This is a genomic window from Marinomonas posidonica (genome assembly GCF_043643765.1).
Classification (GTDB): domain Bacteria; phylum Pseudomonadota; class Gammaproteobacteria; order Pseudomonadales; family Marinomonadaceae; genus Marinomonas; species Marinomonas posidonica_A.
Map to the genome: position 1 here is coordinate 287,870 of NZ_JBHZSP010000003.1, position 53,964 is coordinate 341,833.

The following is a 53,964-nucleotide window of genomic DNA, read 5'->3' on the forward strand; positions in this document are numbered from 1 at the left end:
CGCGGGATGGAGCAGTCTGGTAGCTCGTCGGGCTCATAACCCGAAGGTCGTTGGTTCGAATCCGGCTCCCGCAACCAGCAACGAAACTGAAATTGTTAGTGATAGTAGATAAATTAATTTGTCGCGGGATGGAGCAGTCTGGTAGCTCGTCGGGCTCATAACCCGAAGGTCGTTGGTTCGAATCCGGCTCCCGCAACCAATTTGCTTATTTTCAAGTTGTTGGTTCACTAAGAAAGTTGTTAACTATATTTATAGTTTATTTGTCGCGGGATGGAGCAGTCTGGTAGCTCGTCGGGCTCATAACCCGAAGGTCGTTGGTTCGAATCCGGCTCCCGCAACCAATTCGTAAGGTCGTGAGAATTGGTCAAAGCTTTTTTTAATACATTTCAAAATTAACCATTGAATTTCAATAGGTTTCATGTCGCGGGATGGAGCAGTCTGGTAGCTCGTCGGGCTCATAACCCGAAGGTCGTAGGTTCGAATCCTGCTCCCGCAACCATTTCAATTCTCTCTTTTTTTGAAGACAATAGTCGCTTTTGTTCAAAAAGTAACTCTGCCCCAATTTAATCTTTCAGCCATTTAATGAACGTTTATATTGCTTTCATCATAAGCTGTTTCAGCCGTAACTCATTATTACTCTTTGCTAGGTAATTTAGCGGATTTTTTCATCGAAGGGCAGAAGCGTGAATGAGTCGGTAAATTCACCCGGCGAATGACATGTCACTCGCCGAGTAAGGTTAATGTGAAGGGGTTATGCTTACGTTAAATCAACCGTTATATCTGCAAAAGCTTGGTCGAGTGTTGTTAAAATTTGCTGAATTTGAGCTTCAGTGACACATAAAGCTGGGCTCATGTTCAAAATATTGTTGAATTCAGCAAAGCTTCGATTGGTTCGGCCGATTAGCAAGCCAGCTTGTTTGCACTTTGCAAACAAGCTGACAGCGACGGATTCATCAACAGGTTGTTTATTAACTCTGTCGGTAACCAGTTCAATCCCCACCAATAACCCCTTGCCACGAACATCGCCAATTATAGCGTGTTTTGTTTTTAATGTTTGTAAACCGGCCAATAAAAGCTCGCCCATCTTAGCGGAGTTTTCGATTAAATTTTCCTCTTCAATGATATTCATGTTGGCTATGGCCGCAGCAGGACCAGCTAAGCAACCACCATAAGTCGAGATGTCTCTAAAATACCCTAGTTTATCTGTGTTGTCGGATTCTTGAAGATCTTTGTAAACCGCTTCTGTTGTCACGGTGCATGAAATAGCCGCGTAGCCTGAAGCAACACCTTTGGCCATGGTGACTATGTCTGGCTGGATATCATAATGTTGGTATCCGAACCATTTGCCTGTTCTGCCCAGTCCACAGACAACTTCATCTAGGATCAAAAGAACATTGTGTTTTTTGCATATCTGTTCAACCGCTTTTAGATACCCTTCTGGCGGGGTAATGATGCCACCACCGGCCGTAATAGGTTCAATAATGACGGCACCTACGGTGTCGGGACCTTCTTGTAGAATGACGTCTTCCATCAATTTTGCTGCTTTTAGACCATAATCTGTACTGTCTTCAAATTGACTGCGGTATTCAAAACAATGAGGAAACTCGACAAAATCAGGCACAAAAGGACCGAATTGATCTCGTCTTTGTGATTGTCCGGTAGCGCTCAAGGCGGCAATGGTGGTGCCATGATAATCTCGTTCTCTGTAGAGAATTTTACTTTTTTTACCCGCGTATTTTTTGTGTGAGATTTGTCTCACCATTTTGAACGCTTTTTCGTTGGCTTCTGAACCTGAGCTTGAATAAAAAACACGATTCATGCCGGGCATTTTATCGATTAAGTGATTCGCAAATACAGCCGCAGGTTTGTTACCCATAGCGCTGGCGAAGAAATTCAATTCAAGTAATTGTTCACTAATGGCATCGACAATTTCTTTGCGACCATATCCAGTGTTAGTAACCCAAACGCCGCCTGCTGAGGCATCTAAGTATTGATTGCCATCGATGTCCCACAAATCGAGACCTTGGCCTTTTACAAAAACAGGTAAGCCATTGTCAGCGGCGCTACCCGGTGTTAAATGGTGCCACACATGATCTTTATCAAAAGCTTTGATTTCATGGTTGGAGTATTCATTAATAAAAGACATATGTTGTTCCTCAGCATAAAAAAGGTGATTAATGACGGTGTATCGCAAAAGGTGACCAGCTTTGGCTTACTGGCATGATTTCCAACTGATTGATGTTTAGATGAGCTGGGAGTTGAGCAATCCAAAGTAGCGTTTCCGCAATGTCATCAGGTTGTATCGCGTCGGTGCCTTTGTATAAGGCGTTATAGGCTTGTGTGTCTCCACCTGTTCTCACAAGGGTGAATTCACTTTCGGATAAGCCTGGTGCTAGGCAAGTCACCCGAACACCTGTGCCTGCAAGGTCACAACGCAACGCCAATGAAAATTGCTCGACAAAGGCCTTCGTTCCGCAATAGACATTGCCGCCGGGATAAGGCCATTGACCGGCAATGGAGCCAATGTTAATGATGCTGGCCGATTTACCTGTGCTAATGAGTTGCGGTAACAAGGCATGAGTAACACTGGTTAGGCCTTTGATATTGGTATCGATCATAGTGTGCCATTGCGCTAAATCGGATTCTTGAGCTGGCTCTGTGCCAAGCGCTAATCCAGCATTATTAATAAGTAAGTGAATGGCCTGAAAGTCAGGCGGCAGAGCGGTAAAGGCCGTTTTAACTTGTTCAGTATCGCAGACATCTAGTGTCATCGTGCGTACCTTGGTCTGTGACGATAAGGCCGCTTCGATTTGCTCGAGTCGGTCGCTTCTTCTCCCTGTGAGGATGAGATTCCAACCAGATTGAGCAAAGAGCTTGGCGGCTGCTAAGCCAAACCCAGAAGTGGCACCTGTAATAACGGCGGTTTTATTCATATCTCTCTCCTTAATGAACACTGTGTAAGTTGAAATAAAGACTCAGTGCAGACAGAGAAATCAGCACTGGTAGGGCGATGTGTCGAAACGATTTTGGCGGATTCCGATGGAATAACCATTGGCCGACTAGGACGCCGATAAAAGCAGGCCCCAGTAAGATCAAAGTGGGCAGCCATAGTGAGATGTTAATAATCTTGTTTGCCACCATAAGAGCAACCGACGCTAAATCCGTTGCGCTGAGAAACAGTACGAGCGTGGCGCGTTGCACGTGGGCAACGTATGGGGTTAACAGTAAATAGCAAACCACAGGCAAACCACCAATAGAGGCGGCGGCAGTAAATCCACCAGAAATAGATCCGATCATTCGTGTGAGCCATTTATTCGGTGTTAGATGATTTGAATGTGGTTTTAATAACCAAATCGACATGGCTAACACGCTTAAGCTGACACTCAATTTGAGGAGTTGATCTGGTACTTTAATTAAGATTACAAGACCAATAGGGATGCCAATAAAAGCGCCAAAGCTCAATTGCTTTAACAAGTCGATATTTGCGTAACGCCAGGCTTTTCTGATTAAGCCAATTGAACAAAGTAAATCCAATATTAAGATCACTGGCACACTCACTTTGGCTGGCCAAATAAAGCTTAATCCTGAGATCGCAATGGCGGCAAAGCCAAAACCGGTGTAACCGCGAATGATCGCGGCCATAAATATCAACAACATGGCGAGTTCAAAATGAGGCATTCAACTTGTCTCCGTTATCACTGGCCCGAAGTGATATGAAATATGGGCGCAGTGATACGGTATAGGGGAATCGAGATCAGCCTATAGGTCCAGCTGAAAGGGAATATGGTGCCAGCTAGGAACGGTGCGAATAAGGTTACTGTCAGAGGTGTTTGAACTTTGTTTGTGTCTTCCCTAGATAAAATGGTCAAAGACGTGTTTTAAGGCGGCTATACCGGGTTCAATTTTATGAGATTCTATGGCTGAGAAGCCTAAACGAAAGTAATTCTGTGGAGGGTTTTGTGCCGTAAAATGGACCGCACCTGGCTCCATTAGAATGCTACTTTGTGCGGCTAACCAAGCCACTTCCTCGGTATTGACGTGTTCAGGTGCTTTCAACCAAACAGAAGTGGCGCCTGCACTGACATGTTCGCTGGTCCGCATATCGGGAAGGTGTCGATCAATGGCATCGTTTATACGTTGCAGTTTAGAGGCGTTAATGACTCGTAGTTTTCTTAGATAGGTGTCGTGATACCCCAAGGATAAAAACAGTGAAAGCTGGCGCTGAATGTTGGCAGGAGGGTGTCGATACATGAGCCGTCTAAGGGCTCGAATTTCTGTAATTAATTCCTCATCTGCCACCATGAACCCCACCCTTAAACCAGGGGAAATGGATTTTGACATGCTGCCGATGTAGATCACGCGGTTATTTTTATCGAGTGCTTTTAAAGCGGGTTGTGGGTTTTGTTTAATGTTCACTTCCGCATCGTAATCGTCTTCAATAATAATACAATCATGTTTTGCGGACAGAGTGAGCAGTTGTTGTCTTCTTTCTTTACTGAGCTCAACGCCTGTGGGGACCTGAGTGCTTGGGGTAATATAGAGGTAGTCACATGTATTTAAGTCATCATTGACAATGAGACCGTGTTGATTAATCGGTTGTCGGTGAATGTTGGCGTTAAAGAGAGAAAATATATTGAGTGCGTCTCTAAATCCTGGGTTCTCTAAACCGACTTTGGTGGTTTGATTACAGAGTAAATTGGCCAGCAGGTATAAAGAATTTTGAGTGCCAATGGTGATTAATATTTCACTTGATTCAACGTAAATACCGCGTCTTGGTAATAAACGAGTACGAATTTGCTCGATCAGTAACGGATCATCCGAATCCACAAGGTCATTAATCCAATACTTGTTCCATTGTCCAGACATGCTCTTTCTGACGCAGTCACGCCACTGCTCTAATGGAAAGAAGTCTTTTTGTACCTGACCATAGATAAAAGGGTATTCGAATTTCTGCCAATCATAAGGTTTGACGATGTTGATTTCATTACTGGGCTGTTTTTGAAATCGAGCTGACCAGTCAGGTGAGCTGGCGTTTTCTTCCTGCACTAAATCGGTGCTCAGTGCTTCTGTGTTGTGGAAAGTGTGGTTTACAAAGAAGCCTTTGCGGGAACGCGCTTCAATGAAACCACTGTCTACTAGGCTTTCATATATCAAAACAATGGTGTTTCTAGAGACCCCTAGCATCTTGGACAGATGGCGTGAGGAGGGGAGCGGTTCATCCAGTGGTAGCCCCCCTGTTAGTATTAAGTTGACGATAAATTCTCTGATCTGATCCTGCAATGTTCTTTCAGGGTCAAACTCTATGTGAAAGTACTGTTCTAACACGATGAACCTCTAAATCATCAATTTGATGCTCCAATCTAATGCAATATTTGCTCCACAAACCCCATCTGGACTAATGCTTTTGGGTAACTGGATCTATCGCTTCATTATCGACAACTTTTAATGTGGGAAAGGTAGCAACCAATTCCATCCTCAGGAGAACGAAAATGAACGTGAACCAAATAACCAAACTGGCCCAAAAAAGTCTCGGTTTATCTGTATTAATGAGTAGTTTGTGTCTGTCGCAATTCGCAAATGCTGAAACGATTACGATTGGCTACCAAGGTATGATGAACCCTTGGAAGTCAGTGATAGCGGAGAAAAAGCTAGAGAGTACGACCGGAATGGAGGTGGAATGGCGTCGTTTTGACTCTGGCGCTAAGGTCATTACTGCCATGGCATCTGGTGACATTGATATTGCCACTGCAGGCTCGAGCCCAATCGCCGCTGCGGTGAACCGTGGATTGGACATCGAATTGGTATGGATTCTTGAAAATATTAATGACGCCGAAGCGCTCGTTGTTCGTAATTGTTCTGGTATTGCCGCACCACAGGATCTAAAAGGTAAAAAAATCGGTGTGCCATTTGTCTCTACAACACATTTTCATATGTTATTTGCTTTAGAACAATTTGGCTTAACGGATAAAGAGGTAAGCCTTATTAACATGCAGCCAAATGCGATTGCGGCAGCCTGGGAGCGAGGAGACATAGATGGTGCTTTTATTTGGGACCCTGCGCTAGGGCGTATTAAAGAGTCAGGTCAAGTATTGATTAGTTCAGGAGAGCTTAGCCGTTGGGGTAAAGCAACCTTTGATGGCATGGTAATCAATAAGTCATTTGGTGAAGAAAACCCTGAGACGGTCGCTCAATTGATCAAGTTAATTGCGGATGCGGATGCGGAATATCGTGCTTCTAAAGGCGCCTTGACTGCTGATTCTCTTATGGTGAAAAACATTGCCAAGATGACGGGAGGACAAGCTGAAAATGTCCCTGATGTATTGGCTCTCTATGAGTTTCCGAGTTTGGCTGAGCAGACTAGCTGTGTCTGGCTTGGATGTGGTAACGAGGGCGGTGCTGCGAAGGCATTAATGTTTACCTCCGAATTTCTTAAACAAGAAGGCAAAGTCCCCGCTCTTGCCGATGACTATAGCGTTTTTGTGAACCCTTCTTTTGCTGAAGCTGCTGCAGAACTTTAATAAAAGCGCTTCCTTTTGACGATGTTAAATTCAAAAGGAAGCTGCCATCAGTGTTATATCGTTGGAGAAGAAGGCAATGAGCCGATTACAGATTCATGATGTGTCCGTTCGCTACCCTGGAATGAACGGTGGTGATACGGTCACCGCTTTATCAGGTATTAATTTTCAAATTGAGCCGGGCGAATTTGTCGTCGCACTAGGAGCGTCAGGTTGTGGTAAGACGACCTTGCTCAACTTAATGGCGGGGTTTATTCAACCGAGCGATGGTTATTTAACTCTTGGTGATAGCCAAGTGTCCGGTTTGCCTCGCGTTGCCGTCGGGGTAGAGCTAAATGATCAAATTACAGGCCCCGGCAAAGAGCGTGGCGTGGTGTTTCAAAAGCATGCTTTGCTGCCTTGGCTAAATGTATTGGAGAACACCGCTTTTGGTTTAAAACTACAAGGTGTTGGTTTAAAAGAGCGTCAGGCCAGAGCGAGTGAGTACCTTAAGTTAGTTGGATTAGAAGATTTCCATCACCATCCTGTGTATCAATTATCTGGCGGTATGCAACAACGTGTTGGGATTGCCAGAGCGTTAACCAATGACCCTAGGATGCTGTTATTAGATGAACCGCTAGGGGCATTAGATGCGTTGACTCGAGAGGTATTACAGGAATTGTTATTAGAAGTGTGGCAGCAAACCCAGAAAATGATGTTTTTCATCACTCACAGCGTAGAAGAAGCGTTATTTATGGCTTCCCGTCTCATCATTATGTCGCCTCGCCCTGGTCGAATTACTCATGATTTTTCTTTGGACTTTAATAAGGTATTTTTGGAAACAAGAGATGCTCGAAAAGTGAAGTCTATGCCTGAGTTTATTGCCATGAGAGAAAAAGTGTTAGGCATTATTCATGGTGATGAAGCCACCAATGGAGGAGCTCACTAATGACAAAATCATTTGATCCAATGGATTCTGTTGACCAGCTTAGTCGCCGCTCTCAGCAAAATGACAGAGCGAAAACGACGATGTTGCATCGTTTTGCTAATCTGTTTGCTGCAGGACCAGTGAAACCGGGCGAGTCATATGGTGCACCGGGGCAAGGAAAAAGCTTAGCGATTAGCTTATTAACGACATTTATACTGATCTTTATATGGTACATCGCAACTCAGTTACAATGGGTGAAGCCTTTATTTCTGCCTTCTCCCGTAGCCGTAGTGCAACGATTTTGGGAAGTTGCGACGCAAGGTTTTGCCAACGCGACCCTGATAGAGCATACCGGCTGGAGTATGATGCGGGTCTTTTCTGCGTTTGTTCTCGCGTTACTCACGGCCGTTCCTATTGGTATTTTTATGGGCGTAAACCGTATTGTTCGCGGATTATTTGATCCTATTATCGAGTTTTATCGCCCATTACCGCCTCTAGCCTATTTGCCATTGGTTATTATTTGGCTCGGTATTGGGGAAGTCTCGAAAGTTGTGTTGATATACTTGGCGATTTTTGCCCCTATGGCGCTGAGTGCCAGAGCCGGTGTGAAATCGGTAGCGATAGAGCAAATCCATGCCGCTTATTCGATGGGAGCAACGCGTTGGCAGGTCATTCGTCATATTATTTTGATTAATGCGCTGCCAGAAATTTTAACGGGAATGCGCATCGGGATTGGCTTTGGTTGGACAACTTTGGTAGCAGCAGAAATGGTCGCGGCCCAAGCTGGATTAGGCTTTATGGTACTTAACGCAGCGGAGTTTCTGGTCACGGATGTGGTCATCATGGGGATTATCGTCATTGGTATTATTGCTTATTTATTCGATCTATTTATGCGTTATTTAGAGCGTAAATTGGTGCCTTGGAAAGGGCGTTAATTATATCCGTTACATTTTCTGAATTCGCTAACAAGATAGTTAGGCATACTGGCTATTTTGTTAGCACCCCCCCCATTAATGATAACGTAAAGTCGTTACGTTGATATCGTGCTATTTGGTTGTTTTTTTCAAAGTACTTCCTAATGCGGTGCTTCATAAACACTTAAATTGAGTTTCATGGAGCTTATGGGTTCTCTTTTGATGACTTTTATTTAGACACTTTTATAGCATTTTATAAAAAAGGCTAAGGCCAAACTAAAAAAGATAATATCCCTCAGAGTGCGATCATTTTACATTCCTTTTACTCCTCTGGAGTTCCTTCATGAATAAAAATAAAAAGGAATGCGAAGATGAAAAGAATCTTATCTGTAAGTTTACTGGCCACTGCTTGCGCTGTGGCCTCCATACCCACTTGGGCAGCAGGTGAAAAAATCGGTCTGCTCATGTCCGATTTACGTCTTGAACGTTGGCAAAAAGACCGAGATTTGTTCACCGCGGAAGCTGAAAAATTGGGGGCAAAAGTTTACACCCAATCGGCCAATGGCGATGTTAGTACACAAATTTCCCAAGTTGAAAATATGATTTCTCGCGGTGTTGATGTGTTAGTGATTGTGCCTGAGAACGGTGAAGTCTTGAGTAATGTGCTCGCCGAAGCGAAAGCAGAGGGGATCAAAGTATTGGCTTATGATCGCTTGATTAAGTTTGCTGATATTGATCTGTATGTGTCTTTTGACAATATTCGTGTTGGTGAGATGCAAGCCGAAGCATTGTTAGAGAGAAAACCAACAGGACGTTACTTCTTGATGGGCGGTTCGCCAACAGACAATAACGCGAAGATGTTCCGTGAGGGGCAAATGAACGTACTTCAACCTGCTATTGACGCCAAAAAAATTCAAATCATTGGTGATCAATGGGCCATGGGCTGGTCGGCCGAAGCCGCTCTCAATATCATGGAGAATGCTTTAACGGCTAACAGCAATAAGGTAGATGCTGTGGTGGCGTCTAACGATTCCACTGCAGGTGGTGCAATTCAGGCATTAGCAGCACAGGGATTGAGTGGCAAGGTGATCATTTCGGGCCAAGATGCTGACCTAGCGGCCGTACGAAGAATTGTTCAAGGCTCGCAAACCATGACGGTATACAAACCGATTTCGAAGTTGGCGGAGACCAGTGCTGCAATGGCCGTGAAATTAGCTCGCGGTGAGTCTATTCAGGCAGATGGTTACGTGAATAACGGCAAGAAAGAGGTAGAGGCTGTACTATTGACACCAATTGCAGTGACCAAAGAGAACCTTGACGATACAGTTATTGCGGATGGTTTTCATAGCAAAACAGACGTTTATAACCCGTAATTTATCCAGATAATGGCGCTGTAAGGCGCCATTTGCTTTTCATAAGGTGTTTAAAATGAAGCAAAAACTTTTGGATATGCGCGGCATTGTTAAAAGTTTTTCCGGTGTGCGTGCATTGAATGGCGTGGATATCAGCCTTGATGCTGGTGAAGTGCTCTCTATATGTGGCGAAAACGGATCCGGCAAATCGACTTTAATGAAAGTACTGAGTGGTGTTTGGCCTTACGGTAGTTATGAGGGACAAATATATTTTGCAGGCCAACAAATTAAGGCCACCAGCATTCGTGATACCGAGGCGCAAGGTATTGTCATTATTCATCAGGAGTTGGCTTTAGTAAAAGAGTTAACCGTGATGGAAAACATCTTTCTGGGGAATGAGCTGGGTCATGCTTGGCGTATTAATGAAGAAAGCATGTATCGACAAACCCTTGCCTTATTGTTCCGCGTCAATCTTTCCATTGCGCCAGATACTTTGGTAAGTGAGCTGGGTGTTGGTCAGCAGCAACTCGTTGAAATAGCGAAAGCATTGAATAAAGACGTTAAATTGTTGATATTGGATGAACCAACGTCTTCTCTTACCAACCAAGAAATTCAAATCTTACTGGATATTGTTCGCAGCCTTAAAGAGCAAGGCATTGCCTGTATCTACATTTCGCATAAATTGGATGAAGTGTTGGCGCTCTCGGATTGGGTATGTGTTATCCGAGATGGGGATCATATTGCCACCCGTGCTGCCGCAGCGCTCACTCAAAACGACATTATTAGCATGATGGTCGGCCGAGAAATGGATCAGCTTTTCCCGCGTGAAGAGCATGAAATCGGTGAGGTTATTTTAACCGTCAACAAAGCTTTCGCGCGTCTGTCAGGGGCCAGTCGTCCTCAAGTAGACGGTGTAAGTTTTGAGTTGCGTGAGGGAGAAATTCTAGGCATTGCAGGCTTAATCGGTTCTGGTCGGACGGAGTTGATGCAGTGTTTATTTGGGTCTTATCCTGGAGAGTATTCAGTAGACATTGAATTGTCGGGTCAATCGCAGGTTATCCGTTCACAGCAAGCGGCACTTAAAGCTGGCATTGCAATGGTGCCTGAGGACCGTAAGCGGCATGGTATTGTACCGATTATGGGGGTAGGCCGAAACATGACGTTACCCATATTAGATAAATATCAAACTTGGTTTGGTGCGATCGATGAGCAGCAAGAGCATCAAGATATTGAGCGTTACCTTGAACGATTAAAAGTCAAAACCGCCTCCGCCGATTTGGCCATTAAACATTTAAGTGGTGGTAATCAACAAAAGGCCATCATTGCTAAATGTTTATTAACGCACCCAAATATTTTGATTCTAGATGAACCAACACGGGGAATCGATGTGGGGGCCAAATATGAGATTTATAAGCTCATGTATGCACTGGTCAAAGACGGTGTCTCCATCATTATGGTGTCGTCCGAATTGCCTGAGGTGATTGGTATTAGTGATCGAGTGTTGGTCATGCATGAGGGGCGTTTAAAAGGTCAATTTGAACATCAAGGATTAACTCAAGAAATGATTATGAACTGCGCGATTAAAGAAGGTGTTTCCAATGCTTAAAACAATAAAAGCGAGTCAGTTGCAATTACTTGCCATGATCGCAGCACTGTTACTAATTTTAGTGTTCTTTTCCATTGCAACAGAAGGGGCCTTTATCTCGCCACGAAACATTTCCAATTTGATTCGACAGACGGCCATTGTGGGGATTTTGGCCATTGGCATGGTATTCGTCATCATCAGTGCTGAAATCGATTTGTCTGTCGGTTCTATGATGGGGCTGCTTGGTGGCATTGCCGCGATACTCGATGTTTGGTTTCATTTTCCATTAATGCTGAGCATTGCGATTACCATGTTCGCAGGCTTAGTGCTGGGCTTATTTAATGGCTGGTGGATTGCTTATCAAAAAGTGCCTTCTTTCATTGTTACTTTGGCTGGTATGCTTGCGTTTCGTGGTATTTTAGTCGGTTTAACGGATGGTGTCACTGTGGCACCAACGTCCAGTTCACTGGCCATCATAGGTCAGAGTTATTTGCCTTCTGGCTGGGGCATGAGTGTGATTGCGCTGTTATGTTTAGGATTGGTTGCACGAGTATTTTCTCGTCGTCAAGCCAGGCAAAAGCATGGGGTGTTGAATCATGCCGCGAAGTTTGAATATGGCAAAGCGTTAATTGCAGTAATCGCATTACTGTCTTTACTAGCGATACTGGAAAATTACCGAGGCATTCCCACTCCCATCTTTATTATGGGAATGTTGATTTTAGTAGCGACCTACATTGCTAAACGAACCGCATTTGGTCGTCGTGTTTATGCAATTGGCGGCAATATTGAAGCGGCTCGTATGTCTGGAGTTAAGGTTGAAAAGACCAAGATGTTGGTCTTTGGTTTTAACGGCGTGATGGTTGCTGTGGCTGCCTTAATATTAACGTCGAGATTAGGTGCTGGTTCGCCTGCGGCGGGTAATATGGCGGAATTAGACGCTATTGCGGCTTGTGTTATTGGCGGCACCAGCCTAGCAGGTGGTATTGGTACTGTCTTAGGTGCCATCATGGGAGCCTTGATAATGGCCAGCTTGGATAACGGTATGAGCATGCTGGATGTACCGACTTTTTGGCAATTGATTGTGAAAGGTGCCATTCTGTTATTGGCGGTTTGGCTTGATGTGAAAACCAAGAAACAATAATAAGACAAATAATAAAACGATGATAATTAAGGTTGTGGCATGTACATAGGCATTGATTTAGGAACTTCTGGCGTAAAAGCTGTGCTAATGAATAAAACAGGTCAAATAGTGGCTACCAGTACCGTGTCCTTGTCTGTTTCTCGGCCACAAGCTTTGTGGTCAGAGCAAGACCCAGAAGATTGGTGGCAAGCGACAGATAAGGCCATGCTTGAACTAGGTCAGCAAGAGGATTTATCTGCTGTGGAAGCCTTGAGTTTTTCTGGTCAAATGCATGGTGCGACCTTATTAGATTGTCATGGACAGGTACTAAGGCCAGCCATTCTTTGGAATGATGGCCGTTCTCATCAAGCTTGTTTGTCTTTGCAGCATCGCTGCCCCGATATTCAGTCGATTACCGGCAATTTAGTGATGCCTGGATTTACCGCTCCTAAGCTGGTTTGGGTGCAGCAAAATGAAGCGGATATTTTCCGCAAAATTGATAAAGTCTTATTGCCGAAAGATTACCTGAGATACCGAATGACAGGGGAGTTTGCGACCGATGTATCGGATGCGTCAGGTACTTTATGGTTGGACATGGAGCAAAGGCAGTGGAGCTCGTCTGTTCTTGAGGCGTGTGGCCTGACCATTGAGCAGATGCCAGCCTTGTTTGAAGGTACTGAAGTAACAGGTTATCTAAAATCGGCGTTGGCTGAACGCTGGTCTATTCCGACCGTGGCTGTTGTGGCGGGTGCCGGTGACAATGCCGCTGGTGCTATTGGGATGGGGATTATCCATCCGCAACAAACCATGTTATCGCTGGGTACATCTGGCGTTATCTTTTCAGTTAGTGAAGGGTTTGTTGCGAATCCTGCGGTGGCACTGCACAGTTTTGGTCATGCGGTGCCGAATACATGGCACAGTATGTCGGTTATGTTAAGTGCTGCGAGTTGTCTGGATTGGGTCGCTAAATTGACGCAATTTAAGGATGTGCCATCGGCTTTAGCTGCGGTATCAAGCCGGTCTCATGGGGGGCAGGATAGTTTACTCTTTTTGCCCTATTTAAGTGGTGAACGGACACCGCATAATGATGCGAATGCGAAAGGAGTATTTTGGGGGATGACCCATGAGACAAGCGCGGTGGATTTGGTTCAAGCGGTACTAGAAGGTGTCTCTTTTGCTTTGTTAGATGGGTTGGATGCCGTGCGTTCTGTGCAAAACATTGATCCGACCATTGATGTGGTTGGCGGGGGGGCGCGTAGCGAATATTGGTTACAAATGTTGGCTGATATTTTTATGCAAACTTTGATTTATCGAGAGGGTGGGGAAGTCGGCCCAGCGCTTGGCGCTGCTCGATTAGCCGCTATCGGTGTTTCGCAAGAAGAGGCGTTGTCTGACATTTGTCGCAAACCTAACGCGATTAAACGCTTTGACCCTAATCTAGAATATGCCGATTATTACCAACAAAAAAGAGCAAAATTTCAAACACTGTACCATAGAGTAAAAGGCTTATAATGCTGAATTCTTATGGATTGGCATGCCATTTTTATATTTCTTGAATAAGAAACGTCAATAGCCAGTATGCTTTTGTAGCAAATAATAAAAATAACATAAGGAATGCTTCAAATGTTTGAAAAGCGTTATCGTTTAAATTTGGTATTTAATGCCAATAAGGTCTATGACCGACAGGTTATCGAAGGCATAGGCGAGTACTTACAAGCAGCCCAATGTGATTGGGATGTGTATTTTGAAGATGATTTTCGTAGTCGCCTGGACGGGCTCAAGCACTGGAAAGGCGATGGCATTATTGCTGATTTTGATAACCCTGAAGTAGAAGAGATATTAAAGGGCACTCAAATACCCACCGTAGCTGTTGGTGGTTCTTACCAGCGGCGTGATGATTATCCTCAATTGCCTTATGTCGCGACAGATAATGCTGCTTTAGTAAAAAGTGCCTATCAACATTTAAAGCGTAAAGGTTTAACAGAATTTGGCTTTTATGGTGTTCCAGCCAATAAATACCATCGTTGGTCGAGTGAGCGACAAAATGCCTTTATTGATCAAGTCAGTTCAGATGGTTATCGCCCACATGTCTATGAGGGTTATTTGACCTCCACTCAAATTTGGGAAACCGCACAGCAAGGGTTAGAAAATTGGCTGTCCGATTTGCCTAAACCGGTTGGCATTGTCGCCGTTACAGATTCTCGTGCTCGTCACCTTTTACAGGTTTGTGATCATTTAAACATCATGGTGCCCGAACACGTTGCCATTGTTGGTATCGACAATGAAAATATGGCGCGTTATTTGAATCGTACGGCCTTGTCGTCGGTAGAACAGGGGTGTAAACAAATGGGCTATGAAGCGGCCAAGATCTTACACCGCATGTTACTCGGTTACCAATTGGATAAGAGCTTGGTCTTAGTGGACCCCATTGGAGTACAAGAGCGCCAGTCATCTGACTATCGAGCATTAAAAGACCCGCACGTCATTCAGGCCATGCACTTTATTCGGCATAATGCTTGCCGTGGTGTGAAAGTAGCACAAGTAGTCGATTATATTGGCATTTCGAGAACCAACTTAGAGGCGCGTTTTATTGATGAAATGGGCTGTTCTATGCATGAGCAATTGCATATGACAAAATTTTCGCGAGCCTGCGAATTGATCATTTCAACGAACTTACCATTTGATGAAATAGCGCGCACTTGTGGTTATCCTTCCGTGCAGTATATGTATACTGTATCGCGCAAAAACCTGGGCATGACGCCAGGCGAGTATCGTGTTTCTAGTCGCTTATTAAAAGAAGGCTCTTAAGCTAATAGAAATATAGGTAACAAAATAAAAGCGCGCCTGGCGCTTTTATTTTGACTTAGGTTTCTGTGATCTGACGTTTTTATTTAGCGACGAATGTAACCATTCACTAAGTTTTCCAGCATTTCTTGACGACCTGATTCTGGATTAGGGTTAAGATTATTTATTTCAACGAACTCAGCAACCTGGCTTAACGTCATGTTACCACTGAGAATATTTTGTCCCAGTGTGTCCTGCCATTTTTCGTAGCGTTTCTCTACTAGGTTATTAAGTGTTTGCTCTTCTAACATGGCGACGGCTTTTTCCAAGGACAGGGCAAGTGTGTCCATCGCGCCGATATGACCGTGAAATAAATCCTCCAGATCAATGGATTGACGACGTAACTTAGTATCAAACATATAGCCACCGGTTTGGAAACCACCTGATTTAAGAATCTCATAGGTCGCGAGGGTATATTCCTCTACGCTAGTAGGAAATTGGTCGGTATCCCAGCCTAATTGAGGATCGCCCTGATTGGCATCAATGGAGCCTAAAATACCCAATGAACAAGCGGTGGCGATTTCATGATGAAAACTGTGGCCAGCTAAAGTAGCGTGATTAGCTTCAATGTTAACCTTGATCTCATTTTCAAGACCAAACTCTTTTAAGAAACCAAAGACGGTCGCCGTGTCATAATCATACTGATGTTTGGTTGGCTCGGCGGGTTTGGGCTCGATTAATAAGGTACCTTGAAAACCAATGGCATGTTTGTGCTCGACCACCATTTGCATAAAACGACCTAACTGGTTTCGTTCGCGTTTTAAATCTGTATTGAGCAAGGTTTCATAGCCTTCTCGACCTCCCCATAGTACGTAGTTTTCGCCTTTTAGTCGATGGGTGGCTTGCATCGCGTGGCATACCTGAGTGGCGGCATAGGCGAATATTTCTGGATTTGGGTTGGACGCCGCGCCTGACATGAATCTTGGGTTAGAAAACGCGTTCGCTGTGCCCCATAATAATTTCATGCCTGTGCTGGCTTGCTTGGCTTCCAACACATCGACCATTTCAGAAAAGTTGTTAATGTATTCGCGGATATTCTTGCCTTCAGGGGCAATGTCGACATCATGAAAACTGTAATAAGAAATGCCCAGTTTGGAAAAAAATTCAAAGGCGGCATCGGCTTTTAATTTGGCTGCTTGCATTTCCGTGTCGGCATTAAACCAAGGACGCTGAAATGTCGCTGCACCAAATACATCACTGCCTTGCCAACAGAAATTGTGCCAGTAACAAGCGGCCATTCTCAAATGCTCTGCCATGGTTTTCCCCATGATTAACTTATCGGCTTGATAGTGTTTAAAGGCAAATGGGTTGGTCGACTCGGGGCCTTCGTATTGTATTGGTTGAATAGTCGGAAAAAACTCGTTCATCTTGAACTCCTAAAGCTTGTTATTTTTGTTCACTTCCTCAAGCATCTTGGTTTTTTAACGACTTAGCTGCAATTACGAAATTTCTTGGTTCTATTATAGATTTTATGGATTAGAGATTGGTTGTAGAAAAAAAAATTAATAAAACGACGTTTTGAAAATGTGATATGATTTTGGCCATTCGTGGATTTATTGGAATTGCCTTGAACGTCGTATCAAAAGATAACCTTATTAAAAATGTTTCTGTGGCTTGGCCATTAGCCCTGAACGCCATTTTAGTCCAATCCATGGTGCTGGTGGACTTGATGTTAATTGCCAATTTAGGGGAAATTTCGGTCGCTGCCTTAGGATTGGCGTCGGCCATCCTGGCGTTTTTCGTTGGCACTCAATACGCTTTAGCCAATGGTACTCAATTGATACTAGCCAGAGCCGTTGGCGCAAATGATCGTCATGCCATGGCCAGCGGTTTGGTCATTGGCTGGCTGATTAGCGGTGGCTTCACATTAATCACCAGTGTGCTTTTATTGGTCGGTCTGGATGAGTTATTGAATTGGCTGGTTGATGACCCTTTAGTGGCGAGACAGGCGTATCGTTATTTGCAGGTCAGTGCTTATATGCTGCTGGTTTCCTCTTTTGCGCAAGTTATGATCGCTTTTTTTAATGGTTCTGGTCAGACACGCTTGCCTTTATATGGCTACTTGATCGAAATTCCTATGAATGTCCTGATCAGTTTGGTATTGATTTATGGTTATTTCGGTTTCCCTGAGTTGGGATTACGAGGTGCTGCCATCGGCAGTTTGGTGGCGGTGAGCATCCGTTTTGGCTATTTAGCATGGCAGCTAAAGCGACAAAAAAATTTGCCGATTATGGCGTCGAGAAAAGCATTAAACGTCGCACAGGTCGTTGCGCATTTTCGTGAGATTTTTCCAATAGCCACTAATTTCGTTACGCTGGCTTCTGGTGTTATGTTGCACCAGATGCTATTTGCTCAATTGGATGTATTTTCCTTTGCAGCCATCACTCTGGTGATGCCTTGGATGCAAATGGGGGCTCAATTTGTCACGTCTTGGGCGTTAGCGACCTCGATTAACATCAGTCAGTTTAGAGGTCGTCAGCAAACGCACCTAATTTCTGAATTTGTCGAGCAAGCAATACGCATTATTTTATTGCTTGGGGTGGTATTGTGTTTGGTGTTTGTCGCCTTTGGCGAATTGCTGCCCATTCTTTACCCGAGATTAGATGAGCAAACACAGCAAGCATTAGCGGGAATTGCACCAATTTATATCTTGATTCCATTAGTCAGAACCTACAACGGCTTATGTGGTCACTCTTTAAGAGCGTTGGGACAGAGCGTTAAGGTATTGCAAATCCATTTCGTCACTCAATGGGTGATTGGTATTCCTTACCTTATTTTAGTTTTGTACTGCGAAGGCCCTCTGTGGGCGGTGTTTGGTTCTATTCTGCTGGAGGAATGCTTGAAAGTATTCGCTTTCAGAAAGCATTTGAAGCGTGAACTCACTCTATTAGTATCATCTAACGTCGAAAAGCGCGGTAAGGAATAAGACAGGGTCTTATTATGAACCCTGTCAGTCCGTTTATGAGAAACGTTTTTCCAAGTATTGAATAATGTCAGACGATTCGTATAACCATTCTACGTTACCGTTTTCTTCAATGCGTAAACATGGCACTTTGACACGGCCACCTCCGATCAATAAATCCTCACGATATGGTGATCCTTCTGATGCACTGCGCTTTTCAATGGGAAGGTTAAGCTTGTAAATTGCGCGACGAGTTTTGATACAGAAAGGGCATGCAAAGAACTGATACAGAGCCAATTGTTTTGTCTCTTCATCTACCTTGGCTTGCTGTTCTGATGAACGTTTCAATTTACGTCCGCGGGTAATAAGGTCAATCAAAGCGATAAGGCCGCCAAGCAAGTTGCGGATACATTTGATGAGTAATTTCATATAAAGAAGGAAGTCTATGGTTAAGGTGGATTAAATCGTAATGACGAAAGCACGATCATTGTAATCCTAGACGGGATTGGTGCCTACCTTTGTTTTTATTGGCGCATTGTGAAATGCTGTACTAATCTCAATTTAACTTATTAAAATGCCTTTAAAAAGATAGAGTTAGAATATGGAAAAGTCCGCTGAGTTTTTGCGCTTGGTGTTAAATTCGATCGAGGAACATATTGCTGTAATCGATGTTAGTGGTGTGATTTGTTTTGTGAATCAAAGTTGGTCCAGTTATGGTGATCAAAACCAATGTCTAAGCAATGATAATTGGACAGCCATTAACTATCTTAGTATTTGTGATCAAGCGTCACTGACTGGGGATGAATTTGGTCGTCAAGCTGGAACAGGCATACGTCAAGTGATTTCAGGTCAGGCGGCTAGTTATTCATTAGAATACCCTTGTCATAGTGATGAAGAGCATCGTTGGTTTATGATGTATGTTTCGCCATTTGAGTTTGATAACGCTAATTACTATGTGATTACTCATCAGGATGTGACAGAGCGAAAATTGGCTGAATTGGCGGTAGAAAAGTTGGCTCGTTTAGACGGACTAACAGACATTTATAATCGACGAGCCTTTGATGAATTTTTGCAGAAAGAATGGAAGTTATGTTCAACATTACAGCAACCTATTAGCCTCGCTCTGATTGACCTAGATCATTTCAAGCAGCTCAATGATTGTTATGGGCATTTGGCAGGAGATGATTGTTTGAAGCAAGTAGCTCAGCTGCTTAAAGGACTTTCAGACTCTCCTCGACGATGGTGTGCCCGTTATGGTGGGGAAGAATTTGCTTTGATCATGGGTAACCTTGATGCCGTGAAGGCCAGACAGGTCTGTGAGGAATTCTTTGAACAAATACAGCATTTAAACATTCCGAATATCGGTTCTCCCATTGCGTCATTTATGACGGCGAGTATTGGCCTCGCTGAAGCTTGGCCGACCAACAAAACAAGCGCTATAGATTTATTAAATAAAGCGGATAATTTACTTTATACGGCAAAGGAAAAAGGCCGTAATTGTATAGAGGTATCACGCCAATCTCCAAACTCTGAATGGAAGCAGCTGTCTGTAATATAAAATTACAAAAAAAATGTTCACTTAAATTTCTTATAGTTTAGATTGTTTAACCTATTTTTAAGGCCAGAGGGAATTGCCCGTGGAAAATGGGTTAAAACAGCGGGTTTTACAATGGTTATTAGGCAGCCGTGAAAAACCGTATCAATATACTCATCATGCCGTTTTACTCATCGGCTCCTTGGTTTACTTTTATTGCGCTGTGGCAAACTACGCGTTTCACCTTGCTAGTCTCACTAATGTGTTGGTTCAGTTTGCGTTAGTGCCTATTATTCTTTTTATCTGGTACTTATCTCGCTGGCATAACTATTTTAAGAGCATGGCTGTGCTCTTCATGTTGCTAGTAACCCTAGTGTCTTTGCCCATTAATTGGATTGGAAATGGAGGATACAGTGGTCCTACCTATTTTTTAAACTTGGGTGTGCTTATCTATATTTCCGTTGCCTTTCGAGATTTAGGTCTTTACCGGCGATTGGGCCAAGCCTTGGCGATTTTAATGCCGATTCCTTTATTGATGATTGAGCGGCGTTATCCAGACTTGATTTTTAATCATGAGACAGCGGATTTACTTCAGCTTGACCTGACCATCAGCTTTGTCGCAACAGGCTTTTTTTTAATGCTGATGATGGAAAATTACTCTCGTCGTTTTAAGCTTGAAAGAGACAAAGCCACCAATTTGAGTATTAAACTGCAATTACTTTCCGAACAAGATCCGCTAACGGGATTGAGTAATCGCCGAGTTTTAGAGCCTTGTTTAGATTGTTGGCGTACAGAAGGAAGAACTTTTTGCCTGGCATTAATTGATCTGGACTATTTTAAGTCAATCAATGACCAATGGGGTCATAATTACGGTGATGAAGTGTTATGCGCTTTTGCTAAGGTTCTGCATGACCTTGCTAAACAACAGCATGGCCAAGCCATTCGTCTTGGAGGAGAGGAGTTTGTGCTATTACTTCCGCTGAACTTACAAATGACATTTGATTGTTTAATTAATCTAGCAAATGAGTTTAAGGCCACTCAGCTGGAAAATGGTGTCACCACCTTTAGTGCGGGTGTGGCTCAAATACAGGCGCAAGAAGAGAACCAAGCGTTACTGAAACGAGCTGATGATCTTATGTATGATGCTAAAAGAGCTGGACGTGACTGTATTAAAGTCTAATCTCAGTACATGGTTAACAGGCTCTCTTATTAAATCAATATAATGTCCGTTAGAGGCATTTCTTTTCTAATTGACTTGCCATAAGAGGTGATTTGAGCAAATCTGAACGTATCTGGATTCGCGATAGGGAAATCACTAGGTTATGTCAATTCTCTTGTCTGCTTTGCCAATATTGCTACTAATTTGGGCGATGACTAAGCGTCATTCGGTGCCGTCTCACATCGCTTTACCCAGCACAGCCTTGTTGGTTGCAGCGATTCAATACGGTTATTTTGAAGCGGATGTGCGTCTAATGCTAGCAAATAGTGTGGCGGGTATCTTGTCTGTTCTGACGCCTATATCCATTGTGGCAGGCGCCATTCTACTGAACCGGGTGTTGTTTTATTCGGGGGCAGAAGCGGTTTTGAGTCGTTGGCTGAAAAGCGTGAGTCAAAATAAAGTGGCGCAGTTGATGATCATAGGTTGGGCGTTTGCTTTTATGATTGAAGGGGCATCTGGTTTTGGCACGCCAGCAGCAATTGCCGCGCCAATTTTAATTGGTTTGGGCTTTCCTATCTTACCTGTCGCGATTCTTACACTCACAATGAACTCCATTCCTGTGTCCTTTGGGGCGGTTGGTACACCCATTTGGTTTGGTTTATCGGGTTTGTCTTTAACCACCTCAAGTTTACATGAGGTGGCTCAACACACTGCCTTACTAAATATGCTGGCTGCCTTTGTGGTTCCTATCATGGCTTTGCGTTTTGTTGTTTCTTGGCAAGACATTCGTTCTAACTTGGTGTTTATTTTATTAAGCATCCTATCCTGTACTGTCCCTTATGTTTTGGTGGCTCAGTGGAATCTTGAATTCCCAGCCTTGGTTGGTGGTGCTGTGGGCGTTATGTTGAGTGTTATCTTAGCAACCCGTGGTGTGGGACTGGCAACATCTACAACAGGTCAGAATAGCGACGCGGTATTGGATTCAAGAGAGGTAGTGAAAGCTTTATCGCCATTTATGTTTTTGATTGCGATTTTGTTGCTAACACGGCTGCCCAGTGTGGGGTTAAAACAGTGGTTAAACTCAACGATGCCAATAGGACAATGGTCTTCGTATATCGGTGAGTTTGAAGTAAGTCGGTCTTTGGTATTGGGGCTACAAAATATTTTAGGAACAGACATAAGCTGGCAATATAAGAGTTTATACGTTCCAGCTTTGATTCCTTTTGTCTTGGTGGTATTCGTGTGTGTTCCGTTATTTCGTATGTCGTTACAGCAAGTCAAGTTAGCAATAAAGGATACAGGAAGTCGATTACGTCTACCTTGTGTGTCTTTGATCGGGGCATTGGTGATGGTGAATTTGATGATGCAGGGCGAGGCATCGTCTCCCATGTTTTTAATTGCTCAAGGGTTTTCCCAAGTATTAGGTGAAAGTTGGGCCTATACAGCAGCATTGTTAGGTGCGCTGGGTTCTTTTTTTTCAGGCTCCGCGACCGTTTCTAACCTTACATTTGGCGCTATTCAATTGGACATTGCGCAATCGGTTGGCTTGCCAGTAGGCTTGATTTTGGCATTGCAGTCCGCGGGCGCGGCGATGGGCAATATGGTCTGTATCAATAATATTATTGCGGTCTCCACCATCGTTGGCATTAGTAATAAAGAGGGCGTCATTATTATGCGGACTCTGCGGCCAATGTTGGCTTATGCATTGATCGCGGCTTTGTACTCGTATGGATTTCTATGGCTGTTTTAGGAGGGATAGAATGAAAAAAGTCTTTGTCTTTGGCACATTGAAAGAAGGCTTTCCAAATTTTAGGCACAATCAAGGGCGTCGCTTTCGAACAGAGTTTGTCAGCCAAAGAGCATTTCTCTTATATCTGGTGGGAGAGCGTTACTCTCCTTGGCTGATATTAACGCCAGGTTTAGGTCATGCCATCAAAGGACAAGTGTTTGAAGTAACAGACGAGGTCTTACGAGAGATGGACTTGCTTGAAAGAGTCAATGAAATAGAGGGTTATCAGCGAGCCGAAATAGACGTTGTTTGCCAGCAAACGGGTGAAGTTTTTAGGGTGTTTGTTTATATTAAGCCAAGTCTATCTTTGTCGGTTCATGACATTAGAATGGAATTGAAAGACGAGTATTTGTTGGAGCATGCGAAATTATATCGCCCTCGATAACCCTATATGTGTTGGACGCAGTGATAAAAAAGGCCAGTCGCATGACTGGCCTTGATGTTTGTCATTGTGATTTAACATGACAGTGACGGGACAATATTACTTATCTGTTTCGTTTTTTGCTTGCTGCTTTTCTAGACGTTTTTCCCAGAAATCAGCACCTTTGATACCTAAAGCTTTTGGGTCAAAAGTATAGTCTTTAACGCCATTTGCTTTCTGTTGTTCGTAATCTCTTAGGGCTTTCATCGTTGGTTTCGCCATGAAGAAGATTAACAAAATCCCCACGATGTTTAACCACGCCATCAAGCCAACACCCACATCACCAAGGTTCCAGATGTAACCTGCTGTGTTTACGGTACCGTATGCGACCATAAACATGATTAGCAGTTTCACTAGTGTCAGTGGAATATTGATTTTTAACGCACGACGTAAGTAAGCGACGTTGGTTTCTGCGATGTAGTAATACGCCAGGATGGTTGTGAAAGCGAAGAAGAACAAAGCAATTCCAACAAAGGCGGATCCAGTATGTCCAAATACACTGGCTAGTGCCATTTGAGTAAAGGCTGGAGAGGCAATGATGGTTGAAGGATCAACGTTTTGTACGATGAATTGACCTTCTGCCAATGCGCCTTGTACGTTGTACTGCTGCGTGATCAAGATCATCAACGCGGTTGCGGTACAAATAAACAGCGTATCAATGTAAACCGAGAAGGCTTGTACTAAACCTTGTTGTGCTGGGTGTTGTACTTCTGCTGCTGCCGCGGCATGTGGACCAGTACCTTGACCGGCTTCGTTAGAGTAAACCCCACGTTTTACACCCCAACCAATGGCCGCACCAAAACCAGCTTGTGCTGTGAAGGCATCAGAGATGATCAGACCAAAAATACCAGGCACTTTATCAAGGTTTAAGAAAACGATGATCAACGCCATGATAATGTAACCAAACGCCATGAAAGGCACGATAACTTGCGTGAAGTTAGCGATACGTTTGATACCACCGAAAATGATGAAAGCCAATACGACGAGAATCACCGCAAGCGCTACTAACTTAGTTGAGCCGACTTCACCAAAAGAACTGGTGACCATAGTGCCTTCGCCAAATACTTGAGTAACGGCATTACCTACTGAGTTGGCTTGAATGCCAGGCAAGAAGATGCCACAGGCAATGATAGAAGATAGGGCAAACAACACGCCCAACCATTTCCAGCCTAGGCAACGTTCAAAGTAGTAAGCTGGGCCACCACGGTATTGACCGTTTTCGCTCACTTTGTAGATTTGACCTAAGGTCGATTCCGCGTAAGCCGTACTAGCGCCCAAGAAGGCTACAACCCACATCCAGAATACGGCTCCAGGACCACCGAAACCGATAGCGGCTGCAACACCAGCAATATTACCAGTACCAACACGACCAGACAGTGATACTGCCAGCGCTTGGAAAGACGAGATGCCTTTATCAGAGGTATTACCGTTGAATAACAAAGTCCACATTTCTTTGAAATGACGAACTTGTGCAAAACGCGTCAGAATTGAGTAGAAAAGACCTGCACCAAGACATAGATAAATTAAGGCAGGGCTCCAAATGATCCCGTTCAGGAAATCAATGAATGCTTGCATAGTGAATCCTCGAGTATAAGCTCTGTGAGCTTTTTTAATTGTTATATTCCTTGTGAAGAAACAAAGCTTGTGGCCTGTTTTCTTCGTACTGAGAATGCGTACTAAAATCTGTAAGTAAGTAACTTAATATTAAGATAAAAGTGTGCACCTTAGTGGGGCGAATTTATCACGATTCCTAGCATTACGCTATTTAACATAAGTAAAAAATGCGCTTAATAAAAAATTTCGACACAACAGAGGTTGTGATCGAGATAGAGTGTGAGCCTGGGGAAGCATGGCTCCTTAAGTAACTTCATCGGTGTCGGATGAGCTTTTTATTAGACAAATGTCTTGCTGATGATCAGGCTAACTTAAATTGTTTTTCTCCTGCAGCAGATTTGTTGCTCGATATCCTACTAGAACGTGAGACTTAGGTTAGTAAAGAAACGCTTTATGTCTATGTTTTTTTACTGAAGATAAGTACTTTTAAACCTCTTTCTAGGTCAATATCGGGGAACTCCGGAGGGTTTTCTAGACGGCATTGAAAATCTAATGCAGGGGCTTCAGCTTGCATGCTATCAATTAAGAATTGAGCCGGTAAGTTTGGGTCATTGATGCAGGCTAGAACCTGACCTTTTGCATTCAGTAAGTCTGGCAGTCGACGTAAAATTTTCTGATAATCTGTGGTCAGAGCAAAGCTGCCTTTTTGGAAACTAGGTGGATCAATAATGATAAGATCATACGGACCGTATTTTTTGATTTTACCCCAAGATTTAAAAATATCATGAGCAAAAAATTTCACTTTATTGAGATCGTGGCCATTCAAACGGTGGTTATTTCGACCTCGGCTAAGAGCACCTTTAGCCATGTCCAAGTTGACTACCTGATTAGCTTGTCCTTTGATGGCGGCGACGGAAAATCCACAAGTGTATGCAAACAAATTTAAAACGTTTTTGTTCTGGCTGTTTTTAGTGATCCAGCGACGCCCATAGCGCATGTCCAGAAATAACCCTGCGTTTTGGTTTTGTCCTAAGCTAAGTTGAAACTTTAAACCTTCTTCATCGACAACAAGATTCTTTTCTGCTTCTCCCCAGAGTGTTTGCGTGGGATGATTTGGCTGATAGCGATATTGAATAACAATGGCTTTGACATTACAGGTTGACCATTTCTCATGTAGTGTCCAAGAGATTATCTCCTGGATAAGACATTGCTCATCAGTCGGTATCATTTCCTTAAATAGGGTGATAAACAATTGCCCAGCCATAAAATCGACGGTAATTTGTTCTAAGCCTTCAAAGCACTGACCCCGACCATGGAAGAGTCTTCTCAGTTGGTTTGGAGTCTGCGGTAATTGCGTAAAAATATGCTGGGTTAGGGTGTTGAGAATAGCAGGGGTCATGGTGGCCGTTTCTTACTTTCAGAAGGGCGTATTGTACTGCTTAGAGAATTCTTTACCATCATGAATTGAAGTACGTAAGTAGACCGAGCCGATTGGCTCGGTCAATCATCCTTAAGCGGATTTTTTCCAGCGCCATGCATCAATTAATAAGAAAGCAATCAGGCTTACCCCCATAACAGGCATACTCAAGCCGAGTGCCAGTGCTACACCGAGCGTAATGACTTTTTGAACGCTTGTCAGCTTACTCCATGCTTGCAATAAGGGTTTGGATGTTGGACCTGCACTAGGACGTCGAATCCACCACATTTTATAACCCCAAATAATCATCATACAAACAGACAATCCAAATAGAGTTAACAAGATTTGATTAGGAATACCAAACAGGACGCCCATATGAGCATCGATGCCCCAACGGATTAATTTAGCGACCAGAGGGAAGGTGTCGAAGTCGGCACGACTGGTTACCGTCATGGTACTTGTGTCTACCGCTACACTGTCTACTTGGGTTGGCCAAGATCGGTCAATCTCGCGAACAAACCAAGCTTTGTGACCTGTGCGATCAGGTTTGATTTCGATTTTGTTAGCATTAATACCAGCCTCACGAGCGGCTTTTAGAACCCCATCAAACAGCAGGTCAGAGTTGTGAGTCGCGGTGTTTGTTGCAGACATTTGTGATGAGTTGTGATGAGCATGGTCGGCGTGCTCATCGTTTTGTTGAGTGGTCTGCTGTGATGACAGACTAAGATCAACGGATGGCGTAACCCAACCAATGGATGCTCTTAAACTGCCGATATTGCTACCGGCCCATTTCGACCAAGTTAAACCGGTTACAGAGACGAAAATTAGCCCCACAAAGATCCATAAGCCAAGTTGATAATGGCGACGTCGTTTTCGTAAATGTTCTGTTTTGGCAGCAACTTCAGCACGATTTTTTTTACCGCCTTTGTACCATAAGAATAGACCACCGAGTGCTGCAATCCATAACCAAGAGGCCGCTAACTCACTGTAATAACGTCCCACTTCACCCAGTAATAATTGGCGGTGAAAAAAGTCAATAGTGGTTCGAATTGGCAGTACGCCACTGGTACCATAGACAGGTAAATTACCTTTCAAATCTAGAGTGACAGGATCGATAAACAATGCCCTTGCACCCGTTAAGCGAGCTGTTGGGTCTAAAAACATTACACGTGTGTTATCCCCGACTTCTGGCGCGGGGCGAACCGCGAATAAAGTTAAATTACTGTTTAGGTGGGACCGAGCCGCTGCAATTTGATTGGCTAGCGGTTGATAATCACCACGGCTTTGAGTCGTTAACGCCTCTTTGTAGACAGCGTTTTCAATCTGTGGCGACAGTATGTATAAGGTGCCGGTAAGGGCCGCAATAAAAATAAATGGACCGACAAACAAGCCGACATAAAAATGCAGGCGTGTGATCAGAAGCAACAGCGCATTAGATGCGGCTTCGTTTTTTATTTGACTAGACATAGTTTCTCTCATTTTACTTGGCACAGACGTGCCCCTGAACATCATGTTCACTATTGTTTTTTAAAGGACTGTAAAACGAGAGTGTCGTGGTGGTGCTCGAGGGTTAAGAGGCGTGAATATGGCTAGGTATTTACGGACCAGTGTCGCATAAATAATACTGGGATAAGCTTCTTTCTCTAATGGAACAATGGTGAAGCTTTGCGCATGTAGCCAACTTAAATGAAAGAGCAGAGAGCAGTATCCACAAGCCTCTAATAGGTTAGTGCTGCCTTCAATTTGGGGATGATGCCCATGATGCCTCATGCTATTTGAGTTGGCTGGTTGAGAAAAGTGGGGTAGTGGATGACCTGTTGCGTGGTGTGTAGAGTCATGATGTTGCTGTGTCGAATGCGAGTGTTGTACTGCCGCTTGTGTTGCTACACTACTGGCTTGCAGTGTTTTAGCTAATTGAGAGTAGAGTGGGCCGAAATAGATTAAAAACACGCAAAACAAAGCCAAGAATACACCGACGTGTGTTTTGGCTTTGTGGATGGAGAGGCTGGGCGTGAAGACAGTCAACATGCTTTCTTGACAATTGGCAAGGTAAACCGCTAAGCAGGTTTAATGTCGTGGCTATGCTCTTCAGCAGAAGAGACAATGCATTCTCCAGCCATATTGGGGGCTGCACCAACAGAATACTTATCTGCAGTCATGCCTGGTAACCATTTTTCTAACCAGTCTATAGCCGAGATTTCTAACCCTTTAAAATCAGGGTAGTCCTTTTCACCCCAATGTGAAGCCATGGCTTCGTTAGGCCAGACCGGAAGCACTTGGTCTGTATTAAGAGTAATAACTAAACAACCCTGTTCGTCAGCCAAGGTCCAAATGGAATGTCCTTGCCGAACTCTTTGGACCATTTTGCTATAACGATCATTACTGGTTAAACGGAAAAAAGCATCGTCGAATTGTGTGTCAGACATGAAGTACAACCTGATGTGTAAAATTATCAGCGATCATATCACATTGCTATGAGCTTGATAAAAGTTTTCGCCCTCCATGGCGAATCCATCAAAATGCAGTTTATGGATTAAAAAGGGTATCGATTTGCTGCAAATGTTTTTGCTTATCTCCTGACGCCATCCAACTGCCTTCGATGCCATTACGAGCCAATTGATAAAGCTCTTGTTTGCTGATCTGTGTTCGCTCAATCAAGACTTGGTAGTTGTCATTCATGTAGCCACCAAAATAGGCGGGATCGTCTGAGTTGACGGTGGCTTTTAGACCTAATTTTAACATGGTGCGTATCGGGTGTTCTGCCATGTCGTTTACTACACAAAGTTTGAGGTTGGATAATGGGCAGACGGTAAGAGTCAGTTGTTGCTTAGCAATCTCAGCGACTAGATCGTCATCCTCAAGGGCTCGATTACCATGATCGATACGCTGAACTTTAATCAAGTCCAATGCTTGCCATACATATTCTGGTGGTCCTTCTTCGCCAGCGTGAGCGGTAATCTTTAAGCCTAAATCTCGACAGGCTGCAAAGACATTAGCGAACTTTTCTGGTGGGTGTCCTACTTCCGAGCTGTCTAAGCCAACGCCGTCAATCCAATTTAGGAAAGGTTTGGCTTCTTCAAGGATTTGAAAAGCACTGTCTTCACTCAAGTGGCGTAAGAAGGACATGATGAGTTGATAGGTCATGCCCCATTGTTTTTTAGCATCCTCAAGAGCACGACGAATACCAATAATTTGAACTTCAAACGGAATACCACGTTCAGTATGCCCTTGTGGGTCAAAGAAAATTTCGACGTGAACCACATTTTCGAAGTGTACTTTTTCTAAATACGCCATAGTCAAATCGTAGAAGTCGGCTTCGTGAAGCAGTACGGACATGCCTTGATAGTACAGGTCTAAAAAGTCTTGTAAGTTGGTAAATTGGTAGGCTTTTTTAAGCGCGTCAACCGTATCATATTTGAGAGCAACTTGGTTGCGTTGAGCAATGGCAAACATTTGCTCAGGCTCAAAAGTACCTTCAATATGAAGATGTAATTCGGTTTTCGGCATGGCTTGGGAAAGAGCCACCAATGACGCTGTATTATCCATGATATTACCTTTCAAACTTTATGGTTGCGATCCATACAATAAACTATAACGAATAACGCAATATTTTACGCGCTATCTGTCATACAGTGAGCTGATGAATTAAAAAAGGGGGAAATATACAGCCAGCAGAGCTGGCTGTATAGGGATTTTAGCGAGGGATTTCGTCTGTAATACCTTCCACATACCAATTCACTTGAGCAAGCTCTTCGTCGGTCAGTGAGTGGCCTTCAGGTACAACAATATTGCCTTTATTATCTTTGATTGGTCCGGTAAACGGTTTCAGTTCACCTGACTTGATTGCGGCATAGGTTTCTTTAATTTTAGCTTTAACGTCCGCAGGTAAGTTTGGATTGATGGATTCAATCGTTAGCATGTCTTCCTTGAAACCGCCCCAATAATCGCTAGGCTTCCAAGTGTTGTTCATTACCGCTTCAGCAACGCCAACATAATAAGGTGTCCAGTTATCTCGAACGGAGAACATATGCGCTTCAGGTGCGAATTTGCTCATGTTTGATGCTTGGCCAATGGATCGCATACCACGTTTTTCTGCGGCAATTTGTGGGGCTGGGCTGTCAGTATGTTGAATCAAAATATCGACACCTTGGTCCATTAGTGCATTGGCCGCATCGGTTTCTTTACCTGGATCGTACCAAGAGTTTACCCAAACGATTTTAATTTTAACGTCAGGATTGACTTTCTTTGCTGCCATGTAAACCGTATCAATATCACGGATGACTTCTGGGATTGGGAAGGAAGCAATGTAACCAATGGTATTGGTTTTTGTCATCATACCCGCGGCCACACCAGAGACATATCGACCTTCGTAAGTACGTAATACATACGTACCTACGTTACGAGCGCGTTTGTAGCCTGTGGCGTGTTCGAAGGTGACTTTTGGAAAACGCTTAGCCACTTTCACGGTAGGGTTCATAAAGCCAAATGAAGTCGTGAAGATCAAATCATTCCCTGCTTTTGCCAATTGCGTAATCACACGCTCTGCATCCGCCCCTTCCGGTACGTTTTCAACATAGGTCGTTTCAACTTTGTCGCCAAAGTGCTCTTCAAGACCGATGCGGCCTAAATCATGTTCATAACTCCAACCTAGGTCTCCGACTGGACCTACGTATACAAAGCCAACTTTTAATGGGTCTTCCGCTTGAACGGCACTGGCACCTGCCAGAAGTCCCAAGCTAAGCAGTAACGATTTCATTTTCATGTTTTGCTCCTATTGTGTGCCCTAAGGGCTTATTGCTCTTCGTAGATGAAGGGGTTAATTAAGGCTTTACGCCATGTTTCTAGGGTCGAATGGTTTTCCTAGAGACCGAGGTGCAAGCAGTTTTTCTTTAAAGTGATCCGCGCTAATGATCACCATAACAATGACGGTGGCCACGTAAGGCAACATGGCCAATAGGTTCGGCGATATAGACCAGCCCAACCCCTGTAAAACTAAATGCATAATGCTGGCCAATCCGAATAAATAAGCTCCGAGCATGATGCGTCCAATGCGCCACGAGGCGAATACCACCAAAGCAAGGGCGATCCAACCGCGACCAGAAGTCATGTTTTCTACCCACATAGGAGTATAAACAAGTGACATGTAAGCGCCGGCAATACCTGCCATAGCACCACCAAACATGATGGCTAAGTAACGAACTTGTAAGACTTTGATGCCAATGGCATTCGCGGCATTGGGGTTTTCTCCGACGGCTTTTAGTGTTAGTCCAATACGGGTTTTATTGACCACAAAGTAGAGGGCAATGGCGATGGCAAATGACAGGTAGACTAGAATGTCATGCTTGAATAATATCTCACCGAGATATGGGATCTCAGACAGCAAAGGAATGTCAATTGGTGCAAAGCCTTGAATGGTTTGTCCCACCACACCTGAACCAACAAAGGCACTTAAACCTGTGCCGAATATGGTTAACGCTAAACCAGTGGCGACCTGATTCGCACCAAGTTGAAGAACGAGTACGGCAAAGATTAAACTCATAAAGGCACCCATAATCATTGCGGCAAGAACGCCGAGTCCCATACTACCTGTTGTGTAAGCGGCTAAGAATCCGAGGACAGCGCCCATCAGCATCATGCCTTCTTGTCCCAAGTTTAGGATGCCAGATTTTTCGCAAATCACTTCTCCTAAAGCAATAAATAATAATGGGGTGCCTGTTTTAATGGCGGCGAACAAAATTTGAGTGATTAGATCTGCGTCCACAATGAGCTCCTAGTTCGTCGCTTGCTTAGAAAGCGTAAGACGGTTATTAATAAAGAAATCACAAGCTAATAAGAAGAACAGCAACACCCCTTGGAACATGCTGACAACCGCGACAGGAATACCCATTTCAATTTGTGCTAAATCGCCTCCCATATAGAGAATGGCCATAAATACGGCGGCTAATATCGCCCCAATAGGATGTAAGCGGCCCAGATAGGCAACGATGATGGCGGAATAACCGTAACCGGGTGATACGTTGGGTACCAGCTGTCCAATCGGGCCGGTAGTTTCACTTACGCCCGCTAAGCCAGCCAGTGCGCCTGCGAACAGCATGACAAACCAACTGAGCTTTTTGCTGTTAAAACCAGCATATTTTGCTGCCGGTTCGTCAGCGCCTAAGACTCTTATTTGGAACCCTAAATGGGTTTTAGACAGGATGAACCAGCCAATGAAGCCGGCTAAGACCGCAAATACAATACCAAGATGAATGCGACTGAACTCAAATAAAGTCGGTAGTAAGGTGGCATCAGAGAATAAGGCTGACTCAGGAAAACCAAACCCTTGTGGGTCTCGCAATGGCCCGTGAACGGCCCAAATCAGTAGATACAAGGCGATGTAGTTGAACATGATGGTGGTTAATATCAGGTTAGAATTAAAGCGTAGCTTTAAAAAAGTCGGGATAGCAGACCACAACATGCCAGATACGATGCCGGCTAATAAGGTAATGGGAAGGGCTAGGACGGAGTCAGAATCAATAAAGTAAAGTGCCATGGCAGAGCCGCCTAAGGCGCCAGCTAGTAATTGTCCTTCTGCACCAATGTTCCACATATTGGCGCGATAGCATATGGCGAGGCCAACGGCACAAAGTAACAACGGCCCCATTTTGACGAACATTTCGCCAATGTTGTAACTGTCTGATAACGGCGCGACTAGTAATACGTGCAATGCTTGGATCGGATCTTTGCCGATGGCTGAAAATAAGATACAGCCAAATAATAGCGTGAGGGCAATCGCGATGATGGGTGAAGCGAATTTCATTAATGTACTTGGCTCAGTGCGAGCTTGAATGCGGATCATGATTGTATCTCTTGTGTGAATTCGCGTTGCGTGTCAATAAATGTCCCTGCCATCCATTGACCAATTTGATCAATGTTAGTGTCTTGGGTTTTGACTTGAGGCGATAGATGACCGTCACAAATAGCAGACATGCGATCCGCGAGGAGAAAGAGCTCGTCGATGTCTTCTGAAATTAACAGAATGGCGGCACCTTGATCTCGTAGGTCTAATAAAGCTTGATGAATCGCCAGGGCAGCGCCTACATCAACGCCCCATGTTGGGTGTGCACAAATGAGAAGTTTTGGGTTTTGGCCGATTTCTCGTCCCATGATGAACTTTTGTAAGTTGCCTCCGCTTAGGCTTTTGGCTTCTGAAAATTCACCATGACACTTCACATTGTATTTTTTGATTAAACGACTGGCATACTCTTTTGCCTCCTGCCATTGCACTAAACCGTTTTTGATAAAGCCTGTGCTATGAGTTAACAAAGTGTTTTCGGTCAAGCTCATATCCGGTACCGCACCACGCCCCAGTCGTTCTTCTGGTACATAAGCCATACCAAGTTTGCGTCTGTCTCCCGCAGATAAGTGGCCAATGTGCATCTGATCGAGACTCAAACTGGTTTTATTCGCCCGATTGTCTTCGCCACTGATAATGGCCATGAGTTCGTCTTGGCCATTCCCCGCTACACCGGCAATACCAAGAATTTCTCCCGCTTTAAGTTCAAACTGAATGTTTTTTAAGCTGGTGCCAAAAGGTTGTTTTGAGGGAAGAGACAGATTATTGGCGCTGAATAGGGTATGAGTGCCTTCTTTTTTAGTGTACTGCGTTTCTTGCTCTGCAAGATCTCCTACCATCATTTTGGCGATCGAAGCGGGTGTTTCTTCACTTGGTACACAGGTATCAACGACTTTACCACCACGCAAAATGGTAGCTTGATGGCAAATTTCGGTGACTTCATGCAGTTTATGACTGATAAATAGAATGCTACAACCTTCTTTAGAGAGGGTTCTTAGCACATCAAATAAGCCGGAGACTTCTTGCGGCGTCAGTACCGAGGTTGGTTCATCTAGAATAAGAAGTTTCACAGACTGAACCAGGCAACGCATGATTTCAACACGTTGTCGTTCGCCAATGGAAAGGGAATGAACGTATTTATCTGGATCAACGTTTAATCCATATTCTTCAGAGAGTTGACGTATTTTTTCAGCTAAGTCGTCGATACTATCAAGGTGTTTTTGACTTAAGCAGAGTTCGATGTTTTGGCTGACGGTTAAGGTTTCAAATAAGGAAAAATGCTGAAACACCATACCTATGCCTAAATCTCTAGCGGTAGAAGGGGATTTAATCGTCACTTCTTTACCATCCCAAAGGATATCGCCTTTGTCTGGCGCAACAACACCATAGATGGTTTTTACTAGGGTGCTTTTACCAGCACCATTTTCTCCCAGCAAAGCATGAATTTCTCCAGGTTGTAGACATAAATTGATGCTGTCATTAGCAAGACAGCCAGGGTATTGCTTAGTGATGTCGATTAACTCTAAGCGTGAAGCGGTTTGTTGTTTATTCAAGGTACTGGCACCATTTTGTCTAAGCTGTTCATCGGCTTGCAAGAGCAACTTCTAGTGTAGTGCATACTTATGAAGCTGTTTTGGTGTCTTGCACCATTTTGGAGCTCTGTATGTATGTTACTTGTGCACTTACAAGTCTAAATGAGGTTTTTTGACCGATTAGTTAAACTTTGTTGCTTTCTAGGTTATTCAATATCAATATTCGTGCCAAAATAAGAAATAAATGTGGGTGGCTTAATGAGATTCAGAACTCCTTGTCTTAGCTCATATTAATAAATGAACAAGAGTCAACTGACAGTAGGAAAAAGCTTATGCATTCGGTAGAATGTTTTAATTGATTATTAATAGAAGTTAAATGTTGTACTTTTATAATGATTCAGAACCGCTTTAGATTGGGAATTCCGTGTTTTCTTCGCTTAAAAAAATAATACATACGATTCTGCATTTTGGCTTTAAAGACGATTATGCCAATGATGTAAACCAGAAGCATGTGGTGAATTTCTCTTACCTGATTTTCTGCTTCGCCAGTGTTTTTTTGATTGCCATGTTTTCTCAACCGTTTTCTCCTTTGGTTGTGATTGTGTCCATTTTGAGCCTTATATTTGCTTGTTTGGGGCTGCGCTATAATTATCGTGGGCAGTTTTCTCGCGCTCAGATTCTAATGCCTGTTTTGAAAATGGCTCAGGTGACTATATTAACCTTGTTTTATTTCGGTTCAGAAAGTGGCTTCCACTTTCTCTTAGTACATGTCATTGCTTATTCTTTTATAGTGTTCCGTGCTGACCAAAGGTTTGTTAAAGGTCTCATTGTTACGATTGCTGCTTTGTTGTTTTTGATGTGTGAATATTTGAGTTTAAAAGGCTTGTACCTTACAGCATCAAAGCAAAGTTTTATGTTAGTCTCGGTATTCTTTTTTATTGCTTTGTATTTTGCCATTGTCATCAATTTAGTGATGAGTCGTTTAAAATCCGTTAATCAACATTTAAGAGTGTTGGCTGAAAAAGATGAATTAACCGGTTTATCAAATCGACGTAAAGTGCTAGCGGATGCAGTCAATATCTTTGCCGATTGCGTGATTAATCATGACACCTGTGTTTTCGCTATCGTTGATTTGGATCATTTTAAGAAAATTAATGATACTTATGGTCATGAAGCCGGTGATTTTGTCTTGGCGCAAGTGTCAGCGAAAATGCAATCCGTTATCCGCACAACGGATAAGATAGGGCGTTACGGTGGAGAAGAATTTATTATATTGATGCCAAAGACCAAACTGACACAAGCTGAATTGGTGATGGAGCATTTACGGCAAACGATAGCTGGTTTAACCATTGAAACTGAAAAAGGCATCATTATTCCCGTGACAATCAGTATTGGTTTGGCTCCAATCACGCATGAAGTCACTCGTTACGAAGAGATTTTAGCGGCTGCTGATAAAGGTTTGTATGCTGCGAAAAGAAGTGGTCGTAACCGAGTTTCTGTTTCCCCTGATTTCCAAGATTGAAATTGTTCATTTTCTATTGACATATGAGTTGTCCACTTTCTCTGTGGATAAGCTTGTTGGCTAAATCCTTAATTCCTTATGAATACTGAGAGAGGTCTTTCTTGCTCAAAATAATACATACTTGCGTGGATTACTGGGTGATCGATAAACCTGCTGGAATGAGTTTTCATGCTGAGTCTGATTCTATGGGTGTTATGGAGACCTTGTATAAGGACTATCCGAATTGTGATTTTTATCCTGTGCATCGGCTGGATAAAATGACATCGGGAATATTGCTGGTGGCTTGTACTAAAGAAGCTGCGACGCTATTTGGTGAATTATTTCGTCAACATAAAATGGAAAAACGCTATCTTGCTTTGTCACTGCGCAAACCAAATAAAAAACAAGGTACAATTAGCGGCGGTATGCAGGTCAGTCGTAGGGGGCAGTGGAAACTGACAAAAGAAAAAAATAACCTCGCTGTGACCCAGTTTTTTTCACGTTATGTAGAAGGCAAAAGACTGTTTTGGCTTAGACCTCTGACGGGGAAAACACATCAGATTCGTGTGACATTAAAAAGTGTTGCTGCGCCTATTTTGGGTGATGAGCGATATGGTGGTGGTGCGTCGGATCGAGGGTATTTGCATGCTTACTCGATCGCATTTGAATGGCGTGGCGAGTCTGTTTGTTATCAAGTGTCTCCTTCTCTAGGAGAGCATTTTAGTCCGATTTTATTGGATCACGTGGTGAATCACTTTGTTGAAGCTAAACTGAAGTGGCCACAAACCAAACATTAATTAAGACTTGGTTAGACCTGTCTGACCGAGAAGGAAGTTGAATGAAAAATATTATTGCCTATTGCCGATCTGGTTTTGAGAAAGATTGTGCTGCTGAGTTGTCTGATCTGGCGGCCAGTAAAGGCTTTTATGGTTACGCTAAATTAGAAGAAAATTCTGGCTATGTGGTGTTTTGCTTCGAACAAGAAGATGCTGGCGAAAGCTTGATTCAGCAGTTGAACTTTAATCGTATTATATTTGCCCGCCAAATTATCGCGGCAAATGATCTTATTTCTTTAGAGCAGGGTGGTCGAGTCGAATCCTTACTAGAAGCTGCTAGAGCGTTGCCTTTGGCTGAGGAAATTTGCATCGAGACGGCAGATACGAATGAAGCTAAGTCGCTCTCAGGGCTAATTAAGAAGTTAGATAAGCCTTTGCGAGAAGGCTGGAAACGATCTGGTGTACTGAGAAAAAAAGCCGTAGGTGTTCGTCATCATGTGTTTATGTTGGATGGGCAATCGGCTTACCTTGGTGTGTCGTATGTGGCTTGCCGCAGTGAGTTTCCAATGGGAATTCGACGTTTGCGTTTTCCAGCGGCAGGACCAAGTCGTTCAACCCTAAAATTAGAAGAAGCCTTTCTTCAATTTGTACCGCAGCAGACGCTTCAAGATGACCTGATAGAAGGTATGACGGCAGTGGATCTTGGGGCGGCACCTGGTGGCTGGACTTATCAGTTTGTGAAGCGAGGTATTCATGTTATCGCGGTTGACAATGGCCCGATGCAAAAAGAACTTATGTCGACTGGCTTGGTGCAACATGAAAAAGCGGATGGTTTTAAGTTTGAGCCACCGCAAACAGTCGATTGGTTAGTATGTGATATGGTGGAAAGGCCGGTCAAAGTAGCGGATTTGATGGCGAATTGGTTGGCGAGAGGATTTACTCGTCGTGCGGTTTTCAATTTAAAATTGCCAATGAAAAAACGTTACCAAGAAGTCGGTTTGTGCTTAGCGAACATGGAGTCTTTGCTGAAAAAGGCTAAGGTTAGATATGAATACCAAGTTAAGCATTTGTACCATGATCGTGAAGAGGTGACGGTCTGTGTCATGGTAAAATAACGCGAAATTGGCGTGACAGAATAAGAAAAACGCGAGTAAGGGGGCGTATCTTACTCGCGTTTTTTGATCAAATAGATTCGTTTGATCGAAAAGCAATGTAGCCCATTGCTTCTTCCATTAGGGGATCACGCTGATATACATCGTTGCGGAATTCTGGCATACCATTAGCATTTGGTACAACGGTAAAGTACACCAGATAAACCGGAATGTAGCTTGGCAATGACACTACACTGTTTGAGTTATTTTTTAGTTTGTTGATCATTTCATTATAAGACTTGGAGCCTTTGGTAATTTGCTTGGCGAACTCGTGTGGGTCTTCTAGGCGTACGCATCCTGAGCTAAAGGCTCTGTTTCTTTCTCTAAATAAGTGTTTTGCTGGTGTGTCATGTAAGTAGATTTCGTTTTTATTCGGAAACATAAACTTGAATTGACCCAGTGCATTCCCTTCGTCTGGTTCTTGTTCAAAGCGGTACGCGAGTTTTTCCGGGTTGATGTTTTTCCAATCTATTTTTGTAGAATCCAACTCTTTTGCACCAATACTCCAGCTTGAGTAGAGTTTATAGCCGTGTTTTACCAAATAATTAGGGTCTGATTGCAGCTTAGGTAGCAAGTTCTCTCTAGCGATGCGGTGAGGTACTCGCCATGTTGGGTTGGTTACCATGTAAGTCATGAGACCTTTAAACACTGGTGTTTTTCGTTCTGCTTTGCCAATAACAACCTTCATTGACGTTAGCTCACCATTAAGATGCATATCGACAGTATAATTGGTTAAATCAACCCAGATACGATTGGCCTCTAGTTCGCTCGGCAGCCAACGCCATCTTTCTAGATTGTAGGCAATCTGCTTGGCACGAGTCGTCAGCGATACATTAAGCATTTCAATCGTTTTTGAACCCGCGGCACCATCTGCGATCAGGTGATGACGGCGTTGGAAATTTTGTAACGCTCTTTTCAAGCGAGAGTCGAACCTGTCTTCCTGTACTTTTCGAGTGGAGAAGCGAATGTCACCGAGTTGAACGAGTCTAGCTCTAAGTTGGGCGACACGTGGACCTTCGTCGCCAAGTGAGAGCGGCACACCTGCTTCAACTAAGATGTCTTTTTCTTTGGCGGCAAGGTCTTGATAATAAACTAACCATTTCTGTAACACTTGATACTGTGGGCTGCGTGGAGCAAGCAAGGGTAAAGAATTGACCATGCTGGCAGCGGAATCAAGATAAAGTAAATCTTTCCAATTGTTGTTTGGTGCATCTAGTTGCCAATTTGGATCAATTAATAGGGGTTCATAGCGGCCGTTGCTTAAATCATGAGCATAACTGGTGAGAGCAATGGTCGCGATGACGTCCATTTCAGCAAGTTGTTGCGAGCTTGGCTGCTTCAGTTCAAGGTAGTTTTTGATAATGTCGGTATGGTAATGAATTGGATTAAGACCATGTGTGTGAGCTTCTTGCAAGATGTCGACAAGCTTATAAATAGACATGTCGATGGTCTTATCTTTAATCCAAACAGGCTCATAGCCTCTTGCTTTATAGGCTGCTAGTACAGTGTTATTGGGTAAGGCTTGGCCGGCGACAGGCGTAAAAGCATTAAGTGTTAAAGAAACTTGCTCTTTGACACTGGTGGCAATTTGTGCCTCGCTGGGAGGTTCTATTACGAATTGTGGTTTGTTGCTTTGAGAGGAGCAAGCGCTTAAAAGTAAGCCTAGGCAGAAAACAGGTACAAACTGCTTTAGGGATTTCATATGGTTTTCCTTGACGGTGAACTCTTTAAATAAGCGGTATCATTTTCTAAGATGGAGATAATGGTTAACGCCTCTTCTCTTGAATTGCCACAAATGTCTTCATCAGGCATAAAACTGGCACAAATTTTTGGTCTGGTTGGATCGTTAAAAATGGCGCAGCGGAAATCCTCTAAAAGTTGGATGCAGGGCTCACCTGCCGCTTTGCCATTTGGCATGCCAGGTATGGCTGAGCTGATAGATGGTGCTGTGCAGCAAGCACCGCATCCAGACCGACATTGCATGTTTAGCATCCTGTATTGTAACTGGATAGTGTAAAGATATGGGAGTGTTTACAAATTGATACCCTGTAGCGCTATTTTAGAGTATCGCAATCTCGGGTCATAGGGGATAATCAAAAAATTAAGTGAAAATTTGTGTGTCGTTTGGAGTAGGTAGATTGATGATGTCCGATGAGTTCAAGGTGTTAGTGGTAGAAGATAGCCCCGTTGTCTTAAAGGTTCTGAATCATTTGTTGTCTCAAACTCCTAATTTCATACCTGTATTGTGCTCAAATTATCAAGAGGCTCAGGCAAAAATTGAAGCGTCGGAGGGGGAGTTTTTTGCAGCCATAGTGGATTTGAATTTGCCTGATGCTGAAAATGGCGAAATTGTTGATTTGGTTCTGTCTCATCACATTCCTTGTGTTGTGTTAACAGGCAACTTTGATGACGATCAACGATTAAGTTTGCTGAATAAAGGGGTGTTGGATTACATCACCAAAGACAGCCGTTATTCGTTTAATCATGTTATCAAGGTGGTTGAGCGGCTGAGAAAAAACCGAGACGTGAAAGTTTTGGTGGCGGAAGATTCTTCGACCAGTCGATTGTTTATCAAGATATTGTTAGAGCAATATCGGTTTAATGTCATAGAAGCAGAGGATGGCCAAGAGGCGTTGGCGAAACTGGAGTCAGACGACAGTATTCGCATGCTCATCACAGATTATAATATGCCGCATATTAATGGCTATGATTTGGTTCGAATGCTTCGTCATAATGCGCGCTTTCAAGATCTGGTGATTATTGGTTTGTCCGCGGAAGGAGACAATTCATTGTCGGCTAAGTTTATCAAAGCCGGTGCGAATGACTTTCTGAAGAAGCCGTTTTACCATGAAGAGTTCCATTGCCGAGTAGTGCATAACCTAGAAGCTCAAGAAATGTTAGAAACCATTCGTGAGTTAGCGAACATCGATCCTCTAACCAAGTTAAAAAATCGTCGTTACTTGTTTGATGATGGTGAGAGAATGTTCCGTAAATCCATTCCTAATGCTTGTCTCGCTATGTTGGATTTAGATCATTTTAAACAGGTTAATGATACTTATGGTCATGTCGTAGGAGACGATCTGTTGAAAGCGGTTGGTCAGGAAGTGATGACACACTTTCCGGGTTTGCTTGCATGTCGTTTTGGTGGCGAAGAATTTTGTATTGCTGCCAATGAGTCGGTGGCGGAATTAATGCCTAAGCTAGAGCGTTTCTTACAGGGGATTCGTGAAAAAGAGTTTACTGAGGCTAAAATTAAAGTGACATGCAGTATTGGTGTGTGTGGAAAGGATTTTGACTCGTTAGAGAATGCGATAAAAATTGCCGATGACAATCTATATGAGGCGAAACGTCTCGGTCGTAATCAAATCGTCACAGATTAATATTAAAAGCGAACAATAAAAACGCCGCTCATAATGAGCGGCGTTTTTGTTTTTAAAGTAGGGTGAGATGTTACCCTTTCAGCATTTTAGCCAAGATAGGGTTGACGATCCCTGGGTTGGCTTTGCCTTGCGAAGCTTTCATGACTTGACCAACAAAGAAGCCAATCATTTTCTTCTGTTTGTCTTCATCTGCAGCACGATATTGCTCCACCTGAGCTTGGTTGGCATCCAGGATGGTTTGGATCATGCTTTCAATGGCGCCTGTATCGGTGACTTGTTTTAGACCTTTGGCGTCAATGATTTGATCTGCAGAGCCTTCGCCTAGCCACATCGCCTGAAAGACATCTTTAGCTGTTTTGCCATTGATTGTATTGTCTTTAATGCGAATCAATAGTTCGCCAAATGCTTCCGCCGAAACAGTGGATTGTGTGATATCAAGTTGCTCTTGATTAAGAGTTTTGCTGAGTTCACCCATGACCCAGTTGGCCGTTAGTTTCGCATCTTTGACTTGGCTATTAGCCGTTTCGAAATAATCGGCCATAGCGCGTGAGGAGGACAGAACATTGGCATCGTACTCACTCAATTTGTATTCACTTTGGAAGCGAGCCGCTTTTTGAGAGGGTAACTCTGGTAATGTTTGTCGAATTTCTTCAACGTAGTCTTCTGTTAGCTCAATCGGTAGCAAATCTGGACAAGGGAAGTAACGGTAGTCGTTAGCATCTTCTTTTGAGCGCATGCTACGAGTTTCATTTTTTTCAGGATCGTACAGACGTGTTTCCTGAACGATCTTGCCGCCATCTTCTAGGATGTCTGATTGGCGCTCGATCTCAGTGTAGATGGCTTTTTCGATAAAGCGGAAAGAGTTTACGTTCTTGATTTCCGTTCGAGTACCATACTCTTCTTGGCCTTTAGGGCGCAGGGATAAGTTGATGTCACAACGCATTGAACCTTCTGCCATGTTGCCATCGCAAATGCCCAAATAAGTGACGATAGAGTGAATCATTTTGACATAAGCCACGGCTTCTTTAGCGGAGCGAATGTCTGGTTCAGACACAATTTCCAGCAGTGGTGTGCTGGAGCGGTTCAAGTCGATCCCTGTCATGCCATGAAAATCTTCGTGCAACGACTTGCCCGCATCCTCTTCCAAGTGGGCACGAGTGATGCCAATGCGTGATGTGGTGCCGTCATCAAGGGTAACATCTAGGTAGCCTTTGCCTACGATGGGGTGGTCCATTTGGCTGGTCTGGTAACCTTTAGGAAGGTCTGGATAAAAGTAATTTTTACGAGCGAAAACAGACGTCATGCCAATTTCTGCATTTATCGCGTGACCAAACATAACCGCCATACGTAGAGCTTCTTTGTTAAACACGGGCAGTGCGCCAGGCATGCCGAGATCAACTAGCGTGGTTTGAGTGTTGGGTTCTGCACCAAAACCCACGGCAGCACCAGAAAACAGTTTTGATTTGGTTGAGAGCTGGGTATGAATCTCAAGACCAATAACAACTTCCCAATTCATCTTTATGCTCCTTTTGCCATGTCAGGTGTTTGTCGATGCCAGTCGGTGTTCTGCTGGTATTGATGGGCTACATTTAACAGCTTGGCTTCTGCAAAATAGTTGCCCATGATTTGTAAGCCAACAGGCATGTTGTTTGAGAAACCTGCCGGAATAGACATGGCAGGAATGCCAGCTAGGTTGACTGACAAGGTGTAGATGTCTTCTAAGTACATGGCAACCGGGTCGTTCGTTTTGCTGCCAAGGCCAAAGGCGGTTGTTGGTGCAACAGGGCCCATGATGACATCAACTTCCTGTAGAGCATTGGTGAAGTCTTGTTTGATTAGGCGACGAATCTTTTGTGCTTTTAAATAGTAAGCATCGTAATAGCCCTCAGACAAAGCATAGGTACCAACCATGATGCGCTTCTGAACTTCTTGACCAAAGCCTTCTGCTCTTGAGCGCATGTACATATCAAGCAAATCTTTCGGGTCTTCACAGCGGTGGCCGAAACGGACGCCGTCAAAACGTGAAAGGTTGGAAGAGGCTTCAGATGGTGCAATCACATAGTAAGATGGAATGCTCAAATTAAGATTTGGTAGAGAAATCACTTTGACTTTTGCACCAAGTTTTTCGAACTCTTTCACAGCGGCCATGATGACATCTGCCACGCCAGCATCTAATCCGTCACCAAAATATTCTTTTGGTAGGCCAATTTTTAAGCCAGTTAGCGGGGTATTCAAGTTGCTTAGATAATCATCGTTTGGCGTTTCAGATGAGGTTGAGTCTTTATCATCAAATCCGGCCATGGCTTGCATAAGGTGTGCGCAATCTTCCGCGCTTTTAGCCATTGGGCCTGCTTGGTCGAGGCTAGAAGCGTAAGCAATCATGCCGAAACGAGATACACGACCGTAAGTTGGTTTCAAACCTGTGATGCCACAGAATGACGCCGGTTGGCGAATGGACCCGCCAGTGTCAGTGCCTGTTGCTGCAATGGTTAAGCCCGCAGCTACGGCTGCAGCAGAGCCACCAGAAGAGCCGCCAGGAACCGTGTCTAGGTTCCAAGGGTTTTTAACCGCACCGTAATGGCTGTTTTCATTTGAAGAGCCCATGGCAAATTCGTCCATGTTAGTTTTACCCAGCATGACTGCGCCAGCATTCTGTAATCGGCTAGTAACCGTTGACTCGTAAGGCGGAATGAAGTTGTTAAGCATTTTTGAGCCGCAGGTTGTTAGCGTGCCAGCGGTACAAAATAAGTCTTTATGAGCAATCGGGATGCCGGTAAGTAAGCTGGCATCGCCGTTTTGAATTTGCGTGTCCGCATGAGCGGCTTGTTTTAGAGCAACGTTTTCACTGAGTGTGATGTAGCTATTAAGCTGAGGATCAAGCTTAGTGATTCGGTCTAAAAAGTAGCGTGTTAATTCAACGCTGGAAATGTCTTTATTGCGCAACTGTGCGGCTAACGTCGAGATGCTTTGGTCAAACATGCTTGTCTCTCTTAATCAATCACTTTAGGTACAAGGAATAAGCCCGCTTCGGTTTGCGGTGCATTCGCTAAGAAATCGTCACGGCGATTGTCTTCTGTTACCACGTCGTCACGTAAACGCTGCGTCATTTCAAGGGGGTTGGACAAGGGTTCGATACCATCTGTATTGACAGATTGCATCTGTTCAACAAGAGATAAAACGCTGGAAAGTGATTGCTGATATTGTTCGGCATCTGCCTCCGTTAAGGCAAGGCGAGCCAAGTGTGCAATTTTCTGCACGTCTTGTTTGTCTATGGACATGTTCCACCTGATTCTTTCGATTGTCGTAAATGCCTCGATTGTATCCTTTAGTTGCATGCCTATAAAGCTAACTCAGTGAAAAACCGAGTTTTATTTGAAAACACGGGCCAATAAACCTGTTTTAGATTGATTCATCAGAAGATTTTTATTATTTAACGGGAATTGCTTGCCCATTGGTCGAGTGATTGTTACATTTTGTAGCTGTTCGTATCGTATTTATTAGGGTGTAATAATTCATGTTTAAGAAAATCAGGGGAATGTTTTCAAGCGATTTGTCTATTGACCTAGGAACGGCAAATACCCTTATTTACGTTCGTGATCGCGGAATTGTTCTGGATGAGCCTTCTGTGGTTGCTATTCGTCATAACGGAAACCAAAAGACAGTTGCTTCTGTGGGAACGGATGCTAAGCGCATGTTAGGTCGTACGCCTGGTAACATTACTGCGATTCGACCAATGAAAGATGGTGTCATTGCAGATTTCCATGTAACAGAAAAAATGTTGCAGTACTTTATTTCGAAAGTACATGAAAATAGTTTTTTGAAACCAAGCCCACGTGTATTGGTTTGTGTACCTTGTAAATCTACTCAAGTAGAGCGACGTGCTATTAAAGAATCCGCGTTGGGTGCTGGTGCTCGTGAAGTGTATATTATTGAAGAGCCAATGGCTGCAGCGATTGGTGCTGGTCTTCCTGTTGCAGAAGCATCAGGTTCTATGGTGATTGACATCGGTGGTGGTACCACTGAAATCGCCATTATTTCTCTAAACGGTATCGTAACATCGGAATCTATTCGTGTTGGTGGTGACCGCTTTGATGAGGCGATTACAACTTATGTACGTCGTCAGTATGGTAGCCTGATTGGTGACGCTACGGCTGAGCGTATCAAGAAAGAAATCGGTATGGCTTATGCAACTGGAGAAGAGTTGCAAATTGATGTTCGTGGTCGAAATCTTGCAGAAGGTATTCCTCGTTCATTTGTTCTAAACAGCAATGAAATTTTGGAAGCACTACAGGAGCCATTGGCGCAAATCGTTCAAGCCGTGAAAGGTGTGTTAGAGCAATCTCCACCAGAATTGGCTGCTGATATTGGCGAAACGGGTTTGGTACTAACTGGTGGTGGTGCTTTGCTTCGCGAGCTTGATCGTTTGATCAGTGAAGAAACAGGTTTGCCTGTGATTATTGCAGATGATCCATTGACTTGTGTTGCCCGCGGTGGCGGCATGGCGATGGAATTAATGGATAAGCATGCCTCTGAACTATTTACTGCTGATAACGAGTAAAGGTTAGGAGCTTCACATTAATAATTCGCTTCTTTTTGGCGGTAAGATATCAAGCGCTCGATTTGTGGTGCTTGTTATCTTGTCTATTGTCATGATCGTTGCTGATGTCCGCTATGCTGTATTTTCTCAAGTTAGGCCGTATTTGAGCCTGATTGTGACGCCGATACAGGAGGTGGTAAACGCGCCAAAGAAAATTTTTTACTGGGCTGGCGAGCATCTAGAAAGTCGTGAAGGTTTGGTAAAAGAGAATCAGGCGTTATTGTCTGAGATTTTGGTGTTGCGCAGTAAGCAACAGCGACTTGAGTCATTACAAGCTGAAAACGTGCGTTTGCGTGAATTGCTTGATGCTTCGCAACGGGTTGATGAAAAGATTGTCATGGCTGAGGTAATTGGTTTCGATCAGAATGCCTACAGCCATCGAATTATGATTGATAAAGGCTTTTCGTCTGGGGCTTATGTTGGTCAACCCGTGTTGGACGCCACTGGTGTGCTGGGGCAAGTCATTGAAACCGCCGCCTACAGTAGTCGCGTGCTACTGATTGCGGATGCCAGTCATTTTGTTCCAGTCCAGCTTGCCCGAACCGGTTTTCGCGGTATTCTCAAGGGAACAGGAGACTTGAAACGCATGGAGCTGTTAAGTGTCCCCCGTTCAATCGATATTAAAAAAGGCGATGTATTAACTACGTCCGGTTTGGATAAACGCTTTCCTCGTGGTTACCCTGTCGGTGTCGTAAAAAGCGTCAAATTATTGTCTGGTCAATCCTATGCTAGTGTTGACGTTGTTCCTTTGGCTCAGTTAGGCCGAAGTAGACATGTCATGTTAATTGAAAAATCTGGGGCAGGGCGATAATGAAACCATTAGTAGTCTTTATGATTACCTTGTTGACCGCCTTGATGTTAGAGGCGATTCCATTCCCTGAAGAGTTTTTATGGTTTCGTCCTGAATGGGCGCTGTTGGTGATTCTATATTGGGTAATCGCCTTACCTTTCCGCGTTGGTGTTGGCTTAGCTTGGGTGCTGGGCTTAATGGTGGACTTGCTGCAAGGTGGTATTATTGGTCAGCACTCATTGACTTATGTCATTATTTCTTATACTTGCGCTCTGTTTTATCAAAGATTGAGAATGTATCACCGTTGGCAGCAGGGGGTTTTTGTTGCTGTTTTGGTGAGTGTAAACCAACTGGTCGATTTTTGGATTGATCATTATTTGGGCTATGCTGAGCCTACTTTATTAATTTTTATGCCTGCTGTAGTTACCGGTCTGTTATGGCCTTGGTCTTTTATTATTTTACGCAGTGTACGGCGCATTTATTCGATTAGATAATTTAAATAGGACATTTTTATGCTTGTATTGGCCTCGGCCTCCCCCAGAAGAAAAGAGCTGTTAAGTCTCTTAGTGAGAGAGTTTGAGGTCCTGCCAGCAGACATAGACGAAACACCACTGGGTCAGGAAATAGCACAAGATTATGTGCTAAGAATGGCGGAAGAAAAAGCCATTGCAGCTGCCGCTACATTCCCCTCTGTTTTCCATGCTTCGATTCCATCCTCTGTTATTTTTGTGGCTTCAGACACCAGTGTAGTGGTCGATCATCACATTTTAGGTAAGCCTGCTAATCTTGATGATGCAAAGCAAATGCTGCGTATGTTATCTGGACGAAGTCATCAAGTTATGACGTCTTTGTGCCTCATGGATTTATCGGGCGAGCATAAAGTGTCGACCTGTGTAAATACAGAGGTGACCTTTCGAGCTATTTCGGACCTTGAGATCGAACAATACTGGCGTAGTGGTGAGCCGCAAGATAAAGCTGGATCTTATGCAATTCAAGGGCATGGCTCTGTGTTTGTTGAGTCGATGTGTGGTTCTTATTCGGCAGTTGTTGGCTTGCCCTTGTTTGAATGTGCACAGCTATTGTCACAGTTTGGAATTCATTCTTTAGAGGAGATGTCTCATGAGTGAAGACGTGCTCATTAATGTCACTCCCATGGAAGTTCGAGTTGCCCTTGTTGAAAATGGGGTATTGCAAGAAGTTTACATTGAGCGTTCTAGTCGTAAGGGTATTGTTGGTAATATTTATCAGGGTAAAGTGGTTCGAGTTTTACCTGGAATGCAGGCGGCTTTTGTTGATATCGGTTTAGAGCGAGCTGCGTTTATCCATGTTTCGGAAGTGGCTGATCGAGACGCGGTGAACCCGAGTGATCAAATAGGTGACTACCTTCGTGAAGGTCAACCATTAGTTGTGCAGGTCACAAAAGACCCGATTAGCAGTAAAGGGGCGCGCTTAACCACTCATCTTTCTATCCCTTCTCGCTATTTAGTTTACATGCCAGATCAATCGCACGTTGGAGTAAGTCAACGGATTGAAGATGAGCAAGAGCGTGATCGCCTTAAGCAATTAGTCTCTGAAGCTTTGACCGATGCGGATGAAAATAGTGGTTATATTTTACGGACGGCGGCTGAAAGGGCTGGAGAAGAAGAGATACTAGCGGATATTAAGTTTCTTACGCGCCTCTGGCAATCGGTAAAACGCCGTATGAAAAACGCTAAAGCACCGTCTGTTATTTATGAAGATTTGCCGTTACATCTTCGTACTATGCGAGACCTAGTTAGTTTAACAACTGAAAAAATACGCATAGATTCTAAAGAGAATTATGCGAAATTACGCTCATTTGCGGATGATTTTATCCCAGAATTGGTTGGACGAATTGAGTATTATCCTGGCGAACGTCCCATTTTTGACTTATACAGTGTTGAAGATGAAATCCACAAAGCCTTAGATCGAAAAGTCCAGCTTAAGTCTGGTGGTTACTTATTGGTTGAGCAAACTGAATCTATGACCACCATTGATGTGAATACTGGTGCATTTGTTGGTAGTCGAAATCTTGAAGAAACCATTTATAAGACAAATCTCGAAGCCGCGACGGCCATTGGTCGTCAATTACGGCTTAGAAACCTTGGTGGCATCATCATTATCGACTTCATTGATATGGAAGACGAAGAGCATAAGCGCCAAGTGTTACGTATGCTTGAAAAGGTACTAGATACCGATCACGCGAAGACGAAGATTACAGGTGTCTCTGAGCTTGGCTTAGTCGAGATGACGCGTAAGCGAACTCGTGAAAGCCTTGGTCAGACTTTGTGTGAACCTTGTCGCGCCTGTCGAGGCAGTGGTTTGGTGAAAACACCAGAAACGGTTTGCTACGAAGTATTTCGTGAAATTCTACGGGCTGATCGTGCTTATGACTCACAAACTTATACTGTCTTGGCATCCACTTCTGTGGTAGAACGATTTTTAGACGAAGAAAGTGCGGCTGTAGCCGAATTAGAAGCGTTCATTGGTAAAACTATTCGCTTTCAGGTTGACTCTGTTTATACGCAAGATCAATATGATGTTGTGCTTCGCTAATTGAATGGCTTTTTAACATGAGTTGGATATTCCGCAAGCTAACCCTGTTTTGTTTTTGGGGGCTTGTTACATTTTCCATCATACTGGCTGTGTTTGCGTCCAGTGTTGGTTATTTGTTGCCGTATTTGGACAATTATCGTCCTCAGATCGAACGCAACCTGACGCAAATAACGGGCTATCCTGTCAGTTTAGGTCCGGTGGATGGTACGTTAGAGGGTGTCGATCCGATTTTTTCGGTGTCTGACTTTCGACTGACGGCAAATGGCACGCCAGCGATTGATATCGATGAAGTGCGAGTACGCATTGATACCATCCATTCATTGCTTACGTTGCAGCCTCAGTTCACCTATATTCGCTTTGTTAACCCCGTCATTTCCTTGCAGGAGACGGATGGACAATGGCGTTTAAATGGCGCTGAGGCAAAACAACAAGTCAATGATGAGATTGGTCTAGAAAGGGTATTAGGCTATTTATCCGCTCAGAAAAATTTTTCCATTCAAGAAGCTCGTTTACAATTGCACAGTGAGCGCCTAGGTTTCCATCGCATTGCCTTTCCTGAAATTTATCTTTTTCAAAAACAATTTGAGTCACTGTTAACCTCGACATTTTATTTGGACGATGGCAAAGAGCCTTTTCAAGTCAATGCAAGGATCGAAGAGCCATTAGGTTTTTTAGGGCATTACCGAGTAAATGCTGAGATAACAATGCCTGTGGTTGATTTGCCGGTTTCGGCGCTGCTGTCAGATAAGATTCCAGCGCTCAAAACGGCTCGTTTCGGTGGTAATATTTGGTTGAATGCTTTGGTTGGCAAAGAAATCTCCGCTCAATTAGCGTCAACGAAGTTGCAGTTAGGTTTTCAAAATGGTGAGGAGTACCGTGTGTCTGCAGCGGCCAATTTGCAGCTTAAATTGGACAAGCCGAGTGTTAAGTTAGAGGTCCAAGATCTTACGTTTGCTGATACGGATGGGATCTCTTATGCGGCTAGCACTTTAGCACTTAATTGGTCTGACTTAACCCGTCGAGCCACTTTATCTTTCGATCAACTCAATCTTGAGTTGATGACTGGACTGGCAAGACAAGTATTACCAGACGAGACTCGAGCGTATAAAATTTTGTCGGGGTTGGCACCACGAGGTACTGCTAAAAACGGGCGTTTAACGCTAGATTTTAATAATGATGAACCTCATTTTGAGTTGGTAACCAATTTAGCATCGGCTTCTGTTGAAGGGCATAATGGCATACCGAGAGCCAATAATATTGATGCCGTTTTTGGCTTATCGGATACCAGTGGTTACATCGACTTCATTGGTCATGATAGTCAATTGGCGTTTGATGAACTTTATGATGATGCTTGGTTAACTCAGTCTGTATCGGGTTATGTTCGCTGGCAAAAGCAACAAGATATTTATTTGGTTGCCGGGCAAGATTTAATGATTGAGCGAAATGGGGCGAATGTTCAAGGTGGCTTTCGCCTAGAGGTTCGTCAGGACCTGCCTGACTGGATTGCACTGGATTTACATGGTAATAACCTTCCAGTGATCGATCGTTTGACTTATGTGCCACCCAATGTGCTTAATAAAGACCTTAATCAATGGTTAGAAGAATCTTTTGCAAATGCTGGTCAAGTAGACAGTTTTGATCTGCTAATACACAGTAATTTGTCGGATAACTATGATTCCCATGTTCGACTCCAGATGGACGTGAGTGATTTATCCTTAACCTTTGATAAAAATTGGCCGACCGCAAGTAAGGTGAATGGTCATTTTGAGTTGGATAAATCCGGCGTTCTTGTTCAAGTTGATTCCGCTATGATGCAAAGTTTGCCAGTCTCAAACCTAGCTATTTCCGTCCCCGTTGTGAATGGTAAAGCGGATTGGTTAAACATTAAGGGTGAGATGCGGGAAGAGTCGCAAAATGTGCTTTCTATGTTGTCTGCAAGCCCGTTGGCCGACTCTGTGTTGAAACCTTTTGAGAATTGGCAATTGGCGGGTGATATAAATGGACGATTCGATATTTCGATTCCATTTAATGAACAGCTTACGCCTAACGTCGATTTACAGGTGGACTTTGCTCAGAATCCATTAAACATTGGGGATATCGGTTTGAGTCTCGATATTGAAAAAGGTCAACTCAAATACAATTCAGAAAACGGTTTATTAGGCTCTGAATTTGACGTTGTTTTATTTGGTGGTCAGTCTCATTTAACCTTATCTTCAGCTCAAACGGAGCAAGGTATCTCGGTCTCAGGTAACTTCTCTGGTGAGGTTCAGCCTCGGCTAATTGCTCGATGGCACAAATTTCCAGAGGCTTTTATTAATCAGATATCTGGTTCCACTCGCTATCTCGGCAAGTTAGCCGTCAATCAATCACAAGATGGCCAGGTGGATCTTAATATTAAAAGTAATTTGCAGGGGGTGGAAATTTCATTACCTGCGCCAGTCGGAAAAGCGGCCGTAGACAGTAAATCATTGGACCTTAAGTTAATGCAGCATGAGAAAGATTTGGTTGTTGATGTTGATTATGATGGTCTTTCTCAGGGGCGTTTCTTAGTTCAGGGCAGCGAATTTACGGGAGGAGAGCTACTATTAAGCACAACTAAAACGATGTCTTTCGCCAAAAACATCCCTAATGGTTTAGTTATTCGAGGTGAGATGGAGAGCCTGTCTGTTTCCGCTTGGCAGGATATGATGTTTGGCTTACACAAAGAGTTAGAGGCGTCTAGAAAACAAGAACCTGGACCTCCACCTTGGCTTTCAAGCATTGATTTAATCATTGATCAGCTTGATGTCAACGAAAACAATCAATGGAATAATCTTAAAATTCGTTACGACGTATCACAAAATCAAGCATTGTTGGTAAATTCTGACGAAGTCAATTTCAGCTTACGAGATATTAATGGTAAACCAGATTTGCATTTCGGTTTCCTCAGTTGGCGTTTTGCAAAAGAAGATACGCTTCAGACTAATGGTTACGATTTGCATACTAAGCGTGATCTTGATGTGAATAAAATGAATCAGGCACCGCTTGCGGCAAAGGATATACCGAGTATGACTTTATCTGTGGATGAGTTGTATTTAAACGAAAAACCCTATGGTGATTGGCAATTAAAAATCTCTCAACAAGGTGACGTCTTGAGGCTTGACCCTATATCAACCAAGCTGAAAACAGGGGATTTTAATGCTAGTTTGTTCTGGCAGGATTCTGGTCCGAGTTCGAGCGTTGAATTTATTATTAATTCGAAAGGTAAGAATCTGGCAGAGTTGACCGGTAAGTTCTCAAATGATGCTTTTGTGTCATCGGATTCGTTTGACATTAATGTGGCTTTAAATTGGCATGGTCATCCATTCCATTTTGACCGAGAGTCGGTAACGGGTCGCATTGAATTCTTAGCCGAAGATGGCAATTTCAGTCAGGTGGATGAGTTACCCGCTTTCTTGAAAGCATTGGGTATTTTTAATGTTGGTGCATTGAGTCGACGTTTGACTCTGGATTTTTCTGATATTTATGAGCCAGGTTTAACTTATGATGAGTTCAAAGGCGAGATGATATTGAAGGATGGTGTATTAACCACCAAAAAGCCGATTTCCATTATTTCTCCAACGGCAGAATTGTATTTGTCCGGTACGGCTAATATTGTGGATGAAACGCTGGATGAAACCTTGACGGCCACTTTCCCAATATCTGGCACCTTGCCTTTAGCGGGTTTGATTTGGGGGACACCGCAATTAGCCGGTTTGTTGTTTATTACTGATAAGCTTATTGGTGATCAAATTTCAAAAGTAACCAGTGTTCAATATAAGGTGAAAGGTTCGTTTAGTGAGCCAGAAATGACACCAGTTCGCTATAAGCCAAAAGAAAGGAAAAATTAATGGAAAGCTTATCTGTCGCCGCCATTCAATTGACCAGTAGTAATACGTGGCATGAAAATCTTTTAGAAGTAAAACGTCTTGTTTCCGCAGCTGCCAAAGACGGCGCGCGTCTGGTAGTGTTGCCAGAAAATGTCTTTTTGTTTGATGGAAAAGGCATGCGACGTCTTGCCGAATCTGATGTTCAGCAACAAATACTGACAGAGGTGTCTGAGCTGGCCAAAGCGTTGAATATTTATTTGGTGATCGGCTCGCATCCATCCATTCAAACGGAGTCGGGTCAATCTGTACCTTCTGGACGAGTTCGTCAAACCTTGTGGGTGATTGGGCCAGATGGAGATTTACTAGAACGATACGATAAAATTCATTTGTTTGATGTTACAGTCGACGATAAGGCGGGTTCTTATTTGGAATCTGAGGTGATTGAACCGGGCGATTTATTACCAAAAGTAGTGGACGTTGATGGTTTTAAAGTTGGCTTAAGTATTTGTTATGATCTGCGTTTTCCCGAGCTATATCGTCAGCTATCAGAGCAGGGGGCGGAACTGGTATTAGTACCTGCGGCATTTACTTATGTTACTGGTAAAGCTCACTGGGCAACTTTATTAGCGGCTCGCGCGATAGAAAATCAGTGCTATGTGTTAGGGGTGAATCAATGTGGTTGGCATAACGAGAAACGTCAAACATATGGTCATAGTTGTATATATTCCCCTTTCGGAGAGAAGCAGTTATCTTTGTCTGAAGAACCTGGTTATTTTGTACAACAAATTCACAAATCGGATTTAGTGAAATGCCGAGATAAAATGCCTTGTTTATCTCATCGGCGTTTGGCATGACGATTGCGTAAAAAAGCCCGTTTTGATTGCATCAAATGAACTGACCCCATAAAGTTGGACTCTGTTCTAAGCGGCTTTCAAGGCCTGATTCCGATACGCTATCGGACTCAGGC

Annotated in this window: 45 protein-coding genes and 4 tRNA genes; 28 read left to right on the forward strand and 21 right to left on the reverse strand. The window is 43.6% G+C overall.

From position 1 onward, the window contains the following. From ACHUFM_RS05245 to ACHUFM_RS05260, 4 genes are all read left to right on the forward strand, one after another. Positions 1-77 (forward strand) — tRNA-Met (locus ACHUFM_RS05245). Between the two features lie 45 nt (positions 78-122). Next, positions 123-199, forward strand: a tRNA-Met gene (locus tag ACHUFM_RS05250). 65 nt (positions 200-264) lie between these two features. Beyond that, positions 265-341, forward strand: a tRNA-Met gene (locus ACHUFM_RS05255). Positions 342-422: 81 nt separating this feature from the next. Further along, positions 423-499, forward strand: a tRNA-Met gene (locus ACHUFM_RS05260). 258 nt (positions 500-757) lie between these two features. Here ACHUFM_RS05260 and ACHUFM_RS05265 read toward each other — a convergent pair. The 4 genes from ACHUFM_RS05265 to pdxR form a co-directional block, all read right to left on the reverse strand. Next, positions 758-2,146 (reverse strand): aminotransferase family protein, encoded by a 1,389-nt coding sequence (locus ACHUFM_RS05265; RefSeq protein ID WP_394180246.1) that lies wholly within the window; start codon positions 2,144-2,146, stop codon positions 758-760. A 28-nt stretch (positions 2,147-2,174) separates the two neighbouring features. After that, positions 2,175-2,933 (reverse strand): SDR family NAD(P)-dependent oxidoreductase, encoded by a 759-nt coding sequence (locus ACHUFM_RS05270; RefSeq protein WP_394180248.1) that lies wholly within the window; start codon positions 2,931-2,933, stop codon positions 2,175-2,177. A gap of 10 nt (positions 2,934-2,943) precedes the next feature. Then, complete coding sequence (locus tag ACHUFM_RS05275; protein ID WP_394180250.1) at positions 2,944-3,678, reverse strand: sulfite exporter TauE/SafE family protein; 735 nt, start codon at positions 3,676-3,678, stop codon at positions 2,944-2,946. 174 nt (positions 3,679-3,852) lie between these two features. Continuing rightward, complete coding sequence (gene pdxR, locus ACHUFM_RS05280; RefSeq protein WP_394180252.1) at positions 3,853-5,325, reverse strand: MocR-like pyridoxine biosynthesis transcription factor PdxR; 1,473 nt, start codon at positions 5,323-5,325, stop codon at positions 3,853-3,855. Positions 5,326-5,489: 164 nt separating this feature from the next. Between pdxR and tauA the strand changes: the two genes are divergently transcribed. From tauA to ACHUFM_RS05320, 8 genes are all read left to right on the forward strand, one after another. Continuing rightward, positions 5,490-6,518 (forward strand): taurine ABC transporter substrate-binding protein, encoded by a 1,029-nt coding sequence (tauA, locus tag ACHUFM_RS05285; protein WP_394180254.1) that lies wholly within the window; start codon positions 5,490-5,492, stop codon positions 6,516-6,518. Positions 6,519-6,594: 76 nt separating this feature from the next. Further along, complete coding sequence (locus ACHUFM_RS05290) at positions 6,595-7,443, forward strand: taurine ABC transporter ATP-binding protein (protein ID WP_394180256.1); 849 nt, start codon at positions 6,595-6,597, stop codon at positions 7,441-7,443. Continuing rightward, entirely contained in the window at positions 7,443-8,357 is a 915-nt protein-coding gene (locus ACHUFM_RS05295) for an ABC transporter permease subunit (protein WP_394180258.1), read from the forward strand. Before ACHUFM_RS05290 ends, ACHUFM_RS05295 begins: the two co-directional genes overlap by 1 nt. Before the next feature lie 350 nt (positions 8,358-8,707). Next, positions 8,708-9,709, forward strand: coding sequence for a D-xylose ABC transporter substrate-binding protein (gene xylF, locus ACHUFM_RS05300; protein ID WP_113875724.1), 1,002 nt, complete (start codon positions 8,708-8,710; stop codon positions 9,707-9,709). 55 nt (positions 9,710-9,764) lie between these two features. After that, positions 9,765-11,294, forward strand: coding sequence for a xylose ABC transporter ATP-binding protein (locus ACHUFM_RS05305; RefSeq protein WP_394180261.1), 1,530 nt, complete (start codon positions 9,765-9,767; stop codon positions 11,292-11,294). After that, positions 11,287-12,414, forward strand: coding sequence for a sugar ABC transporter permease (locus tag ACHUFM_RS05310; protein ID WP_394180263.1), 1,128 nt, complete (start codon positions 11,287-11,289; stop codon positions 12,412-12,414). The genes ACHUFM_RS05305 and ACHUFM_RS05310 overlap by 8 nt, the downstream gene beginning before the upstream one ends. Positions 12,415-12,453: 39 nt before the next feature. After that, complete coding sequence (gene xylB, locus ACHUFM_RS05315; protein ID WP_394180265.1) at positions 12,454-13,905, forward strand: xylulokinase; 1,452 nt, start codon at positions 12,454-12,456, stop codon at positions 13,903-13,905. A gap of 111 nt (positions 13,906-14,016) precedes the next feature. Next, entirely contained in the window at positions 14,017-15,201 is a 1,185-nt protein-coding gene (locus ACHUFM_RS05320) for a XylR family transcriptional regulator (protein ID WP_394180267.1), read from the forward strand. Positions 15,202-15,284: 83 nt separating this feature from the next. On the opposite strand, the gene xylA is transcribed toward ACHUFM_RS05320, so the two are convergent. Further along, positions 15,285-16,604 (reverse strand): xylose isomerase, encoded by a 1,320-nt coding sequence (gene xylA, locus ACHUFM_RS05325; protein WP_394180269.1) that lies wholly within the window; start codon positions 16,602-16,604, stop codon positions 15,285-15,287. Positions 16,605-16,804: 200 nt separating this feature from the next. Between xylA and ACHUFM_RS05330 the strand changes: the two genes are divergently transcribed. Next, complete coding sequence (locus ACHUFM_RS05330) at positions 16,805-18,163, forward strand: MATE family efflux transporter (RefSeq protein WP_394180271.1); 1,359 nt, start codon at positions 16,805-16,807, stop codon at positions 18,161-18,163. Between the two features lie 33 nt (positions 18,164-18,196). Here the strand turns inward: ACHUFM_RS05330 and ACHUFM_RS05335 are convergent, their stop codons facing one another. Continuing rightward, positions 18,197-18,568, reverse strand: a complete 372-nt coding sequence (locus ACHUFM_RS05335) for a glutathione S-transferase N-terminal domain-containing protein (protein ID WP_394180273.1) — start codon at positions 18,566-18,568, stop codon at positions 18,197-18,199. Positions 18,569-18,740: 172 nt separating this feature from the next. On the opposite strand from ACHUFM_RS05335, the gene ACHUFM_RS05340 reads away from it, so the two are divergent. The 4 genes from ACHUFM_RS05340 (at position 18,741) to ACHUFM_RS05355 (ending at position 23,006) form a co-directional block, all read left to right on the forward strand. Beyond that, positions 18,741-19,697: a diguanylate cyclase domain-containing protein gene (locus ACHUFM_RS05340; RefSeq protein WP_394180275.1), complete on the forward strand. Its 957-nt coding sequence runs from the start codon at positions 18,741-18,743 to the stop codon at positions 19,695-19,697. Between the two features lie 79 nt (positions 19,698-19,776). Then, on the forward strand, positions 19,777-20,853 hold the full coding sequence (locus tag ACHUFM_RS05345) for a GGDEF domain-containing protein (RefSeq protein WP_394180277.1): 1,077 nt from the start codon (positions 19,777-19,779) through the stop codon (positions 20,851-20,853). Positions 20,854-20,995: 142 nt separating this feature from the next. Next, positions 20,996-22,582 (forward strand): L-lactate permease, encoded by a 1,587-nt coding sequence (locus tag ACHUFM_RS05350; protein ID WP_394180279.1) that lies wholly within the window; start codon positions 20,996-20,998, stop codon positions 22,580-22,582. A gap of 10 nt (positions 22,583-22,592) precedes the next feature. Then, the gene (locus tag ACHUFM_RS05355) at positions 22,593-23,006 is read left to right on the forward strand and encodes a gamma-glutamylcyclotransferase family protein (protein ID WP_394180281.1); all 414 of its coding nucleotides are present in this window, start codon (positions 22,593-22,595) and stop codon (positions 23,004-23,006) included. A 96-nt stretch (positions 23,007-23,102) separates the two neighbouring features. Here ACHUFM_RS05355 and ACHUFM_RS05360 read toward each other — a convergent pair whose 3' ends face one another. The 10 genes from ACHUFM_RS05360 to ACHUFM_RS05405 form a co-directional block, all read right to left on the reverse strand. Then, positions 23,103-24,617 carry an alanine/glycine:cation symporter family protein gene (locus ACHUFM_RS05360; protein ID WP_394180283.1) on the reverse strand — a complete coding sequence of 505 codons (1,515 nt, stop codon included), beginning with the start codon at positions 24,615-24,617 and terminating at the stop codon, positions 23,103-23,105. 436 nt (positions 24,618-25,053) lie between these two features. Then, entirely contained in the window at positions 25,054-25,995 is a 942-nt protein-coding gene (locus tag ACHUFM_RS05365) for a class I SAM-dependent methyltransferase (protein ID WP_394180285.1), read from the reverse strand. A 111-nt stretch (positions 25,996-26,106) separates the two neighbouring features. Beyond that, positions 26,107-27,480, reverse strand: a complete 1,374-nt coding sequence (locus ACHUFM_RS05370; RefSeq protein ID WP_394180287.1) for a PepSY-associated TM helix domain-containing protein — start codon at positions 27,478-27,480, stop codon at positions 26,107-26,109. A 60-nt stretch (positions 27,481-27,540) separates the two neighbouring features. Beyond that, positions 27,541-28,041 carry a DUF2946 domain-containing protein gene (locus tag ACHUFM_RS05375; RefSeq protein WP_394180289.1) on the reverse strand — a complete coding sequence of 167 codons (501 nt, stop codon included), beginning with the start codon at positions 28,039-28,041 and terminating at the stop codon, positions 27,541-27,543. A gap of 29 nt (positions 28,042-28,070) precedes the next feature. After that, complete coding sequence (locus ACHUFM_RS05380) at positions 28,071-28,439, reverse strand: DUF2750 domain-containing protein (protein ID WP_394180291.1); 369 nt, start codon at positions 28,437-28,439, stop codon at positions 28,071-28,073. A 100-nt stretch (positions 28,440-28,539) separates the two neighbouring features. Next, the gene (locus ACHUFM_RS05385) at positions 28,540-29,559 is read right to left on the reverse strand and encodes an adenosine deaminase (protein ID WP_394180293.1); all 1,020 of its coding nucleotides are present in this window, start codon (positions 29,557-29,559) and stop codon (positions 28,540-28,542) included. 148 nt (positions 29,560-29,707) lie between these two features. Next, positions 29,708-30,775, reverse strand: coding sequence for a BMP family ABC transporter substrate-binding protein (locus ACHUFM_RS05390; RefSeq protein ID WP_063333331.1), 1,068 nt, complete (start codon positions 30,773-30,775; stop codon positions 29,708-29,710). Positions 30,776-30,841: 66 nt separating this feature from the next. Further along, positions 30,842-31,774 (reverse strand): ABC transporter permease, encoded by a 933-nt coding sequence (locus tag ACHUFM_RS05395; protein WP_394180295.1) that lies wholly within the window; start codon positions 31,772-31,774, stop codon positions 30,842-30,844. A gap of 9 nt (positions 31,775-31,783) precedes the next feature. Next, positions 31,784-32,851, reverse strand: a complete 1,068-nt coding sequence (locus tag ACHUFM_RS05400) for an ABC transporter permease (RefSeq protein WP_394180297.1) — start codon at positions 32,849-32,851, stop codon at positions 31,784-31,786. Then, entirely contained in the window at positions 32,848-34,401 is a 1,554-nt protein-coding gene (locus tag ACHUFM_RS05405; RefSeq protein WP_394180336.1) for an ABC transporter ATP-binding protein, read from the reverse strand. Before ACHUFM_RS05405 ends, ACHUFM_RS05400 begins: the two co-directional genes overlap by 4 nt. A gap of 403 nt (positions 34,402-34,804) precedes the next feature. Between ACHUFM_RS05405 and ACHUFM_RS05410 the strand changes: the two genes are divergently transcribed. The 3 genes from ACHUFM_RS05410 to rlmM all read left to right on the forward strand — a co-directional run bounded on the left by ACHUFM_RS05410 (position 34,805) and on the right by rlmM (position 37,772). Then, positions 34,805-35,902: a GGDEF domain-containing protein gene (locus ACHUFM_RS05410; RefSeq protein ID WP_394180299.1), complete on the forward strand. Its 1,098-nt coding sequence runs from the start codon at positions 34,805-34,807 to the stop codon at positions 35,900-35,902. A 137-nt stretch (positions 35,903-36,039) separates the two neighbouring features. Next, positions 36,040-36,678, forward strand: a complete 639-nt coding sequence (locus tag ACHUFM_RS05415; protein ID WP_394180301.1) for a pseudouridine synthase — start codon at positions 36,040-36,042, stop codon at positions 36,676-36,678. Positions 36,679-36,719: 41 nt separating this feature from the next. After that, positions 36,720-37,772, forward strand: coding sequence for a 23S rRNA (cytidine(2498)-2'-O)-methyltransferase RlmM (gene rlmM, locus ACHUFM_RS05420; protein WP_394180303.1), 1,053 nt, complete (start codon positions 36,720-36,722; stop codon positions 37,770-37,772). A 67-nt stretch (positions 37,773-37,839) separates the two neighbouring features. On the opposite strand, the gene ACHUFM_RS05425 is transcribed toward rlmM, so the two are convergent. Further along, positions 37,840-39,510, reverse strand: a complete 1,671-nt coding sequence (locus tag ACHUFM_RS05425) for a L,D-transpeptidase family protein (RefSeq protein WP_394180305.1) — start codon at positions 39,508-39,510, stop codon at positions 37,840-37,842. Next, complete coding sequence (locus ACHUFM_RS05430) at positions 39,507-39,800, reverse strand: YkgJ family cysteine cluster protein (protein WP_463514204.1); 294 nt, start codon at positions 39,798-39,800, stop codon at positions 39,507-39,509. Before ACHUFM_RS05430 ends, ACHUFM_RS05425 begins: the two co-directional genes overlap by 4 nt. 149 nt (positions 39,801-39,949) lie before the next feature. Between ACHUFM_RS05430 and ACHUFM_RS05435 the strand changes: the two genes are divergently transcribed. Next, on the forward strand, positions 39,950-41,188 hold the full coding sequence (locus ACHUFM_RS05435; RefSeq protein WP_394180309.1) for a GGDEF domain-containing response regulator: 1,239 nt from the start codon (positions 39,950-39,952) through the stop codon (positions 41,186-41,188). Between the two features lie 70 nt (positions 41,189-41,258). Here ACHUFM_RS05435 and gatB read toward each other — a convergent pair whose 3' ends face one another. The 3 genes from gatB to gatC are packed head-to-tail and all read right to left on the reverse strand — an operon-like array spanning position 41,259 to position 44,466. Next, positions 41,259-42,704: an Asp-tRNA(Asn)/Glu-tRNA(Gln) amidotransferase subunit GatB gene (gatB, locus tag ACHUFM_RS05440; protein ID WP_394180311.1), complete on the reverse strand. Its 1,446-nt coding sequence runs from the start codon at positions 42,702-42,704 to the stop codon at positions 41,259-41,261. A 2-nt stretch (positions 42,705-42,706) separates the two neighbouring features. Continuing rightward, positions 42,707-44,167 carry an Asp-tRNA(Asn)/Glu-tRNA(Gln) amidotransferase subunit GatA gene (gene gatA / locus ACHUFM_RS05445; RefSeq protein WP_394180313.1) on the reverse strand — a complete coding sequence of 487 codons (1,461 nt, stop codon included), beginning with the start codon at positions 44,165-44,167 and terminating at the stop codon, positions 42,707-42,709. Between the two features lie 11 nt (positions 44,168-44,178). Then, a complete protein-coding gene (gatC, locus tag ACHUFM_RS05450; protein ID WP_394180315.1) occupies positions 44,179-44,466 on the reverse strand; it encodes an Asp-tRNA(Asn)/Glu-tRNA(Gln) amidotransferase subunit GatC in 288 nt (95 codons plus the stop codon). Between the two features lie 236 nt (positions 44,467-44,702). On the opposite strand from gatC, the gene ACHUFM_RS05455 reads away from it, so the two are divergent. From ACHUFM_RS05455 to ACHUFM_RS05485, 7 genes are all read left to right on the forward strand, one after another. Further along, complete coding sequence (locus ACHUFM_RS05455) at positions 44,703-45,746, forward strand: rod shape-determining protein (RefSeq protein ID WP_063333319.1); 1,044 nt, start codon at positions 44,703-44,705, stop codon at positions 45,744-45,746. Positions 45,747-45,813: 67 nt separating this feature from the next. Continuing rightward, complete coding sequence (gene mreC, locus ACHUFM_RS05460; protein ID WP_245931965.1) at positions 45,814-46,596, forward strand: rod shape-determining protein MreC; 783 nt, start codon at positions 45,814-45,816, stop codon at positions 46,594-46,596. After that, positions 46,596-47,069 carry a rod shape-determining protein MreD gene (mreD, locus tag ACHUFM_RS05465; RefSeq protein WP_063333318.1) on the forward strand — a complete coding sequence of 158 codons (474 nt, stop codon included), beginning with the start codon at positions 46,596-46,598 and terminating at the stop codon, positions 47,067-47,069. The genes mreC and mreD overlap by 1 nt, the downstream gene beginning before the upstream one ends. An 18-nt stretch (positions 47,070-47,087) precedes the next feature. After that, the gene (locus ACHUFM_RS05470) at positions 47,088-47,702 is read left to right on the forward strand and encodes a Maf family protein (RefSeq protein ID WP_394180318.1); all 615 of its coding nucleotides are present in this window, start codon (positions 47,088-47,090) and stop codon (positions 47,700-47,702) included. Next, on the forward strand, positions 47,695-49,149 hold the full coding sequence (gene rng / locus ACHUFM_RS05475) for a ribonuclease G (protein WP_394180320.1): 1,455 nt from the start codon (positions 47,695-47,697) through the stop codon (positions 49,147-49,149). The genes ACHUFM_RS05470 and rng overlap by 8 nt, the downstream gene beginning before the upstream one ends. A gap of 17 nt (positions 49,150-49,166) precedes the next feature. Further along, positions 49,167-53,018 (forward strand): YhdP family protein, encoded by a 3,852-nt coding sequence (locus ACHUFM_RS05480; RefSeq protein WP_394180322.1) that lies wholly within the window; start codon positions 49,167-49,169, stop codon positions 53,016-53,018. Then, positions 53,018-53,851, forward strand: a complete 834-nt coding sequence (locus ACHUFM_RS05485) for a carbon-nitrogen hydrolase family protein (RefSeq protein ID WP_394180324.1) — start codon at positions 53,018-53,020, stop codon at positions 53,849-53,851. The genes ACHUFM_RS05480 and ACHUFM_RS05485 overlap by 1 nt, the downstream gene beginning before the upstream one ends. Positions 53,852-53,964: the final 113 nt, after the last annotated feature.

Coding starts and splice junctions, on each gene's coding strand:
- ACHUFM_RS05355 (WP_394180281.1), top strand. CDS start 22,593: ATGAAAAAAGTCTTTGTCTTTGGCACATTGAAAGAAGGCTTTCCAAAT.
- mreD (WP_063333318.1), top strand. CDS start 46,596: ATGAAACCATTAGTAGTCTTTATGATTACCTTGTTGACCGCCTTGATG.
- gatA (WP_394180313.1), bottom strand. CDS start 44,167: ATGTTTGACCAAAGCATCTCGACGTTAGCCGCACAGTTGCGCAATAAA.
- ACHUFM_RS05375 (WP_394180289.1), bottom strand. CDS start 28,041: ATGTTGACTGTCTTCACGCCCAGCCTCTCCATCCACAAAGCCAAAACA.
- tauA (WP_394180254.1), top strand. CDS start 5,490: ATGAACGTGAACCAAATAACCAAACTGGCCCAAAAAAGTCTCGGTTTA.
- rlmM (WP_394180303.1), top strand. CDS start 36,720: ATGAAAAATATTATTGCCTATTGCCGATCTGGTTTTGAGAAAGATTGT.
- ACHUFM_RS05390 (WP_063333331.1), bottom strand. CDS start 30,775: ATGAAAATGAAATCGTTACTGCTTAGCTTGGGACTTCTGGCAGGTGCC.
- ACHUFM_RS05430 (WP_463514204.1), bottom strand. CDS start 39,800: ATGCTAAACATGCAATGTCGGTCTGGATGCGGTGCTTGCTGCACAGCA.
- ACHUFM_RS05385 (WP_394180293.1), bottom strand. CDS start 29,559: ATGGATAATACAGCGTCATTGGTGGCTCTTTCCCAAGCCATGCCGAAA.
- ACHUFM_RS05310 (WP_394180263.1), top strand. CDS start 11,287: ATGCTTAAAACAATAAAAGCGAGTCAGTTGCAATTACTTGCCATGATC.
- rng (WP_394180320.1), top strand. CDS start 47,695: ATGAGTGAAGACGTGCTCATTAATGTCACTCCCATGGAAGTTCGAGTT.
- xylF (WP_113875724.1), top strand. CDS start 8,708: ATGAAAAGAATCTTATCTGTAAGTTTACTGGCCACTGCTTGCGCTGTG.
- ACHUFM_RS05340 (WP_394180275.1), top strand. CDS start 18,741: ATGGAAAAGTCCGCTGAGTTTTTGCGCTTGGTGTTAAATTCGATCGAG.
- ACHUFM_RS05295 (WP_394180258.1), top strand. CDS start 7,443: ATGACAAAATCATTTGATCCAATGGATTCTGTTGACCAGCTTAGTCGC.
- ACHUFM_RS05425 (WP_394180305.1), bottom strand. CDS start 39,510: ATGAAATCCCTAAAGCAGTTTGTACCTGTTTTCTGCCTAGGCTTACTT.
- ACHUFM_RS05265 (WP_394180246.1), bottom strand. CDS start 2,146: ATGTCTTTTATTAATGAATACTCCAACCATGAAATCAAAGCTTTTGAT.
- ACHUFM_RS05485 (WP_394180324.1), top strand. CDS start 53,018: ATGGAAAGCTTATCTGTCGCCGCCATTCAATTGACCAGTAGTAATACG.
- ACHUFM_RS05305 (WP_394180261.1), top strand. CDS start 9,765: ATGAAGCAAAAACTTTTGGATATGCGCGGCATTGTTAAAAGTTTTTCC.
- gatC (WP_394180315.1), bottom strand. CDS start 44,466: ATGTCCATAGACAAACAAGACGTGCAGAAAATTGCACACTTGGCTCGC.
- ACHUFM_RS05335 (WP_394180273.1), bottom strand. CDS start 18,568: ATGAAATTACTCATCAAATGTATCCGCAACTTGCTTGGCGGCCTTATC.
- ACHUFM_RS05365 (WP_394180285.1), bottom strand. CDS start 25,995: ATGACCCCTGCTATTCTCAACACCCTAACCCAGCATATTTTTACGCAA.
- ACHUFM_RS05455 (WP_063333319.1), top strand. CDS start 44,703: ATGTTTAAGAAAATCAGGGGAATGTTTTCAAGCGATTTGTCTATTGAC.
- ACHUFM_RS05470 (WP_394180318.1), top strand. CDS start 47,088: ATGCTTGTATTGGCCTCGGCCTCCCCCAGAAGAAAAGAGCTGTTAAGT.
- xylB (WP_394180265.1), top strand. CDS start 12,454: ATGTACATAGGCATTGATTTAGGAACTTCTGGCGTAAAAGCTGTGCTA.
- gatB (WP_394180311.1), bottom strand. CDS start 42,704: ATGAATTGGGAAGTTGTTATTGGTCTTGAGATTCATACCCAGCTCTCA.
- ACHUFM_RS05270 (WP_394180248.1), bottom strand. CDS start 2,933: ATGAATAAAACCGCCGTTATTACAGGTGCCACTTCTGGGTTTGGCTTA.
- ACHUFM_RS05400 (WP_394180297.1), bottom strand. CDS start 32,851: ATGATCCGCATTCAAGCTCGCACTGAGCCAAGTACATTAATGAAATTC.
- ACHUFM_RS05370 (WP_394180287.1), bottom strand. CDS start 27,480: ATGTCTAGTCAAATAAAAAACGAAGCCGCATCTAATGCGCTGTTGCTT.
- ACHUFM_RS05350 (WP_394180279.1), top strand. CDS start 20,996: ATGTCAATTCTCTTGTCTGCTTTGCCAATATTGCTACTAATTTGGGCG.
- ACHUFM_RS05435 (WP_394180309.1), top strand. CDS start 39,950: ATGATGTCCGATGAGTTCAAGGTGTTAGTGGTAGAAGATAGCCCCGTT.
- ACHUFM_RS05480 (WP_394180322.1), top strand. CDS start 49,167: ATGAGTTGGATATTCCGCAAGCTAACCCTGTTTTGTTTTTGGGGGCTT.
- ACHUFM_RS05380 (WP_394180291.1), bottom strand. CDS start 28,439: ATGTCTGACACACAATTCGACGATGCTTTTTTCCGTTTAACCAGTAAT.
- xylA (WP_394180269.1), bottom strand. CDS start 16,604: ATGAACGAGTTTTTTCCGACTATTCAACCAATACAATACGAAGGCCCC.
- ACHUFM_RS05275 (WP_394180250.1), bottom strand. CDS start 3,678: ATGCCTCATTTTGAACTCGCCATGTTGTTGATATTTATGGCCGCGATC.
- ACHUFM_RS05290 (WP_394180256.1), top strand. CDS start 6,595: ATGAGCCGATTACAGATTCATGATGTGTCCGTTCGCTACCCTGGAATG.
- ACHUFM_RS05320 (WP_394180267.1), top strand. CDS start 14,017: ATGTTTGAAAAGCGTTATCGTTTAAATTTGGTATTTAATGCCAATAAG.
- ACHUFM_RS05360 (WP_394180283.1), bottom strand. CDS start 24,617: ATGCAAGCATTCATTGATTTCCTGAACGGGATCATTTGGAGCCCTGCC.